The organism is Devosia sp. A449 (assembly GCF_054489375.1).
Window position 1 is genome coordinate 56,796 of record NZ_JBTMWU010000008.1, and the last position, 57,671, is coordinate 114,466.

A 57,671-nucleotide genomic window follows, 5' to 3' on the forward strand; every position below is an offset into this window, starting at 1 on the left:
CGGTGCGCGACTACGGCATGCGCAACAAAGCTTAGCCGGCTCGTAACACCAAATCGACATCAAACCTCCTAGATTCACAGCCCGCTTCGAGCCCTTTTGTTTGCCCAGCATCAACAGGAGGGGGTGGGGCCGGCGGAGTTCAGACGCTCAACGCTCGGCCCCCTGTAGCGCACGCCGTTTGCGGACAGATGTGCTGCTACCCGTCTGAGATGGGGGCCGCACAGGTTAATTGGCAAGAGGCCGTTGGTCACGCTTTGGGGAGTGACCCGACCACACTCTGCCAAATTCACTCCCTGCGCAGCAGGAACCGTTCTGCACCTTCTGAAAACGGTTCGTTCCTTCAACATAACAGGAGGCCATCATGGCCAACACGGTCTACAAGACTTGGAGGGTCCCGCCCGGCGAGTGGCGCTCCGATCAGGTTGACTGTCACACTTCGATCAGTGTCGCTTGGTCAAATTGCAGGGTGAACTCTTCCACAGGAGCAGTCGCCTCAGTTCGCAGCATGATTTGCAAGCAGTCGCCTCGCAGCTCAGCGTCCTCCCAATGAACCTTCTTTCCGCCTAGCCAGGCGCTCCCAGAAATCTCTTGGTAGTTTTGTTGCAGTTCAAAGCGAAACAGCCTGCCGCATGGTGAAAGCCAATCCCAAACGCCGGCAATTTGAGCCGGAACGATCCATTTGAAAATGCTTCCGTTGGGCAAGCGCACCCATTCATCGGGTTTCCAGTCCCCCATATCAAAGGCATGCGAAATAATGCGGGTGCCAGGTCGCAGCTGGCTCAGCAGGCGCGGCCGCAACTGCACGTTTACTGATTGAAGCAGGTAAAGCGTAACGACAGTCGCTTCGCTGAAGTCGACGGTGAAAATGTCGTCTTCGATGAAATCGACAAGGTGTTCAACGCATGACGCTTCAGCAAACTCGACTGCTTCGGCGATGCGCTCCGGATCGAGGTCAATGCCGACGCCTCGCGTGTTCCTGTCCCTGGCTGCAGTGACCAAGATACGACCATCGCCTGACCCGAGATCGTACAGAACATCCTCGGGGCCAACGTCTGCCAAATTTAGCATGGCTTCAACGACGTCATCTTCGGTCGGCACAAAGGGGACGTGCAGGGCGAGGTCCGGATCGCTGGAATAATTGGCAATTTGGTCGAAGACGTTTCTGTACACGCTCAGAATCCCAACGAAAATTACCCCCCCAATACGGCTGTAGCCGCACACGCTCACCACATCAACATCAGGAGGCCATCATGGCCAAACTCAACGCGGAGCAAGTGTTCCGCGCGAAAGCGCCTGCCATCATGGCGCAGCTCATCAGGGACTTCCCCATCACGCCGGTGGATGCGGCTGCGATCCTCGGCGACCTGGGGCACGAGAGTGCCGGCCTCACTATCCTGCAGGAGATCAAGGGCAGCTGGCGGCTGCTGCTTGGGGTTGCCGGGCTAGCCGCCACGCTGTCAGGGCTGGTGGTTTCCGCTTCCCAGTGGTGGCCATGGCGGGGGTGATGGGGGCATGGGATTGGGTCGCCAGAGTTGTGTTCCGGCAATGACGCAAGCGGACAGCGACTGGTGTAGCCACAACTAGCTAGGGCCGAGGTCTTCTGGGGGAGCTATCGTTGTGGCCTGCAGGTTGTGCGGAGGTACAATGAAAATTCTCTTGGTAGCTGCTCTGGTCGCGATTCCCTTAGGCGTCATGCCTGTCAGTGCCCCGCAGAACAACTGGGGGCAAGAAGTGAAATCCTGCAATGAAAGTGACTGCTACCCCAACGGAAGCTCACGAGGAGAGTACGTGCTGGAACAAGCTCGTGATGCCGAAGGACCGGGCTATGCGAAGGAGATTCACACTTTTGCAAATCCTGGCAAAGCTGAGCCAAAGGGGAAAAAGTTTTAGGAGCCATCTGGCAGAATCGGCTGGCGGGTGATTTCCGCGCTGTCGGAGGGTGCCGGATATCGATAAGCCCCGCCGAGCCGGAGCCAAGGAGCTCTGGATGGGTCAAGCGGGAGGGCGCAGCCTGGGGGCGGTAAGCCCTCCCTGAGCCCAAGGGCCTACCGTGATCCAGGCCTTGGGATTGTGGCAACATAAAGCCGCAGTGCTCAGCCCAAGTGGTCCTGTGCTACCAGCTTCCGCTCATCATGAACCGCACGGAACACTGTTCGTGTTCCATCAGGCTGTGTTTTCCATCCTTGCTCGAGAATGCCGGCACGCTGCGCCGCGTCAATCAACGCCAGCCGAGCAGGCTCTGCATCTATTGCTCCGTCGACAGCGCCCCGACAGAGTTGCTGGGCGTGTCGGAAATGGGCGCTTGGCGCCGCTGGCCAATGCAGATCCAGATATTCCAGCGCTTCCCAAGCGCTGCGGGCTTGGTAGTTCCCAGTGCTGTTTAGCCGCAGAAATACCGGCTTCTTGAAGGGTCTCTGCCCCATCACTTCCTCCTCAATATGAAACAAGCGATGCGGTTGTCTAGCAGGCCGGAGATGGTGTGCGTGCGACGAACGATCATCAAGAGGCCTATTCGCTAAACTTGGTGTCATGACGCCAGAGTGGGCAAAGAAAAACCCCGCTCGATGGCGAGGCTAGTGCAGGGGGACTGATATCAAGGAGCTGCGAGGCGTTCAGAGGAGCGCATCGAGGCGTTAACAGGCTTGAACCCCTCGCAGCAGCTTTACTGTCGGACGATCCAGCTTGGGTTGCAAGAGCGATGATCCGGTGATCCTGGGCAAGCACGGCGATGTGCCAAAGCATCTCGGGTCGGCTCAAAAGAAAGCCCCGGTATGAACCGGGGCTGAGGTTAGGAGGTCAGGGCGGGAGGGCAGGTTGCATTTGGGGGCACGTCGCCCTCCCTGAGCCTTGGTGTGCCAAAGCCTGCGTCACATTAGGCCGTTCAGGCAGTGCGACGAACACCCCGGCAAAAGGCTGAAATTTTAGACCATCCGAGCTAGCCACGTTTGGGCAACAAAAGGCCCGCCGGCGGCCGGTCAGGCGATGACGGTCACGGCATCAGCCCCATAAAGCGCTGGCCCTTGAGGTTGCGGCCTAGTGCAACGTGCCGACGGGCATGTCGTCATCGTCATAAAACTGCTCCAGCCCTGATTGGGAAATCGCACTCTGGAACTCCATCCAGGCAGCGTCATCAGTATCGAACGGCTCATCCCAAACGGTCGAAGACCCATCCGTCCCTTCGACCTCCAAAATCCATGGGTTCGTCGTGCCGGCTAAGCGGTATATTTTTACCCAGACCAGCAATTCACCCTCCCAGTGTTCGCCTCCGTGGATGGAATACTCAATCTCTGGGTTATCCGGGTTGGGCGGATCGCTAAGCGTCTTGGTCATCTATTTGCTCTTTTTTGAACCCTATTGCCCCGATCGCGGCATCATGCCCGTTATGCCGCCTGCGCTTGGTTCTCACTGGCTTCTGGCTTTCTTCTGCCTTGAGTGCAGCTTCAACCTCATCCAGAAATCTGGTCCACATAGGCCTGCCCTCGTGCAGGGCGTCGGGCGGTATCTTGTAGGCCTTACGGCGTGCGCGGCAGGCCTTCTCTCTCGGATCTACGGGATTGCGCGGGCGGGATGCTGGCTTTGGTTTTCGGGGCTTCACAGGAACGCAGCCCCTTTCGGCGCCGACATTGACCTATGAGCTTCAGCTAGGCCCTCGAGCCAGTGGGCAACGCGTTCAGGAATCTCAACGCGGCCGTGATACCACGCCAGCGTCACCGCTATTTCCACACCCAGCGCCTCGGCCAGTGTAAGCGTCGACCAGCGGATTACATGCAGGCATTCTCTTAAGCGGGCTGGGGTCATTGCTCTTCTTTATCCTCCCCCGCATCCAGCTCGGTGACTTGCCGGTCAAAGCTCTCAAGGAATGCCATCTGCTCGGCAATGACGGCCTCCCGCTGCAGCCGGACAGCGCGGCGCTCGGCCGTTTTCACATTCGGAACGCGGGCAGGACGAGTGTTCATTCTACGAGCTTAGCGCGGCCGGCGGGGGGAAGGGAATAGGCCGGACCATCGATCAAAAAAATCGTGCTCGAGTGGAACGTTTCGCCTCTATCTGCGATCAGCGCCCGTCATGGAGGTTGACGCAACTATGACGGCCCCAGCGGAAACGCTGGGGCCTCTCTGCCGTTTGCCGACGGCACCAAGGGCTCCAAAGCCCAAAGCTCTGTTTATAGCTAGAGCACTCCCTCTCGACAAAACTGCAGGCTAGTTTTTCCCACAAGCCCGCGGCCCACAAGCCGAGCAAATCCCACGAAGTACCAGTGAGTACCAGCAGCCCCAGTGAGTACCAGTAAAAAGACCAGTGAAGTACCAGCAAACTAGGGCCACCACACCTCACGCACTGAGAGTGATTTTGCTCACCAATAGAGCCGAAACGGCAGCGCGTGACCGCAAAACGATGCCGCAAAGGCGAATCAGCTGGGGTTTGCAAGGACAGCCTATGCCGCCTGCGCGAAAGCTAAAACCGTATCGACCGGCCGCGGTTGGTCGCCGAAGCCGCTCGCTCGGAGTGTCTTACTAGAGCGTCACCCCGCGTCCGACGTCGCCATTTTTACCCTGCTTCAGTCGTTTCAATTTGCTGCATATTGCTCTGATTTGCTGCATTTTGTTTCGTACACACCTGTGCATCTGTGGATGCCACCCACCTTTGGCACGGATTTGACTAAACATTACAGCATCTGGTCGTTGCGGTCATCTGTCCGGCCTTTGTGTTGCAGCAGTCGATTTCTGCATGGCCTTGATGGTAGTCCGCTGATCTGGTCTCAATCATCGCCGGGCCATCAGGGCAAGGGGCCACTTCCCCAGCGATGATGCCGCCACGTGAGTGGTCCATGGCCAAGGCTCAGTTCGTCGTCATCTTCGGCGAGCGCTTCATCCGAGCCATGGCGGCGTAATGTGAAATCGCCCGCCACACACGAAATTACTGACAGTCCCTGCCGGTCAGCAACGACACGCTGCTCAGGGTGGTGCGGCGCCGGGCCCGCCAGCCAACTGAGGTTCTGAAGGTTGTCGGCATTGATGACTGGGCCTGGCGCAGGAACCATCGGTACGGTCCGTCGTCTGCGACCTGGAGCGGCGGCGGATCGTAGCACTGTTGCCTGATCGGGAAATCGCCACTGTGGCGGCCTGGCTCGCCAATCATCCGGAAATCAACATCGCCTCCCGTGATCGCGGTGGAGCGACACGATGTTCCTCGACTTCCCAGCCGGAGCCCCGGGCGCGGCTCACAAACCATGCCGTTCTCGCCAGCAAGCTCGAACGCTATTTTAGCCTCCGCTATGGCGAAACGTGCCCCCAGGCCAATGGACACAAGTGTGCATTAAAGGCCGTCGACTGAGCCCCTTCCGGCGCTGTCACCTAGATCGGACCGGCATTTCCTTCTGCGTGGCGAGGCGATAGCTTGCCACGCGGCTGAAAGGCGCGTTGTGCCGCGGCGACCGACCATGAAGGCTAACATGGAGACACAGCCGGGCGAGAGGCGAATGGCGCTCAGCAGAAAACCCATAGCGCGGCGGCGCTTGCCGAACTTGTACAAATAATGGGCCAAGTCGAGACGTAGCAGCGAGTGCTGGTAGGGACAAAGGGCGAGCACGTCCTTGTTTTTCTTGAGGATGCGCAGGAGGCCCGTGCACTCCCTGCGCTTGTTGCGCGAAATGCTGTCGGCTGACATGAAGCCAAGGACGACGGGCTCTGTATCCTCAAAAATGTCCACGTTCCTCGCGACCCGGACAGCAAACTCCCAGTCTTCATTTGCCTGGACGAGCGGGTCGAACCAGACTATCCCGGGATAGCAGTTCCGCCGAAAAAGTGTGTTCTGGAGACTGATCCGGTTGTCCATGAGCAGATGCTGGAGCGTGTTACCGCCGGGCACCAGTTTGGTGGCGGGATCGGGCGCGACGGCGACCTTGCCCTTGCCGAACGAGAATTTTTTGTCGCGGCCGTAGAGGATTTTCGGACCGGTTACAATGCCATAGGCAGGACCGAGCGTGGCGAGGAGCTGCATCTGCCGGTCGAGCTTGCCCGGAAGCCAGAGATCGTCGCTGTCCTGGAAGGCAATAAACTCGCCTTTCGCCAACGCGATGCCGGAATTTCTGGCCGCGCCGGCGCCACCATTCTTGACTCGTCTCGTGAACACCACCCTTGGATCATTGAAGCCGCGAACGATGGGTTCGACATTTTCTGAGGACGCGTCATCGACGACAATCAGCTCCAGATCTGACCAAGACTGGGAGAGAACGCTGGCCATCGCGTCGCCTAGGGAATGCAACCGATTGAAGGTGGGCAGGATCACCGAAACCATTGGTGGACGGGTAAAAGCAGCGTCGTGTTCCATATCACTCATTCCGTTGCCGTGTGGAAATCTGACGGGGGCCACTTGCCGCTTGCTGCCGTTCGCAGCTTGAGGCTTTCGAGGCTTTTCCTGTCGCGTTTGCGCTTGGGCTCGTGGTTGTGGAGCTCTCGCTGGAAGGCTTTTCCGAGAACGCTGGCGACCTCGCCGAGTTTGAAAGAAGCCCTTTGGCTGGATACGGTTTCGTAGATGTCGAGGAGTCGTTTGCTCATGCCTTCGAGGCTGAAATTAGCCTCGACGGTTGCGCGACCAATTTGGCCCAATGCCTCCCGCAGGACCCTGTCGGCCAACAGGCTTTCGATCTGCGCCGCCAGCGGGTCCGGTCCCTCCTTGCCATTGCCGTGCCCATAAAAACCCTGTTGCATGAAGAGGTGAATGGTGTCCGGCGCGAAGATGCGAGAGAATCCTTCCTCACCCTGGACGATCAGCGGGCGCCCGATGGAGAGAGCGCGGAGGGCGGAGCTGCCCATGCCGAGTACGACGTCGGCGGCTGCATAGGCGGATCTGGGGTCGCCCGCTTCGCCGACAAGGCTCACCACTTCCCGGCCATGTCGCGCGTTTACAGCGTTTCCACGGCTGAGCAGGGCATCGCCTGCGGGCCCGCCACCGACGATGGCGAGGCGAACGGGGAAACGAGACGCCAAAAGATCAATTGAATCAATGGCGCGGACCAGGGCGTCGAGCTTGAGATCGACGGCGAGGCGCGACACGGTCACGAACAGAAGGTCGCTGTCCGAAAGCGAAAGCCGCTGTCGGAATGCGCTGCCGTCGAGGCCTGGATGGTCGCGTTGGGTGTCGATTGGTGGCTCTATGGACCAGACCGGGCCCGGGCGAATTTCCCTTGCCTTTTCAGTGAGTTCCGCTGTGCCCATGATCAGGGGCAGCGAGGGAGGAATGAATGGAGAGAGGGTCATGTCGAGGATGGTGGCAAGCACTGGGACGCGGCCGAAAAGGCCGGCGCCGAGATAGGCGTCAAGGCAGGGTGGCCATTCGTAAGTGTGGATGAGATCAGTTTTTTCGCACCTCGCCAGGGCGTAGAGCTGGGCCATTTTTGCGGGTGCCGGACGATACTTGAAGGGTATGGCCTTGACGAATTTCAGACCGAGTTCGCGGATGTAGGGAACCAGGGGGCCGTCTGTGCCGTAGATGATGACGTTGTGGCCTTTTGCGGCGACGGAGGCGGCGAGGTCGATGGCGTTGATCTGGCTGCCGCCGATGGTTAGCTCATGCGGATAAACGATTATTTTCATCTGGCGCCGGGACCCCTGCAGCTTGTTCGCGCAAATTTAGCGGTGCGGACCAGCGGTCGAAATCAGCACAACGGGCTAGGTCCGAAGTTGCGCAGGATGAATGGTGGATGAACGAGGACTGAATGAATCGGCCATCCACCGGCCGCTGCCGAGGAGCAGGATAAAAAGCACGTAGGTTGCGCCCCAGAAGTGGACCATCCACCCGGCGAAGAAGAAGCCGCTCATGGTGATGAGGTAGGCGAGCCGGCACTGTTCCTCGCGCCCATCGAGACCTGTGGCAAAAGTGACGGAGAGCGTGGTTGCGAAAAAGGCCAGCGCCATGAAGAATGCAGCCGGGATGCCGCCGACAATGGCGTTCACCAGCCAGAACATGTCGACGCTGAAGGGCATCCACGAGGGGCGGTCCCATTCGCCCATGCCAACGCCGAAGATGGGATGGTTGAGAACGGACTGCGATCCGAATTCCCAAATCAGCAAGCGGAAATAGGCTGAGGCTTCGTCGAGCGCGAAATAGGAAAAGAGGATTGCCGGCAGCGAGCGATTGGAGAACAGATCGACGACCAGTGCCGAGGATGCAACGATCCCGATCAGCAGCCACCAGCGGCTTGCCAGCTTCCGGAAGACCTTGTCCCAGATTAGTAGCATGATCTGGGCTATGACGGTCGACATCGGACCCGAGGACATGGAGAGAAAGGCCGTGATGGCCACGACGCCCGTGCTCGCCACGCGCTGCGTCATGGTTTTGGCGTAACCGCGGACGATATAGGTCATGGCGAGAGCGCCGGAGCAGAAGACGCCGAAGAGGATGGGGTGCTCGAAGACCGATTGGACACGCCTGATTCCGAGCCGTGGCGGCTGATAATTGATGATGTGCGTGGGTAGGACGCGCGAGGCGAGTTCGAGGACGATATTCCGCCCCGTTGCCACCTCAAGCAGCGCCAGCGGAAACAGCACAAGGCCAACGATAATGAAGAGCAGGCGGGCAAGGGCTTCATAGTCGCGGGCCGAACGAATGTATGCGCGCGCCACCATGTATGCGCCCATCGTTTCAAGCACCTCGCTGCCGGCCTGCTCGACAGCGCCGGAAAAGCCGTGCGCGACAAAAAGGGCGACAGAAATCCAGCAGGAGAACCCAAGCGTGGCGATATCGGCGATGCCGATGCGCCCGGCCTTGCCGCTGAGCAGCCGAAACAAGGCTGGAAAGAACACCACAATCAGAACCATCCGATAGGGCTGCATGGCGAGTGACCCCAGCGGAATGATCCAGGGAATGATCAGGGACCAGCAGAGAGCGATAACGGGCCAGGCAAGCCGGGTGGTTTGGACATCCGGCGCCGCGATGTCGTCCCGGCGACGCTCGATACGCGGCGCGCGAACAGGGCGGTCGGTGGCGCGGGGCGGTCGAGCGGCGGATCGCGCGAATTGCGAGCGTGGAGGTGCCAGACGGGGCGCATTAATTCTGGACAAGGAACAGGCGCTCCGTCTGCGGGTTGGCCCGATCCCTGAGCAGTCCCTTGAGCATCTGGGCGCGGGCCACGCTCACGCGGTCATAGGCAAAGTGCCCTGCATCGACCGCGATCTGGTGACCGAAGCGCCGTCTCAGGGTGGAATCGGCAGCAAGTCGCACTAGCGCGGCGGTGAGAGTATCGACGTCGCCCGGCCGGACGATGATGCCGTTGCGGTCATGTTCCACCAGACGTGATGCGCCCATCGGCGTTGTGATCACCGGCAGGCCACAGCCGGCCGCCTCAAGGGTCACCTGCGGCCCGCCCTCTTCGAGGGTGGGGAAGACGAATACGTCACAGGATCGGTAGAGGTCGCCAAGTCGGGTGGTGAACGGGACGAGCCTGATCCGGTGCTCCGACACTGCATAAGCCAGCCTTTCGGCAAGGCAGGGTTCAATATCACCGACGATCAGAAGCTCACCCTGAACGCGGCTTTTGTCCCAGGCCTTGATCAGCTCGAGGATGCCCTTGCGGACACAGGCTGTGCCGACAAAGAGCGCTCGAAACGCGTTGTCGCGACGGGGAGCGGCCTCGCCGGCAAAACGGGCTGGCTCCCAACCAAAGCTGGTTGGCAGTATCTGCTTGCGGTCCATCCCAGCCTCGGTGAGGGAGGTCTCGGCACAGGGATTTGAGGCGAAGGCGTAGTCAAAGCGCGCCAGCTCCGCCAGTTCGGCCTTCACGGCTGCCTCGGTAATGGAGTGTCCGGGCGGAAGCCCTGCCCTTGCATATGCCTGGTCGAGAATTGGCTTGGCTGTTGCCATGCAGCAATTGATCATTTCCCGGACGGTGACGATCCCCCGACGCCGGGCATGCTCAACAATCTCGGGAGGCGTGCCCGGCCAGAGATAGGCAATGGTGGTTCGGGGGTCGGCCCTGTCCAGCTGGTCCTTGAAATTTTTGACGAGCCGACGCTCTGCCGCGGGTTTGACCTGCGTCCATGGCAAGCGGGACAATGGGAAGCGGAGGGCGGAATCGAATTCGATGTTCGCGGGCCCCTCGGTGCGGAGCCGGGGCAGGAACAGGATGGGCCGGATCGACTGGGCGTTGAACTGGGACAGAATATTGACGCAGCTTTGTGGCCAGCCATTGCCCGCATAGGGCAAGCTGCAATAGGTTAGGCAGGTCAGTTCAGGTCCGTTGTCATGCCTCGTCATGGGGCGACCTCAGCGTCCACCACCACGACACTGCCGCGCTTGCGCCACATGGTCTTGAGATGCCCCAGCCATCCGATCGACGCGGCGAAGCGGCGCGCGATCTCATTGGCCAGTGTGAACAAGGAATGCATCCACAGGACCAGCAGCGGCCATAGTCTTGGCGCGGCGATCATGACATCGCATTCGTTGCGCAACAACTGACCGAAGCGGGATTTGTACTCCGCCTCACCCTGACCGAAATCCATCAGCACCACTGCCGGATCGCGACACAGATCCTCGATCATTCTGAGCATGGCCAGACGGCCGACGGCATATCTTGCGAAGGCCGGATCATAGCCCGGCGTGCCCAGCGCGCAGGTTCCGGCATAGATGGTGCCGGACCAGAAGGCGACGGGACGGCCTGCGCAATAGAGCATCCAGATACGGGCCCACCCCTTTGCAAAACCGATCCGCAAAAGCGCCCGGTCGAGCACCGAGGCGGAAAAGGCGGCGCCCAGATTGTGTTGGTAGGTCAGCTCCGCCACTGCCGCCATATGCGTACATGCTTCCTCAAGCTCATCCGGACGCTCGAAGCGGCGCAGCCTCACATCGCCGTTGAAATGTTTCATCAGGTTGCGCTCTTCACGCCGCAGCATCTTGCGCGTCGATGCCGAGTGCTTAGCGAGAAACGCGCTAAAACTATCCGAAACGTCGATACCCCTGCGGTGCGTCGGGATCTTGCCGTGGTTGCGAAACAACCAGTGACTGACGGCTTTGGCGGCCGCGAGGCGCTGGCCAGCAATATCCAGATTGCGCATGACCACAAGATCGGCGTCTCCCCTGGCCAGGGCGGCACGGATGGCAAAAAGGGCATGCTCCTCGTCGGCGCGGCCGCGCGAGCCTAGAATGCCGTCAAAAGCGACGATCAGAGCGCGCTGCCTGATGTGCCCCACTGTCAAATAGCCGAACTTGAACGGCAGATGCAGATCCTCGGTCCGGGCAACGACCAGCATGTCGTGCCCGTCAGCCTGAATGTGGATGACATAGGGCGCGACGGGCGCCGGGAACGCCTGCACCACAGTCAAAAAATAATCGATATCAGCGTCGATGTTTGGAACGGACAGGGAGGCCCAGAGCGGACGAAGGCTTTCTACCGCTGTCACGGTCCGCGCCACGACGATATCCACCGTCTGCATCGAAAGTGCCCCCCGGCAAGAGACGTCTGCCTACGTAAGCTTGCAAATCTTGCATGATGTTTTGGGCACGAAAATCGACCGAACGGGCTAGATGCGGCCGCAATGGGCGATTGCCGATGCAGAACGAGACGCTGCGTCACCGCGCCGCATTCGGCATCGAGTCGTCACGAGCGTCTGGCAGTATAAAGCACTGTCATCTCAGAAATTTCTTGGCCTGTTCAATATCCGACCTAAGCATTTTTGCTTAGATTTGGACGATCAGAATGCCCTTTTGTCACTCGGACGAGCTAATCATAGCCACAAAATCGCCCATATAATCGACCAACTAGACAGCTTCTTTAATAGGATAGGTAATTAACCATGGGATATTGGCCCGATGGAACTAATTCTGGAATACCCGACGGGGTTACACTGAATGCACGTACCGGCGACATCGTTGTCACGAAGGCAGGTACCGTATTGTCCGGCCTCGATATTCGCGGGACCGTCTATATCCAAGCCGACAATGTGACGATCGAGAACAGCAAGGTCTCCAGCTCTGGTTTTTCGGTGATCAACGTCAAACAGGGGGTAACCGGCACTGTCATTATGGACAGTGAGATCGACGGCCTGGGCAAGTCCGGCAAGGGCATCATTGGTCATGGCACGTTTCTGCGAAACGACATTCACGGTGTCGTCGACGGTATCGATGTGAACGGCAACAATACCCACATCGAAGGCAACTATATCCACGACCTCTATGGCACAGATGATCCGCACTATGACGGCATTAACATCGACGCCAGCAATGTAACGGTGAAACGAAACACTGTGATCGTCGACCATTCGCAGACATCCGCGCTGATGGTGTCGAGCGACTGGGGCACTGTCCGCAACGTTCTCGTTGAAGACAACCTGCTGGTTGGCGCCGGCTATACCGTTTATGCGGTAACGGGCAAGGCTGGCCCTGGCACGCTTGTCGACGTCAAATTCATCGACAACCACTTTGGCAAGGGCCATTGGGGCACGTTCAATACCAACACCAGCGTCCACCAGTCCGGCAACCTCAACGATGGTGACGAGTTGGCTGCAGGTCTGTCCGAGAACGGTGCCTATGTTCCCTCGAAGCCGGGCGAACCCCAGCCTGGCAACCCGGACCCCAATCCCACGCCGTCCCCCGAGAAGGGCGCGACCGAGGGTGACGACGTCCTGACCGGTAACGCCGATGCCAACACCATCAATGGCTTGGGCGGTAACGACCGCATCGATGGCGGTTCTGGCAACGACACGATCATCGGCGGCCTGGGACGAGATACCCTCACTGGCGGCGCTGGAAATGACGTGTTCGTCTTCCGCTCCACCAGCGAATCCGGGACCAACAACTCCACGCGCGATGTGATCACCGATTTCGTCTCGGGCCAGGACAAGATCGACCTCAGTGGTATCGACGCCGACAGCCGTACCTCGGCCAATGACGATTTTACCTTCCTAGCAGCAGACAACGCCGTCTTTACCAAGAAGGCCGGCGAATTGGCATGGCACACTGACGCCGCCAACAACCGGACGATCGTCCAGATCGACGTCAACGGCGACGGCGTCAGCGATCTCGATATCGCCATGGCCGGGATCAAGCAGCTTACGGCCAAGGATTTTATCGGCGTTGCTGGTACGGTCACGAGTCCAACTCCGACGCCGCCCACCACTCCGACGCCAACCCCGCCCAACACGATTAACGGCACAAAGAACGCCGATCGTCTGACCGGCACCAACGGCAATGACACTATTGACGGCCGCGGCGGCAACGACACGCTGTCCGGCGGTAACGGCGATGACATCGTGATCGGTGGTACCGGCCGGGATACGCTCACCGGCGGCGCTGGAAACGACGTGTTCCAGTTCAAGGCCGTCAACGAGATGGGTACCAGGGCCGGCTATCGTGACGTGATCACGGACTTCAAGCAAGGCGCAGACAAGATCGACCTCAGTGCTATCGACGCCAACAGCCGTGTCGCAGGCAACCAGGCGTTTTCCTTCGTCGCCGGAGATGACACCATCTTCAACAAGAAGCCCGGCGAAATCGCATGGCACACCGAAAAGGGTATCACCGTCATCCAGGGTGATATCAACGGTGATGGCCGTCACGATTTCGAGATCCAGCTGACTGGCCACATTCAGCTGACCGAGGGTGATTTCATCCTCTAGTCCGCAACATTGCGACCTGAGTGACGGCTCCCGCCCGCAAGGCGGGAGCCGTCATTTTGCGCCCCGGCCCGGAAGAAATCTGCAGTCGCCGGCCGCCCCAGGTAGGAATCGGCCAGCCACATAGCGAGCGTCATGACAGTAAAGCTAGGGTTGGCGCTGCCCGCGGTGGGAAAGACCGAGGCGCTGGCCACGGCGAGATTGGGGATGGCGTGACAGCGCAGGTCTGACCCGACCACCGAGGTCGCGGGATTGTTGCCGCTTCGCGTTGAGCCCGAGGGATGGGCGCAGGCCTCGGCGCGGTCGCAGATGCGGTTGGCGGGGTCGAGTATCGAATTGTCCCAGTCGAGCGGGCAGAGTGTGTCGAAGCCGGAACGCTTCCAATAGAGGGCGAGGCGACGGACGATGGACCGGAAGGTACGCTCGTCGGCATCACGCGGCTTCCAGTCGAGCTGTGCCATGCCCATTCCGAGACGATCCTTCTTGTGGGAGAGGCGGATGCGGTTTTGCGGATCGGGAAGCTGCTCGACGCCGGCGATTATGCGGAACGGCACATCGCGCGGGACATAAAGCTGGCGGTAACGGAGCCGCCAATAGCTGGCGATGGAGGCGCGCCCGATCTGGCCCAGCGCCCGACGCACTTGCCTCGCTTCCATCCGGCCGTGCTGGAGCCCATGGGCGAGGGCCTTGACGACCGCTAGGCCGCTATCGGGTTTGTCCACTGACACATGGACAAATCCGCTCGAAACATTGTCCGCGACCTGGGCGCTTCGGGATAATTCGAGGTGGAGGTCGCGGCGCGTGCCCTTGATGAAGCGGCCGCCCAGCATGTGGTTGGTGAGCTCTGCGCGCTGGCGATCAACGACGGCGATCTCGGCCTTCAGATGATCCTGAAAATAGCGGCCCAGCGCGTCGGTGCGGGCAAAGGCGCGATCGTCGCTCGAAGCGTCAAGTGCGAGCAACAGGCGGGTGGATTCAATTGTGCCGGCGGCGATGGTGAACTCGTCGGCGCGCACGGTCAGGGTGGCGCCCGAAAGGCTGCGCGCAGAGACCGCCTGCAGACGTCCCTGATCTCGGTCTAGGGCGAAGTCGACGACGCTGGCATGAAGCACCACGGTGAGATTGAGGCTGGAGCGAATCTCCCTGCCAAGCGTGGCCATGATATTTCCGTGCGCGATGGAGGGGCGCTTGGCCCAGCGGGCCTGAAAGTTCTCGATGTCGGCCAGCAGGAGGCCCGAAGCGCCAGGAGCGGCGGCGTCGATGTCTTCAAAAGAATCGTGACCGATCTTGAACAGGTCCTCTAGTTCTCGCTGATAGTGTTCCAGCGCGCCCATGGCTAAGGGCCATTCATCCAGCGCGAGATGCTCGCGGCGTTGTTGATCGTGAGCGCTGATCGGGATCATGCGGCCATGGGTTTCGTCATCGAGTTCAAGGCCACCGCTTTCGAGGAGCACGACCTGCCGATGGTGCTGGGCCAGGCGGCTGGCCAATAGCAATCCGGCAACGCCGCCGCCCACAATGCAATGTGTCGCGCTGGTGGGTAGATTGGCGCTGCCGACTCGAAGGTCTCGAATTGTCATCGGGACACACTCCCAAGGGTTCGAGCGACAGTAGCGCTCGCCGTGAGGTAAGAGGCTGAGTAGTACGGCTGGCGATGTAGCCATTCAGGCTAAGCTTGGCGTTGCGTTCGGGTTATTGTCGGGCACGGCCCGTACCAGCACCCTGTTGCGAAATCGGGAGTGCCGGAATGGTCCAAACGCCGCGCGCCAGCGTCATTCTTCCGCATTTGAACGAGCCGGATCTACTGGCTTGCCTGCAATCGCTCGACCAGCAAAAAATGGATGGGATCCCCTTCGAGATCATCGTTGTGGACAATGGTTCAACGGTGCCGCCCGAGGGCACTGTTTCATTGGTGTCAGGCGCGCGGCTGCTCTACCAATCCATTCCCGGGCCTGGGCCGGCGCGCAATCTGGGCGCTGCGGAGGCAAAGGCGCCGCTACTGCTGTTCATCGATGCCGATTGTATCGCCATGCCGCACTGGCTGTCGCGGATCGTCAGTTATTTCGATGAACACAAGTCGGTCGACATCGTCGGTGGCAATATTCGCATCCAGCCCACCCGTTCAGGGCGGCTGACCGCCGTCGAGGCCTATGAGAGCATCTACAGCTATAGGACCCGCTTTTACGTGGAGCATCATGGCTTTGCGGCGACAGGGAACATGGCGGTCCGGGCCGAGGTGTTCCAAAAAATAGGACCCTTTGGTGGCATCGGCACGATGGAGGACACGGCGTGGGGCCAGCGCGCGACCGGCATGGGATATCGCATCGCCTATCTTGATGGCGCCTGCGTGACGACGCCATCATGCAAGTCTATTGCGGAACTGACGCGGCGTTGGGACCGGCACGTGGCGCATGAATTTGGCGAACTTGACCGGACCCTCGCCAGCGTCGCCCGCTGGTTGGCCAAGACCGCCATCATGGCGTTGTCCCCGTTGGGCGAGATCGTGCCCATCTTGCGCAGCGATCGGGTTGAGGGCGTGCGCGAGAAAATGCTTGCCTTCGCCTGCCTTACCAGGGTTCGGCTCTACCGCGCAGCCCGCATGATCGACCTCCTCTGGCACGACAATGCCGCGAGCATGGTTGACTTGTGGAACCGCGAAAAGCGCTAGGTCAGGTCATTCGATCGGACTAGCGCGTGCCGAATCTACTTCCCAGCGTAGGCCAAACTGCATCGCATGAGCGATGTCTCCGCCCTGCCGCAGCATGGCAATTTTACCGCTGATCCAGACGTGGGAGACGGGCGATGCTGAACGGCGTCAACGGACTTGAAGATCCTGAGGTGACTCCAGACGCTGGAACGGACCGGATCACCGCCATGGCGACCGGCTTCGGCGTCAGCGCGCAGCGTTTGATAGATTTGTGTGACCTGGCAGCGAGTGGCCTCCCGCAGATGGCCCTGCCGGAATTGAGCTTCGTTCACACGATGCGCAGCAAAGCCAACCGCAATGGCTCGGGCAGCAATGCCGAGGGTGATAATCTGCGATATGCGGTCAATGTCGCGCAGGGTCTGGGCTGGGTGCCGCAAGCGGTGCAACATCAGGTTCTGGGCGGCAAGACGGCGATTGACCTGGCTCTTCGCTGTGTCGCCCGTGCGCAGGCAGCCGGCGAACCGGGCGCCGTGGCATTGGCGGCCTGGGCCGCTGCGGAAACCGCTGGGGTCCATACGCCGGCACTCTTTGACATTCTTGCGCGGGCGCTGTCGGCTGAACCGGCAATCCACACCGTGCCCTGCGCCTGGGCGCTGACGGCGGCGGTAGCCGCCCGCCATCTTGGCGATACCAGCGAAGTGGAGCGGCGGGCTGCGGCCAAACTCGCCGGGGCGCAGTCGGATCATGGGCTGTTCCCGCATGTCCTGCCGTCTCGGGCCGCAAGCTGGATCCGCCGCCATGTCGGCAGCTTTGCGGACCAAGTCTATCCGATACAGGCCCTCGCGCGGTTGAGCGCTGCGACCGGTAATGCCGGTGCTCTCAAGGCGGCCAATGCCTGCGCGGCGCGGATTGTGAACCTGCAGGGACCAGCCGGGCAATGGTGGTGGCACTACGATACGCGCGACGGGCAAGTGGTGGAGGGCTATCCGGTCTATAGCGTGCACCAGCATGCCATGGCGCCTATGGCGCTGCTCGACCTCCATGATGCGGGCGGTGTGGATCATCGCCAGGCCCTGGCAAGGGGACTGGAGTGGATCGATGCGCGCCCCGAAACCACAAGCCCGATGGTGTCGGAGGGCGATGGCGTTATCTGGCGCAAGGTCGGGCGCAACGAGCCCAGCAAGCTGTCGCGCAAGCTCGGCGCCGCGACGACGGCAGTGGCTCCTGGCCTGCATCTGCCCTTTATCGACCTGATCTTGCCGACCGGCAAGATCGACCGGGAGTGCCGGCCCTATGAATTTGGCTGGATGCTCTATGCCTGGCGCTCGCGTGGTGTCGTTGCCGAACTGCGCCGGACCTAAGGTTCGCGTAGCGCCTCGTCCAGTCCGCGAATCAGCGGATGAAGGAAATAGGAGATGATCGTCCGCTCGCCGGCATGGATCTCCGCTGAGACGGTCATGCCCGGCAGCAGCACGAAATCCTTCGGCAGGTTGTTCAGTCGGCCCTCGCCCAATTTGACACCCACCTTGTAAAAGGTTGGCCCATTGTCCTGGCCAGCAGGGCTTGGCTGGGTGAAGGAATTACCGCTGATTGACGTTACCGTCCCGTCCATGGTTCCATGGACCTGAAATGGGAAGGCGTCGAACTTGATGCGGGCCAGATCTCCCAGCGCCAGATGGCCGATATCATTGCTTGCGACAATGACCTCGACATCTAGGGGCACATTGATGGGGACGAGCGTGATCAGCGGCTCGGCCGGCTGAATCACCGATGCGACCGAGCGCTGGGCGACCTCCAGGACTGCAGCATCGGCGGGGGCATGGAGCTTGGACATGGTGGCGCGGAGGTCGACCTTGCGCAGTTCTTCCCTGGCGCTGGCATAAGTGTCCTCCAGCTCCACCAATTGCTCAAGCGTCATGCGGCGGTAGTCTTCGATGAAATTCTGGCGCTCGGCCGCGGTCTTGTTGAGCTGTTCGCTCGCTTGCACCTGCTGGCCGGCGATCTGGCTCACGGTTACCTGCAGGTCGAGGCCGAGGTCGCGGCTTTCGAGGAGCGCCAGGCGCGAGCCGTTGCCGGTCTCGGCCAGATCAAAGCGCATGCTCTCGATTTCCCGCAGCCCTTCGAGCCGCTGGTCCAGCGCGGTCTTTTGGGTCAGTGAGGCGTCGATGACGGCCTGGCTTTGCGCAATCTGGGCGTCGAAATCGGTGAGCCGCGCCGCATAGGCCAACCGGCGTTGCCGGAAAAGCTGTTCCTGCATCGCGGCCTCGGACGAGGCTCCCGCTCCAGGGGCGTATGGACGTCCATCCACCTCAGCACGGAGGCGCGCAATCTGGGCGGTGAGATTGGCAATATGCGACTTGAGCTGCCCGGCATCAGACGAGCTGAAGGTGGGATCAAGCGTCGCCAGCAACTGGCCTTTCCGGACTATGTCGCCGGGTTTGACCGTGATGGCGCGAATGATCGAAGTCTCGAATGGCTGCATGACCAATGTCGGCTGACTGGTCGAGAGCTTGCCGGGGGCCACGACGACCTCGTCGATGTTCGAGACGCTGGCCCAGGCGATGCCGGAGCATATGGCGGACGCCACGATATAGAGCGTGAGGCGAGCGACGACAGGCGGCCGACGCTCTTCCAGCGCGATGGCGTCGGTCTGAAAATCCATGACCGTACTGTGCCCAACGGGCTTAGTCACAGCAGCAGGCGGCGCCTTTTTAGGTTTTACGAGCCGTGGTTTTTTGCTGAAGTTCTTCATCCGACGAGCTTTATTTGCTGGTTCCAGAGCTGGCGGTAGGTGGTGCAGCGGGTCACCAGCTGGCTGTGCGGACCCGAATCCACCAATTGCCCGCGATCGAACACGAGGATGGCGTCGGCATCGGTGAGCATGGAGAGGCGGTGGGAGACGATGATGACCGTGCGGCCCGCTGCGATGCCTTTGATGGAGCGTTTGACGATAGCTTCGCTCTCGGGGTCCAGGGCGCTGGTCGCTTCATCGAGAATGAGGATTTTTGGATTGGTGACGAGCGCCCGCGCAATGGAGAGCCGCTGGCACTGACCGCCCGAAAGGTTCTCGGCGCCTTCCTCGATCCGCGTATCATAGCCACGGGGCAATTGCTCGATGAACTCGACGGCGCCGGCGAGTTCGGCAGCCTCCACGATTTGCTCGAAGGTGGCATCTGGCTTGGCGGCGGCGATGTTGTCGCGGACGGTGCCACAGAAGAGGAAACTGTCCTGTAGCACGACACCGATGCTGCGGCGCAGGTGATTGAGATCCAGTTCGCGCACGTCGTGGCCGGAGATGCGGATAAGGCCCTGCTGGATGGGATAGAGGCCCTGAATCAGGCGCGTCATGGTGCTCTTGCCGGAACCGCTGCGGCCCACCACGCCCATGACGCTGCCTCCGGGAACGACGAAGCTGATATCTTTGAGCGCTAATGCCCCATCCTGACGATAGCGGAAGGCCACGTTTTCGAACTCGACGCCGCCGGTGAGCTCTGGGCGCAGACCCTCGCTGCGGCCGGCATTTTCGACCTTCTCGTTCATCACTTGCCCGAGCATGCGCACCGAAAGGGCCACCTCCTGATATTCGTGGACCATCGTAACGATCTGCACCAGGGGGCCAGAGACACGGCCGGCCAGCATGTTGAAGGCGATGAGCGCACCCACGGTCAGTACGCCGTCAAAGACTTGTAGGGCACCAAAGACGATGATGGCGACCGACATCAGCTTTTCGACAAGGCCAGTGACGGCCTGGGCGGTGACGGAGATGACCTCGACCTTGAAGCGGCTGTTGATAGTCTGGGCCGAGCGATCGTCCCAATTGCGCCGCTGCAAAGGTTCCATGGCGAGCGATTTGAGCGTGCGCACACCATGCATGGTTTCGACCAGCAGCCCCTGCCGCTCGCCTTCGGCGGCATAGAGATCGGCCAGCCGCTTGCGGAAGGGCACGACAAGCAAGGCCACGACAAGGCCAATAAGCGCACTGGCGCCAAGGACGATCAACGCCAGAAAGGTACTGTAGAGAAAGAGCACTGGAATGAAGACAATGAGCGAGAGCGCATCGAGCAGGGTGAGAAACAGGCGGCCGGTGAGGAATTCACGGATGCGGCCCGCCTGTTGCATATGCTTGACCAGCACGCCGGCAGAAGCCTGCTCGAAGTAGGTAATCGGCAGATCGAGCAGATGCCGGAAGGTGCGGGTTGCCACACGGATATCGATGCGATTGGTGGCGTAGACCAGCAGATAGCGGCGCAGGAAAACGAAGACAGCTTCAAAGATCAGGGCGATGCCGATGCCCACCGCGAGGACACTGAGCGTCGAATAGCTTTCATGCACCAGCACCTTGTCGATGACGAGCTGGAAAAAGATCGGCGTGGCGAGGCCCAGCGCGTAGAGAAAGAGCGCGGCAATGGCGACGTCGGTGAAGAGGCGCGACTGCTGCAGAATTTCGGGGATGAACCAGCGAAAGCCGAAGGGTTGTTCGGGGTCAGCCATACCATAGCTACGTTTGGCCAGGAGCACTTCGCCGGACCAGTGTTTGGCGAACTGATCGAGTTTAACGACAATCATGCCGCCGACCGTCTCGGCCAAAGGATCATAAAGCCTGAGGATACCGGCACCGGCTTCGTCTTTGTCGGCGCCGATGATGGCCACCCAATTGCCGTTTTGAAGCCGAACCAGCGCCGGGTAGGCTTGGCCAAGGCGCAGCAGGGCGGGGGCGCGCAGACGCGTGCGGCGGGCCTTGAGGCCGGCATTTTGCGCCATGCGCAACATTAGGTCTGGGCCAATGCCCTCCTCGCCAAGGGCGTATTCGGCAATCAGCCGTTCCGCGCTCACGTCGACATTGTGATGCCGAAGCACGGCGGACAGGCAGGAGGGGCCGGTCTGGATCGACATTTGGCGACGGCGTCAGACGAAGTTCGGCGAAACGCCGTCGCTCGACCTGGCGGGCCTGGCGGTGGCCGCCAGGTTGGGCTCGTTGCGGCGGATAGCGCCGGCTTCGATCAGTCCGTTCATGGCGTTTTGCAGCACTTCGAAGCTGTTGGCAAAACCTTCAAGCGACATGACGATGCGCATACGATGCTCGGGCACTGGCTGGCCCATATCGTCGCGCATGGTGTGGGAGAGGCTCACCAGGTCGAGCCGCATAATCGTGCCGGTAACGGTGATTTCGCCAATGGCATCGGCGTAGATTTCGGCTTGCATGGTGTTGGTCTCCGGTTGGTGTTCAGGTCGCGAGCTGTGCGTTGAAGACGACGTCGACATAGTAGTTGGAGGCATTGTAGCTGCTGGTGGGGAAGGCGCTGGAGCTGCCATAGGCGTAGAGGCCGTTACCGCCGCTTGTGGCGCTGGAAGGCGCGGTCAGTGGCCCCGAGGTGATCGCCTGGTTAAGGCCTGCACCGGTGACCGAGTAATTGCCATTGGTGTGATAGGAGATGACATAGGTCGCGCCTGCGGTGATGGCGATTGGCGTGGCAAAGTTTGCTGTCTGCCACCCGCTGGCAGTTTCGTTCTGGAAGCTGACACGGCCTAGATTGGTACCGGTCGAACTCCACAGCGTCGCCACATGCGGGCCGGTATTGTTGGGGCCTTTGTAGAATTTTGCCGCAGTGATGGTACCATTCTGGGATGAGGTGAACTTCATGCCCAGCTCGACCCCATTGGGGTCGTTGACCGAGATTGTTGCCGGTGTGGCGCTGGCGGCAAACAGGGAGACGCCGGTGGCTGCCGCCGCAACATTGAGGCCAACATTGGCGGAGGCAACGCCGCCACGGCCATCGGCGATGGCATAGTTTAAGGTGGCTGGGCCGGTATAGTTTGTGTTGGGCGTGAAGGTGATGATGTTGGTCGTGGCGTTGAAGACGGCGGTACCGTTCGTCGCGCCACTCGTGCCCGTAATGGTCAAGAGATCACCGTTGGCATCACTATCATTGGCCAGCAGTGTTGCCGCCTGGATTTGGAGGGGCGTATTGCGCTGGACCGTGATGCCGCTGTCATTGCCGGCGACCGGGGCGGTGTTGGCGCCGGGCGCGTAATAGACATCCACCCAGTAATTGGTGGCGTTGTAGCTATTGGTCGGGAAGAGGGGACCAGGGCCATAGGCGAAGAGGCCGTTGCCATTGCTGGCGCCGCTACCATTTTGCGGGGCGGTGATCCCGTTGTTGCTGATCGCGGTGTTGAAGGCCGCTGCAGTGGCGGAATAGTAGCCGGAATTGGTGTGATAAGAGACGACATAGCTCGTGCCCGCCGTCACTGCGATTGGGCTGGAGAAGCTGGCCGATTGCCAGCCACTGCTGGATTCATTGGTGAAGGCGACGGTGCCGAGCTGGATGCCGGTGCTGCTCCAAAGCGTGCCGGTATGAGGACCGGTGTTTTGTGGGCCCTTGTAGAAGCGGATACCATTGATCGATCCGGCAAGGGCTACGGTGAAGCGCATGCCCAGCTCGACCGAAGCCGGATCATTGGCTGTAACAGTGGCGGGCGTGGCATTGCTCGCAAACAGCGAGTTACCGCTGATGGCCTGGGTGACCGTCAGGGCGACGGAGGCCGAGGCGGTGCCGCCGCGTCCATCGCTGATTGAATAGACGAAGGACGCCGCGCCCGAATAGCCAGCGGTAGGGGTAAAGAGCACAGCATTGGTCTGGGCGTTGTACACCGCCGTGCCGTTGACACCGCCGGAGGCGCCGGTGATCGACAGCGGATCGCGGTCGGGATCATTGTCATTGGCCAGAAGTGCGGCGGCGCTCAGCGTCAGCGCCGTATTTTTCTGTGTTGTGTAGCCGCTGTCATTGGTCGCGATGGGGGCGCGATTGGTCGCTGCTGTCGCATTCATGATGACGTCGACCCAGTAATTCGTGGAGTTGAAAGAACTGGTCGGCATGAGGTTCGCTGTGCCGTAGGAGAAGACCCCATTGGCTCCGGCAGGCGCCGTGAGCAGGCCAGAGGCATGGCTCGTCGCGAAGTAATTGCTGGTTGTCGCATAGTGGCCATTGCTGTGGTAGCTGGCCACATAGGTGGTGCCCGCCGTGATCGGCACGGCATTGCTGAACATGACGGTCTGCCAGCCGCTTGCAGTCTCGTTGACGAAGGTGGCGGTGGCTAGCAGCGCGCCGGTGCTGGTCCAGAGCGAACCACTATGGGCTCCGGTGTCGAGTGCGCTCTTGTAGTAGCTGACGCCCGTGATGACGCCAGAGGCAGAAGCGACGAATTTGACACCCAGATTAACCTGGGCGGCGTCGGAATTGCTGAGCGTGGTCGGTGTGTCCGAGGGCCGGAACAGGGTGCTGGTGGTGACCGAGGGGGAAACATTCATGTTGACCACGGCCGAGCCGACGCCGCCGCGACCATCCGAAATCGAATAACCAAAGGACGCCGGGCCGGTATATCCGGTGGTCGGGATGAAGGTGAGGGTTTGCGCCTGGGCGTTTAAGGTGACGGTGCCGTGGGATGCAGATCCAGCGCCAATAACGGTCAGCACATCGTTATTGGGGTCGGTGTCATTGCCGAGCAGGGTCGCCATGGCGAAAGTGATCGGCGTATTAAGCTGCACCAGATAACCATCGTCATTGTGGCCGATAGGGGCCGCATTGGGCGTGGGAACGCCACTGAACACCACATCAACCCAATAGTTGGCGCTCGAACTGGTTCCCGGAAAGGCGCTGGCGCTGTCATAGGAATAGAGGCTACCCGTCGAGGTAAGAGGGCCTTGCAGATGCGGCGTAGCGTAGTAACTGGGCGAGGCGGCATATCCAATACCGTAATTGGATGCGACATAGCTGGTGCCAGCGGTGATCGAGACCGGGTTGTCGAAGATCACTGCTTGCCAGCCGCTGGGTGTCTCGTTGCGGAAGGTGGCGCGGGCCAGCAGCGTACCGGTGGAGGTCCAGAGAGAACCGATATGTTCGCCGCTGTTGCCGGTGCCCTTGAAATAGCGCAGACCGACAATGCTGCCCGACTGGTTGGAGCTGAAGGTGACGCCGAGATTGACCGGCCGGTCATCGAGGCTGAAGGGCGCGGTGGGGGTTTCGCCCGGGCCAAAGAGATTGCCCGAGCCGCCCTGATCGACGCTGACCGCTCTGCCGGCGGTCGGCGTTTCGAGATTGATGCTGTCGTCGACGGCGCGCGACAGGATCGTATAGGTGCCGCCCACAAGGGGGGTCCAGCTATAGCTCCAATTGGAGGCGCCGGTGGCGCGATGCCATGAGGCGCCACCATCGGTCGAGACCTCGACCACCGAAACCAGACCGCCGCCATGATCGGTGGCAGTCCCGGTGACGGTGGCGGTCTTGGCTGCTTCGAGCGGCTCGGTCAGCGGGTTGATAACGGTGGTCGGCGCCAGACTGTCCATACTCTGGCTGGCCGTAACGAGGCTCTGCATCAGCGTTGTCGGCTGTACGCCCATATCGGCGAACAGATTGATCATCGCCTGCTGGACGTTGCGGTCGATCGGGGTTGCCTCATTGTCGTGGTGGCTGTCGAGGCCCCAGGACCAGTAGACGGTGCCGGCGCCGAAAACGAGTGCGCCGCTGGGAGCACGATAAAGCGTCAGGCTGTGCTGCGCCGTACCCGGACCGGTGGAGGCGCCATAGTCGAGCAGCAGGGTGTTGACGTCCACACTGGTGGAGGACAATGGCACCAAGCCCGCCGGGCGGAAGCCATTGTCGACGTCGGAATCCCACTCATAGCCAAGCAGGTTCTTGGTGAGCGTATAGACTTCGCCCGGATTGATGTCGGCGACGGCGGTATTGGTCCAGAAGCGCAGGTTGGATATGTCATAGGGCACGTTGATGGCGTCGAGCCGATAGGAATCGACAGTGAACATGGTGCCGGTCAGGTTGTTTTCCGGCCGCCCGGAGCCGAGCACCGGATCGCGCCAGGTGGAGGTGGTGCCTTCGGGGTCGCTGTCCGCATTGTCCCAGCGCTCCTTGTAGGAGACGAGCGTTTTGTAAGGCGTGCCGCTGCCGTCAATGCTGGTTTCCCAACGGGTTTCCCAATAGACCTCGTTGCCGCTCCAGAACGACAGATTGACCCCCGCATCGCGGGCAGCTTCGACATTGGCGCGCTGTTCGCCAGACCAGTATTCGTCATGGCCGACACTGAGAAAAATCTTGCTGTTGAGCAATTGGGCGGCGTTGGACGCTGCGTCGATGCCGGAGATGTAGTTGATGTCGTAGCCATTCTGCTCAAGGAAGCGGATGGCTGGATATTCGGCCCCGAAGATGTAGTCCTGCGGTCCAGCGGCGAAACCGCCATCGCGGGTGATTATGGGACGGTTGTAGCTGACCTTGCTGGCGCGGCCGGTGCGCAAGCCGCCGCCAATGCCACCGTAGAAATTGTAACCGCCCCACCAATTATAGGCCTGCCAGGTGGTGTCCGCGGTCTGGAAGGTGATGTCGCTTGGTGCTTCGTCATTGCGCACGATAAAGGGGATCATGTTCTCGCCCAGCGAGCCATCGAGGCGCGTCAGCTTGGCGAAATAGACCCCAGAAACGGCATCGGCCGGAACGGCCCAAGAGGCCGAGACGGACCAGTTGCCGGCATCGACAAGTTTGGTGGTTGGGTCGAAAAGCGGCAGCGGCTGGGATTGGGCACTGGCCAGATTGCGCTCGATGGTGTGGACCAGCCGGGCGCCATCGCCGCCATAGTAGCCGAGGCGGTAGATCTCGATCCGGTAATTTTTTGAGTCGGTGCTGATTTTGAAGTCGACAGTTTCGCCATGGTTCAGCGTAAATTGGGCGGCATAGCCTTCTATCGATGGATCGGCGAGGCCAATCAACCACTCGCTTTCTGGCGTGCCCTGCTTGCTGTTTTCCAGCACAATTGCATTTGGCGTGGCCGATAAATTATTGAGAGTCGACATGGTGTCACGCGCAAGACTAGTGCTCGCGCTGGTCGGCGCATCGACCGGTTCGTAAAAATCGAGAACGCGCTGGGCATAGCCAGTCGGCTTGCCATTGGTGGCGGCCGGACCACCTGTGCGCACGGAACACATGGTGCAGGCGCGGCCGGTACAGGTGCCGCAGGGCGTCGTGGCGGAGGCGGCGACCCAGCTGGCGCGCCAGTCAAGCAGATCCGGCGCTGCGGTTTTGTCGGTCTCCGAAGCGGCAGCGGGGGATGGGGCTTGCGGCGACGGCTCTGGCGGCGTCTTCAAGGCTTGCCCGGTCGCGGAGGCGTCGGCCAAGCGAGGTGTGCTCCCAGAGCGGGAAGGGCCGCTGGCCTCAACAGGACTCGCCGGCAGTAGATGTGGCGAGAGCGTCGGTTGGAACTGGGTCGGGGCAAATGTACTGCCGGCGACGGTAGCGTCCGGACCATAGGCTATCGCGGGCGTCAACGCGTTGGGCAGGTGTTGCGAGCGAGCCAGGGGGATCTTGTCCGCAAACAACCCAGACGTGGCCAAAGCAAGATTCTCGTTCAGGGGCACAAGGGCACTGGAGGCGCCTTTCGGGGCGGTCCAACGACTGTGACCAGTGCCGCGCCGCAACCAGAGGGGCTCGACGGCATGACGCGTCTCCTGGGACGGCGATGGCAGCACCGCAAAGGTCAATGCTAGCCCTTTCGTGCTCTGCCGGTTGGCAATTGCGAAATGTTTCACGCGACTTCCCCCGGTGAGATACGAAACGCGGATACCCCCACGTCGGGCGGGGCTATCCTCCCAGCCCTGCCCGACGTTTCGTGTCCGAAGGACACCTTGCCTGCAGTGCCACGAACACCGCATCTAAGGTATCTTACGGCCCTGCTACGGGGCTCAGCCGGCCTTGCAACGCGGCTGTGGATCGACCAGAACAGAGTTCCAGCGACGCGCCTATCGCCCGTGGGGATTAGCTCTGGCGCCGTTGTGATCTAGTACGACGCTCATGCCTCGCTGCCGGACGGCTGGTGATGCGGTGGGCGCTGTTGGGAAAAACTCCGCCATGTCGCCAGGGCGCCCGCACGGTGCACGGCAGAACCACCGAGGCTGCGCAGGAGTTCGCCGGTGAGCAGGGCCAGTCGAAAGACAGCATTGGCTGTCGGGCCATGATGGCGGGCATAATCGCGAATACGGTTGGTAGTGAGAAGCGCATAGAGGTTGGCGTTGCGGCTATAGTCACCACCAATGTGGATGAAGACCGCTTCAGGAACGAAGGCGACGTGAAGGCCGGCGTCGCGGACCCGGCGCTGATAGTCGACCTCTTCGCTATAGAGAAAGAAGGACTCGTCCCACAGGCCGGTGCGGGCCCGGGCACTGGCGGAAATGAGCAGGGCTGAGCCGCTCGCCCAATCGACTGTGCTGGTGCGTTCGTAGCGATGATCACTGCAGATGCATTCGCCGCGGTCCAGACCATAACCGAGCCGCGTACCGAGGAGGGCATCGGCCCAGGCGGTCTGCAGCGATGGTTCGCGGCGCAGCGAATGAAAGAGCATGCCATCTTCGTGCTGGATGCGGGGGGCCGCGATGCCGATATTGGCAGACAGGCGGCGGATCAGATGGGCCACCGAACCAGGGGCGACACGAATATCGGGGTTGAGGATCAGCAGATCGGCCTCGGCCGAGATGGTGGCCGCACCGGCATTGATGCCGGCGGCATAGCCTCCATTGCGTCCGGTTTGCACCACGCGCGCACCAATGGGATGCGCACGCGCAATGGCGACGGACTTGTCGGAAGAGGCGTTGTCGACGACGACGATTTCGGTGCGCGGGAGGCCGGCGAGGCCCTCGCCCAGCGTGTCGAGAAGGCCGCCCAGTGTGTCGGCGCTATTGTAGGTGACAACGATCACCGCCAGCGATCGATCGTTCGAATTGTCAGCACGGGGCTGGCCTGAAACTCCCAAAGCCATCATCGCCTCCCAAGAATGCGACCCATGTCAGCGTTCACAGGGGGGCTGGGCACTAGTGATTTGCAGCTAGCGGAGCGTCGTTGTGCTTATGCCACTAGTCAATTTCGCGCGCGTATCGCTCCCGGCGGACGGCAAATGCGCTCCTATTATGCGCTGATCGCCCCTATTAGGATGATTGTTGGGCCTTTGCACCGCCGCATAGCGTCATCCCCTGCCAATGGGGAGGTCCTAATGACATGGAGCGCGGGTGAAGCCCAGGCCGGCGGGCCGTTTGCGCAGAATCCCGACTTACTGTTCGGGCTGCACGTTGATGCCATCGGCATGACCGAGGCAATCGAGCGGTGTCGGCTGGCGCTGGAGACGCGGCGCACGCTGTTGGTGGGTGTGCTCAACGCGGCAAAAATTGTCAGCATCCGGCACAATGCGGAGCTGCGGAACGCCATACTCGACTGCAATATGCTGCTGGCCGATGGCCAATCGGTGGTCTGGGCCAGTCGGCTGCTTGGGCATAGATTGCCGGAGCGCGTGGCCGGCATCGACCTGTTTCAGGAATTGCTGTCGCTGGCGCATCAGCAACGGCGGCGCATCTATCTGCTGGGCGCGACGCCCGAGGTTCTAGCGGCGCTGGTCGCTAAAATCGGCCAATGCTGGCCGGGGGCGGAAATCGTCGGCAGCCGAGATGGCTATTATGCCGAGGACGAAGCCGCCGACGTCGCAGAAGGAATTCGGGACGCCCGGCCCGACATGTTGTTTCTGGGCATGCCGTCGCCGAAGAAGGAAATCTTCCTTCGACGCTTTCAGGACCACCTGGGGGTGCCAGTTTTACACGGCGTTGGCGGCTCGTTCGATGTTCTGGCCGGGTTGACCAAACGCGCACCGCGCGCCTGGCAGCGCATGGGGCTCGAATGGGCTTACCGGCTGGCGCAGGAGCCACGGCGGTTGTGGCGGCGCTATCTCACCACCAACACCGCTTTTGTTACCCTGACCCTCCGCGAAATCTTCCACCCCAGCGCCGAAATGCAGCGCCTTCCTGCCGAGCCTGGCACGACGCCCAGCTCTCACATCTCATCATAGGATTGGCCATGTTGAACGAAGTTTTTAGTGGCAACCTCGTGGTTGTCGGAATGGGCTATATCGGCCTGCCTACGGCCACCGTCCTGGCGACGCGCGGGGTGCAGGTGACGGGCGTCGATGTCAATCCGCGCATCGTCGAGACGATCTCGCGCGGCGAGGCTCCCTTTATCGAGCCTGACCTGGCCGTCGCCGTCAGCGGCGCCGTGGCCATGGGGCGGCTCTCGATGGCGCGCGACATCCCTGAGGCCGATGCTTTCATCATCGCGGTGCCAACTCCGTTCAACGAAGACCACACGGCAGACCTCTCCTGCGTCAAAGCAGCGGCCGAGCAAGTGGCGCCGAAATTGCGAAAGGGCAACATCGTGGTGCTGGAATCCACCAGCCCACCAGGCACGACCGAACTGGTCAGCCAGTGGATCGGCGCCGTTCGACCTGACCTCATCATGCCCCATGTCGTGGGTGGCAACGCTGACATCTATGTCGCGCACTGCCCCGAGCGGGTGCTGCCGGGCAAAATCATGATCGAGATGATCACCAACAATCGGGTGGTGGGCGGCCTGACGACGAGCTGCGCAATCAAGGCGGCCAGCATCTATCGGGTGTTCTCACAAGGCGAGATTCTTCTCACCGATGCCGCCAGCGCCGAAATGGCCAAGCTGGTGGAAAACTCCTATCGCGACGTCAATATTGCCTTTGCCAATGAGCTGTCGCTGATCACCGAGTCGCTAAGGCTCGACGTTTGGGAAGTAATCAAGCTCGCCAACCAGCATCCACGTGTCAATGTCTTGTCACCAGGCCCGGGCGTTGGCGGACATTGCATCCCGGTCGATCCGTGGTTCATTGTCGCCGCGGCGCCGGATCTGGCCAGGCTCATTCGTACGGCGCGCGAGGTCAATGACCACAAGCCGCATCACGTGGCCAATCAGGTCATCGCCAAAGCCAGACGTTTTGTCTCGCCATCGGTGGCCTGCCTGGGCCTGACCTTCAAGGCCAATGTCGACGATGTGCGGGAGAGCCCGGCGATCGAGGTAGTTGGCCTGATTGCCAGCGCCCTGCCGGACGTCGAAATCATGGTCGCCGACCCCTATGTCGAGACGCTGCCGAAAGAACTCGTGGGCAACGCCAATCTCCGGCTGACCAACGCCGGCGAGGCTGTGGACCGGGCCGACATCATCGTGCTTCTGGTCGAGCATGATGCCTTCAAGGCACTGCGCCATAATCGCCACAATGGCAAGGTGGTCTATGACACCCGCGGGGCGTGGGCGTGAACCTGTCTTACGCTCGGAACGAAGTCGATTGGGCGCTCACCATGACCAAAGAAATGCTCGATTGACTTCACACTGCGATCCGAAGCAAGGCCGTCGCCATAGGGATTGACGGCCTTGGCCATCGCATCATAGGCAACCTCGTTGGTCAGAAGCCGGCTCACCTGTTCAAAGATCAAGTTCTCATCGGTTCCCACCAGCGACGCCGTGCCGGCGAGCACGGCCTCTGGGCGTTCGGTCGTTTCCCGCATGACCAGCACCGGCTTGCCTAGGCTCGGCGCCTCTTCCTGCACGCCACCGCTGTCAGTCAACACGATGTCCGACTTTTTCATCGCGTAGATAAAATCGCTATAGTTGAGCGGATCGGTGATGATGATGTTTTCGATGTCGTCAAGCTCGGGCAGCAGGATTTCGCGCACCGCCGGGTTGAGGTGGGCCGGCAGCAGCAACTGGACGTCCGGGAATGCTCGGGCGAGCCGAGCCATGGCCCGAGCGGCCCGTGCCATGGGCTCCCCCCAGGATTCGCGACGATGGGCAGTGACCAGGATGATCCGGCGGCCGTTGAGCCGCAATAGGTCCTGATTGGTGGGCAGCAATTGTCGGGAGGCGACATCAAGTAGGGCGTCGATCACTGTGTTGCCGGTTACGGCGACACGGTGGGGGGCGATGCCCTCGGACAGGAGGTTCTGTCGCGCCGTTTCCGTCGGCGCCAGATGTAGGGCAGCCAGGCGCGAGACCATTGTGCGGAACATTTCCTCGGGAAAAGGGTCGTAGGCATCGTAGGTCCGCAGACCCGCTTCGAGATGAATGACCGGCGTCTTCGCATAGAAGGAAGACAGCGCCCCAGCAAAGCAGGTGGTGGTGTCGCCCTGTACGAGGACAGCGTCGGGACGTTCTCGCTCAATGATTTCAGAAACACCCTCCAGCGCTCTGGCTGTGATGCCGTCCAGGCGCTGCCGGTCGGCGATGATGTTGAGATCATAACGCGGCTCGATGCCGAAAATGGCGTTGACCTGATCGAGCATCTGCCGGTGCTGGCCGGTAACCACCACAACCGGTTCAAGATGTTCGGATGCATCCATCGCGGCAATGAGGGGCGCCATCTTGATGGCTTCGGGCCGCGTTCCATAGACAACCAGAATCCTGCGCATCAACCGGTCTCCCGCCTTCGGCACAGGTGACGCTAGGCGTGGAGTGCTCTGCAGCAAATACCTCGTTCTGCTAAGCCGTGACTGAGGTCCATGGCCGCCGTGTGCAGGCCCTAGCCAAAGACGGTTAGTGGCCGGCCCAAAGGAGTAGCGAGGAGGCGAGGACCTGCACCGGCCCCTCCATTCATACTTCGTTAAGCTTATTACGCGGGAAAAGCGGGCGTAATCTAGCTCGCACGGGGGAGTTTTGGCTTGGGCGATAGCGCCTATCGTGCCCACGACAAAGCAAATTGTGGGGCGACGATGCTCGACCATTTCATAGAAGACCACGCCCTTCTCAAGGCAAGCCCGTTCACCTTGCGGGTGCCGGGGGAGGCACGAGGGCGGGCATATGTTTTTGGCAAACGCCTTATCGACATCGTTCTCGTCCTAGTCGGTGGTGCTATGATCCTGCCGCTCGTACTCATCCTTGCTCTGCTGGTGAGGCTGGATGGTGGGCCGGCTTTTTATCGCCAGCCTCGGATCGGGCGTCATGGACGGGTATTTATCCTCTGGAAGCTGCGCTCCATGGTGCAAGATGCCGACCAGGCGCTTCGGGCCTATCTCGACAAGAACCCCGCCGAAAAAGCGGAATGGGACAAGCATCAGAAATTGCGGCGCGACCCCAGACTGACGCGGTTCGGACCTATTTTGCGCCGCTACTCTCTCGATGAGCTGCCGCAATTGTGGAATGTGCTGATCGGTGACATGAGCCTTGTCGGGCCGCGTCCTATGCTACCGCAACAGCGCCTGCTCTATGACGGCATGGCTTACTACGACCTGCGGCCGGGCTTGACCGGATTGTGGCAGGTCAGCGAGCGCAACAGTTGCAGTTTTGCCGAGCGAGCCCGTTATGATGAGCTTTATGGTTGCAGCATCTCAGCTGCCACCGACTTCCGCACCATCGTCAAGACCTTCGGCGTAGTGCTAGGCGGCACCGGCTACTGAGGCGTGACCGTCGCCGTATCCGCCGGCGTCTTTGGTGGTTCCATCGTCACCTTCACCAGATCGGCGGGCTGCAGGAGGCTTGTCTCCGTGGCGTCCAGAGCGACGGTCTCGCCGTCCTGCTGGCGCAGAATTGTGTATTCCACCTGAGTTTGCAGCATTTCGTTGAGGACGGGGGCGTTGTCGGCCTCGATCGATTCTAGCAGCATCCGGCGCGCCGCCGATTGCTGCTGCAGGATTTTTTCCAGACTGGCCTGGTCCTGCTGCAACAGGCGTGCTGTTTCCGATTGCTGCTCGTCCTCGAGCTTTGCGAGTTCGCGCTGGGAATGGTTGAGGTTTTCGCGTGCGGTCATAGTGGCGATGACGATGTCGAGGCGTTGGGAGCGCAGATTGGAAAGCTCTCGCTCAGCATCGTTGAGCCGGGAGACTGTTGCGGAGCCTGCGGCTACCAGATCCCGGATCGAGGCGACCTGCTGTTCGGCCTTTGTGGTCAGATCGTCAACGGCATCCAGTTTTTGTCCGAGCGCATCGATTTCGGCATTGTAGAGCGCGGCGAGGTCGACGAGGCCGGTTTTCTGGCGGGCGGTCTCGTTGACATGTGCATCAAAGATCCGTCGCTCCTGCTCGAGAATTTCGGCAGTGACGGGATCGGCGGTCGTGAGAGCCTCCGGAAAGTTGATGGTACTATCGCGGGCGAACTCGGCTTTCAGCCGCGCGAGTTGCGCCTTGAGGCGCAGGATGTCACTGCCGAAGCCGGCGAAGTCGGCTTCGAGGCGGATCGCATCGCTGGCACCGGTGCTGCTCTCGAAGCGGCGTTCGCCTCCGGCTAATGCCAGGGCCTGGATCACGCTTATGCCGGGACGATAGTCGAATTGGCCGGGCGCCGCGACGCTGCCCACCACATAGATGGGGGGATATTGCACCACCTGCACCGAAGCCTCAGGCTTTTCAATGAGGCCCAGCTTTTGCTGCAGGCGCTGGGCGATCTCGGCAGCTAGCTCATCGGGGGTCAGCGCCTCGGTCGAGATGGCGCCGAGCGAGGGAATGGTGATGGTGCCATCGGCGGCAATGTCGAACTCACCGCCAAGCGCGTCCCAGCGCTTATAATCACCCGAGGCGGCCACGAATTGCACGACGGTGAGCTTCAGCCGGGTCATTGGCACCAGCACGGCAGCACTGGCCGCCAGAGGCAGGGCGGCCATGGAGGCCATCAGAACACCCCAGAACAGGGCGCGTCGGCGCGGACTGGGTCGCTGCAATATGGGCATCTTCAATCCGCCTTTCATGGCTTTATCGCGCATCCTATCCCGCTTCGGGGTCTGCCTGAACCGACTAGTGCGGCTTAGCCCATGCGGCGTAGGCGGGGCGAACCCCTACCCGTGTTGGCGATAGTGCAGCCCCGTCAGAGCCTTATCCTCGTCGCCAAGCGTCGCATTGTCCGCGGCTGCCGACAGCAGGTGACGGCATTGCTCGATCTTGATTTCAGATTCTATTTTGCCCTGTTCCGCCGGAAATTGCCGGTGTTTCTCACGGTTTTGGCGCTGGTCAGCACGGCCTTTGTCGCCGCGATTGTCTTCTGGCCGGTGTCGTATCAGGCGACGGCGCGAATTCTCGTGGAATCGCCGCAGATACCGACAGATCTGGCCAAATCCACCGTGCCCACCGGTGCCGCGGAGCAATTTCAGATCATCCAGGAGGACGTGCTGTCGCGGCAGAGTCTTTTGGACCTGGCCGAGCGCTTCGGGCTTGACGCCGGCACACCGCAGCGGACCGATACGGAGATCGTCGCCGACATGCTGGCGCGCCTGGGGATCACCCCGATGCCGATTGGCACGGGCAACGGCGCAACCGCGACCGTCTTTGAAATTTCCTTCAAGGCAGATCATCCGAGCACGGCAGCTGAGGTCGTCAATGACCTCGTCGCCATGATCCTGAAAAAGGACGTCGCCTTGCGCACAAGACGAGCGCAGGAAACGGTGACCTTCTTCAACAAGGAGACTGCAAGGCTCAATGCTGCGCTCCGGATCGTTGAGGGAAATATCCTCAGGTTCAAGAACGCCAATATCAATGCGCTGCCCGACAGCATCGAATTCCGCCGGACGCAGCAGACCAATCAGCAAAGCCGCTTGCTGGTGCTGGCGCAGGAGAAGGCGGGACTCAACCGGCAGCAGCTGGAGCTGCAGTCACGACCTCTTGGTGTGATCGTCAATCCGGCGACGCCGGACGAGCAGACGCTGACGTCGCTGCGGCAATTGCTGGCGCAGCAGCGGGCGACCTTCACCGAGACGAGCCCCACAATCGTGGCGCTGCGCAGCCGCATCGAGACGCTGGAAAAGAGCCTGATGGCGACCAACCAGGGCGCAGGAATCGACACTGCCGGTGACGGCGCCAGGCAAAGCCCGGCGATGTTCGACATCCGCGTGCGGCTTGAGGAGATTGAAGACGAGCGCGTGCAGCTCAACCAATCGCTGGCGGCGCTGACGGCCTCCATCAAGGCGACACCCGGCATCGAAACGGCACTCAATTCGCTGCAGCGGGACCACCAAAACCTGCAGGCTCAATATGACATGACGGTCTCCCGGCTGGCCGAGGCCTCAACGGGGCAACAGATCGAACTGCTGCTCAAGGGCGAGCGCCTGTCTTTGATCGAAAGTGCGGTGCCGCCGCAGAAGGCGCAGGGTCCAGGCCAGCGTGTCTTGCTGCTGGGTAGTGCGCTGGGTGCATTCGTACTGGCGCTGGCAGTGGTCGTGGTGCCGGAATTGCTGAGCAAGCATATCCGCCGACCGGCCGAGCTGGTCTCGCGGCTGCAGATCGTGCCTTTTGTCACCGTGCCCTATATCGATCGGCCGGCACGGGGCCATGGGGGGCTGCGGCGTCTGTCCAAAGCTGTGCGTAGCAGACTGGGTTTCGGGGGAAGCCGAAACGCTTTCCCGGTCCCCGCGCTTGCCGCTTTTACCAAGACCAGAACGGGCCAGTAGAAAAATGGACACCCCGCTGCAGACGAATTCCAATACGGCAGTGTCATGGCAAGAAATCGCGGCGCTCGACATCGATCCATGGCGGCTTGAGCGGCAGCGGATTATTTCCTTGACGCGGCGGCATTCGGGTGCCGCCATCTTCGACATCATGCGCACCAAGGTTTTGCAGGATGCGCGCACCAAGGGCTGGAGGACGCTGGGCATTTCGGCGCCGACGGAAAAATGTGGCAAGACAACGGTGGCGGCCAATCTCGCCATCAGCCTTGCCAGACACGAAAAGCTCAAGATTGCGCTGATAGACCTCGAGTTGCGGCGGCCAAACCTGGCGCGCATCTTCGGACATTCGGGGCGCTATGCGACCGAAGATTTTCTGCGTGGTCGGTGCCAGGCGGAGGACTATCTCGTCCGGCTGGGCGACAATCTCGCAATCGGGACAAGTCCGCCTAGTGCGAGCCATGTTTCCGAACTGCTGCACAGCGCCGACACGGCGGCGGTTCTGGGCACGTTACGAGCGGAGCTGGGTGCCGACCTCGTCCTCTACAATCTCCCTGCGCTGCTGGAAGGAGACGACTGCCTCGGGCTCTTGCCGTTGGTGGAGGCCTCGCTTCTGGTGGTGGGAGCTGAGCAGAGCACGATCGACGATATCGATGTGTGCGAACGGCAGATGAGGGACCGCACGCACCTGCTCGGCGTGGTGCTCAACAAGTGCCGTTACCCTACTGGCAAGAACAGCAATTTCCAGGCTTGATCAGCCTTCGCGGAAGGTCCGCACGAACCGCTCTTCGATTGGCGCCATAAGATAGGACCAGACGGACCGTTCGCCGGTCTGGAAGAAGCCTTCGGCGGGCATGCCCGGAACCAGCTGGGCCTCCGCCGGAAGCTTCGCCAGTTCTTCGTCGGCCACACCAACCCGCACTGAGAAATATTCCATGCCGGTGACCTGGTCCCGCAATAGGTCCGGGGCGATGGCGTCGACGGTGCCGTCCAGCAGCGGTGTGCTGCGGGTGTCGAAGCTCAAGAGACGGATATCGGCGAGCTGGCCAACATGGAGGCGGCTGACGTCGGTGGGCCGCACGCGCAGGTCAACCACCAGATGGACGGCCCGCGGAACGATCAGCATCAGCTCTTCGCCCGGAGAGACAACGCCACCCACAGTGTGCACGATGGATTCATGCACCGTGCCGTCGATCGGCGCGCGGATTTCGAGGCGCATCAGCCTGGCCTGGGCGGCGATGATTTTTTCGATCACCTCGGCGATGGTCTGGGACACCGCCTGGAGTTCGGTCAGCGCCTGGGAGCGAAAATCGCTCACCGTTTGTTCGGACTGCAGGCGCAGCTCGGCGATCGAACTTTGCGTTGAGGCAATGGCCGATTGAACGCCAGCCAATTGTCCTTCGATCTCGGCCTTGCTGCGCCGCATCTCGTTGACGCGCTGGTTGGAGATAAGTTCCTGCCCCGCAAGGGTTTCGAGCTGTTGCAACTCGTTTGTGACGATCTCAAGCTGGCTCGAATAAGCGGTGATCTGGGCCTGCTGCCCGGCGATGAGCGCCTCCTTTTCGGTGATCAGCTCGGCAATCCGGGACACTGAGCTGTCAAGCGATTGCTTTCGCGTCAGAAGCAAGCGGAGCTGGTCGCGCACGACCTGTTCGAGCAGCGGATCAGCGTCGAGAACACTAGGGACTTGGGGCAGTTCCATGGAGGTGCTGCCAATGCTCTCGGCAGAGAGGCGAGCGCTGGCCCCCAATGCCTCGCGGAGCTGGGTTTTCATCACGCCGAGTTCAGCCTGCGCGAAGACATCGTCAAGCCGCACCAGGAGTTGGCCCGCGGTGACACTGTCATTGTCCTGCACCAGGATTTCGCGGACGATACCGCCTTCGGAATGCTGCACCTTGCGCGCCCCTCCCTCAACCACGACGATGCCCGAAGCAATGACGGCGCTTTGCACCTGTGCCAGCGCCACCCAGCCGCCGAGACCGACAAACAGCGCTGCCAGTACGATGCCGCCTATCACCGCATGGCGCTGGAGGCTGCCGAGATAGTGATCGTTGGGCCCAAGCCGGTTTATGCCGGGCCGGTCGAGTTGGAGGGGACTACGCATCGCGGGCCTGCGAGGCTGGCAGCGCGACCCGGTCGAGCACTTCGCCCTTGCCGCCGAACGCCACCTGGCGTCCGTCACGCATGAACAGTAATTTGTCGACCGCAGAGATAGCGCTCGGACGATGCGCGACGACTATGACAATCGAACCGCGCCTGCGGGCCTCCTCTATGGCGAGGGTGAGCGCCTCGTCGCCCTCCATGTCGAGATTGGAATTGGGTTCATCGAGCACCACGAGAAACGGATTGCCATAAAGCGCGCGGGCAAGACCGATGCGCTGGCGCTGCCCTGCGGAGAGATTGGACCCGTGGGCGCTGAGATTGGTCTCGTAGCCATTGGGCAGGGACGCAATGAGATCATGCACGCCGGTAGCCTGCGCAGCGGCGAGGATAGCCTCGGTGTCATGGCTGGCGTCGAAGCGGCAGATATTTTCAGCGATGGTGCCGTTGAGCAACTCCACCGATTGCGGCAGGTAACCGATTGCCGCGCCGAGTTCGCCCGGGTCAAAATGGGCCAGTTCGGAGCCGTCGAGGCGGATCGCCCCGGACAGGACGGGCCAGACGCCGACCAGCGCCCGCGCTATCGAAGACTTGCCTGCGCCGGACGGGCCGATAATGCCCAGTCCGTCACCCGCATTGAGCGTGAAGGTGACGCCACGCGCCACAATGCTTTCGGCGTTGATGCCGGTCGAAAGATTTTCGACGCTGAGGGTCTGGCGCTGGATGGGGAGGCGCGTTGGTCGTTCCCGCTGCCCGGAAGCCTTGAGCATGCGGTTGATGCGCACCCCGGCCTGGCGGGCGCTGACGAAACTGCGCCAGTGGGCGACAACCTGTTCCATGGGCGCAAGGGCGCGAGAGGTGAGGATCGACGCGGCGATCATGATGCCGCCTGTCGCCTGGTTTTGAATGACGAGATAGGCACCCAGCGCGAGGACGGCCGATTGGAGGAGGAAGCGAAAGCCCTTGGTGATCGAACTGTAAAAGGCCACGCGGTCGGACGAGCGCATCTGGGTACGCACCAGTTGTCCGGAGGCCCGCGCCCAGCGCCGCGTCACGGCGTCCTGCATGCCCATGGCAAAGATGGACTCGGCATTGTTGTCGGCGTCTCGGCCGAGCGCGGCGCGTTCGCCAGACGCCGCCGTTGTGGCCATAGCGGGCCGGTGGGAGTTGAGTTCGTTGAGCACCAGCAGCAGGGTCATCACCAGACCGCCGGCCAGCGCCATCGTGCCGAGCCAGGGGTGTAGATAAAAGGCCAGCGCCAGGTAGATCGGCACCCATGGGATATCCAGCAGCGAGATCGCGCCTGGTCCTGAAATGAAGAGGCGAACCTGATCGAGATCCTGCACCGGATTGCTTAGATGGAGGTGGCTCTGATTGATCCTCATACGCATGGTGAGTGGGAAGAGACGCTGCGCCAGTCGGTCATGGAGCAGGCCACCGATGCGACCGGCCATGCGCGCCCTAATCCATTCGATGACCGCATAGAAGCCGAACAGCACGACCACCAGTGCGGTCAGTGCGGCCAGCGTTTCTGCCGAACGGCTCGGAATGACCAGGTCATAAACCTGCAGCATGAAGATCGAGCCCGTCAACATCAGGATGTTGGAGGTGACGCTGAGCGCGAAGAGCACGACAACGTGGCCACGCGCCAGGCGAAGCACATCTCCGAGCGAGTTGGGTTCGGCGCTGGCAACCATCATCGACAAGGCGGCCTCCTCGCTAGCGGCCTCGCCATGGCGTCAGGGGTCGCTGTCCGGGGCCTATCGATAGCAGGGCGGCGCGTACGGCCTCGCTAGCTCAATTGGCCTATGCCGAGCTGCGCCTCTAACCTGAAAGCCGCGCATTTCCCGCGACGCCTGCTGGTCGAGCTATCCCCGTAGCTACATTGAGAAATTGCTGGCTACCCGCGCACTGCTACATTTTTGCACCGGATCGGCGAGACAATTTGCCGGCATGGGGGGCAAGCAATGATGCAGCAGGTGACGTTGGGCAAGGGCGTGGTGATCCACCACGCTGACCTGGTCAATCTTTATGGCTGCTCGATCGGTGACAACAGCCGCGTTGGCAGTTTTGTGGAAATCCAGAAGAACGCGACGATCGGACGAAACTGCAAGATTTCGAGTCACAGCTTCATCTGCGAAGGGGTCGCCATTGAGGATGGCGTCTTCATCGGCCATGGCGTGATGTTCACCAACGACCTTTACCCGCGCGCCACGACCGAAACTGGCGCGCTCCAGGGCAGCGGCGACTGGGCAGTGCTGCCGACCCGGGTGTGCCGCAATGCGTCCATCGGCAGCAATGCCACCATTCTGCCCGGTCTGACCATTGGAGCAGGCGCCCTTGTCGGCGCCGGCTCTGTGGTCACCCGCGACGTGGCGCCGGGCGAAACTGTCGTCGGTGTCCCGGCCAGGCCCTTGAGCCAACGGCAACAGGTCCATCCTTCCATTCATCAACATGGGTTGCAATCATGATTGGCATCGGCGTTATCGGCTATGGCTATTGGGGCCCCAATCTGGTCCGAAATTTCTCCGACATTGCAAATGTCGATCTGCGCTGGGTCTGCGACCTGCAAACCGAGAGGCTGGCACGGTTGCGTTCGCGCTATCCGGCAGTGCAGATCACAGAGGACATGGCCAATGTGCTCAACGATCCCAAGGTGGATGCGGTGGCGATTGCGACGCCGGTTTCCAGCCATTTCGATCTCGCCATGAAATGCCTCAAGGCCGGCAAAAGCGTCTTCGTTGAGAAGCCGATTACGGCAACCTCGGAACAGGCGCGGCGGTTGATCGACCAAGCGGACCGGCGGGGTCTTGTGGTCGCTGTTGACCACACCTTCATCCATACCGGTGCGGTGAAGAAACTGCGCGAGGTGATCCGCAACGATCTGGGCGAGCTCTACTACTACGACTCCGTGCGGGTGAATCTCGGTATCTTCCAGCATGATGTGAGCGTCATGTGGGACTTGGCGGTGCATGACCTCTCGATCATGGACTACGTGGTCGAGGCCCAACCCGTCGCCGTCTCGGCACTCGGCATGTCGCACGTGGAAGGGACGCCCGAAAATATCGCGTATCTGAACCTGCACTTCGACTGTAAGCTGATGGCCCATGTCCATGTCAACTGGCTGGCGCCGCTTAAGGTGCGGCGCACGTTGGTAGGAGGCAGCCAGAAAATGGTGGTCTATGACGATCTCGAACCCAGCGAGAAAATCAAAATCTATGACCGCGGCATAACCTTTGACCCGATGGCGCCAAAGGCGGGCGAGCGGCGCAACCAGATGCGCATCGGCTACCGGGCCGGCGACATGTCGGCGCCCCAGCTCGACATCACCGAAGCGCTCGGCTCCGAGCTTAATGAGTTCGTCACCTGCGTCGAGCGTGGCACCAGACCGATAGCCGACGGGGCCGCAGGCCTGCGGGTTGTCAAAATTCTGGAGGCCGCCACGCAGTCCATGGCCCGAGGCGGCGCTGTCGTGAAACTGGCGCGCGAAAGGGAACTCGCATGATCCCCTTTCTCGACCTCAAGGCGCAATATGCCAGCATCCAGCCGCAGATCGAGAGCGCCGTGACCAAGGTTCTGCGCTCGGGGCACTATGTGCTGGGCGACGACGTGGCGGCGCTCGAAGAAGAATTCGCCGCCTATTGCGGCACGACCCATGCCGTTGCGGTCAATACCGGCACAAGCGCACTGCATCTGGCACTCCTGGCGGCGGGGGTGAAGCGCGGCGATGAGGTGATCACCACCCCGTTCACCTTCATCGCCTCGGCGGCGGCCATTCGCTATATTGGTGCGCGGCCGGTCTTTGTCGATATCGATCCAAAGACCTTCACCATTGATCCCGACAAGATCGAAAGCGCCATCACGCCGCGCACGAAGGCCATCCTACCGGTGCATCTTTACGGGCAGATGGCGGCTATGAGTGACATCCTCGACCTTGCAACTCGGCATGGGCTAACGGTAGTCGAAGATGCCTGCCAGGCGCATGGCGCGCGCTATAAGGGCCAGCGCGCCGGCAGCATGGGCGTCTCGGGCTGTTTTAGCTTCTATCCCGGCAAGAACCTTGGCGCCTGTGGCGAAGGTGGGATGGTCGTCACCAGCAATGACGAGCATGCGCGCCAGATCCGCATGTTGCGCGATTGGGGCCAGGAGAAGCGCTACCACCATGTGGTGGAGGGTTATAATTACCGGATGGACGCCATTCAGGGCGCGATTCTGCGGGTAAAACTGCGGCAGCTTGAGAGCTGGACTGAAACACGTCGTGCCCGCGCTCAGCTTTATACAAAATTGCTGGAGGGCTCCTGCATTGCGGCGCCAATCGAGGCCGAGGGCAATCGACATGTCTGGCACATTTTTGCGGTGCGTATGCGGGATCGCGATAACCTTCGAGCGCAGCTGTTGAAGGAAGGCATAGAAACGGGCCTGCACTATCCGGTGCCGGTGCATCTGCAACCGGCCTATGCCGACCTTGGCCACAAGCGTGGGGACTTCGTGCAGGCCGAAGCGGCAGCCGACACGGTCTTGTCGCTGCCAATCTATCCAGAGCTGTCGGAACGCGACGTGGAATTCATTGCCGACGCGGTGAGCCAAGATGTCTACGCTGCTTGAAGAGCCCTCGCATGCTCGCGTCGTCCCGGCCATCCACGGCCGGAACAATATGGAGAATGATCCTGCCTTTGAGCGCGGCTTTGCCGATTGGCTCGCGCAGCATTATGGCGGCGAGCGACTGCCTGATGCTTATTCCCGCTTTGCGGTCGGCGACGGAAAGCTCGATGCACTCATGCGCAAGCTAGTCTTCCAGGTCGGTGCGAGGTCATGCGGCGCCGGACTGCAGGTCGGGAGTCAGGTGGGCTTCAAGCATATCGAGACCTTCGAGATCGGCAACAATGTCTTTATCGGGGCCGGGGCATATATCCAGGGCCGCTTCGATGGCCATTGCACCATCGGCAACCATGTGTGGATCGGCCCGCAAGCCTATTTCGACGCGCGCAACCTGGTGTTGGGCGACCATGTTGGCTGGGGCCCGGGCGCCCGGGTATTGGGCTCGCAACATACGGGCCTACCCACCAGCGTGCCAGTCATCGCCACCGATCTTGAAATCAAGCCGGTTCTTATAGGGACGGGCGCAGATATCGGCACCAATGCGACCATCCTGCCCGGCGTCACCATCGGGGAAGGCGCCATTATCGGTGCGGGTGCCGTCGTGACCACCGATATTCCGGCTTTCACTATAGCCGCCGGCGTTCCCGCCCGCGTGTTGCGTCAGCGCTGAACCAGAAGGATCTGACACGATGAGAGGCAAGCGCATTTTGATCACTGGTGGGGCCGGGCTTATCGGCTCCCATATTGCGGACCTTGTGGCGCGCCAGGAGCCGGCCGAGATCGTCATCGTTGACAATTTCGTGCGCGGCAGAATGACAAACCTGCATGAAGCACAAAGGCTCGCGGCGGTCACCATCGTTGAGGGAGACGTCCGCGACGCCGCCCTGGTGGCCCAGGCCATGGCGGGGATCGACATCCTCTTCCATCAGGCGGCGATCCGCATCACCCAATGCGCCGAGGAGCCAAGGCTCGCGCACGATGTGTTGGCCACCGGCACATTCAATGTGCTGGACGCTGCGGTGAACGCGGGCGTCGGGAAGGTGGTGGCCGCATCGTCCGCGTCGGTGCTGGGTGCGGCGGATGTATTCCCGACCACGGAACAGCATCACAGCTATAACAATCGCACCATCTATGGCGCGGCCAAGGTCTACAACGAGGCGCTGCTGCGCAGTTTCAACGAAATGACGGGGCTCGATTATGTGGCTCTGCGCTACTTCAACGTCTATGGCCCGCGCATGGATGTGCATGGTGCCTATACCGAGGTGTTGATCCGCTGGATGGAGCGCATCGCCAGCGGCCTGCCCCCGATCATCATGGGCGATGGCAGCCAGACCATGGATTTCATTCATGTGCGCGACATCGCCCGCGCCAACGTGCTGGCGGCACAATCTGGGGCCAGCGACGCGGTGTTCAATGTCGCCAGCGGCACCGAAATCAGCCTCAGCGACCTAGCGCGCGTGTTGCTCGCTGTTATGGGCTCGTCCCTGAGCCCGGTGCACGAACCGGCCCGCAAGGTGAACCCGGTGCCGCGCCGCCTAGCCTCGACCGAGAAGGCGGCGCGCGAGCTTGGCTTCACCAGCCAAATCGGCCTTGAGGAGGGGATGGCCGACCTCGTCGCCTGGTGGCGGCAAAGCCGGGATTCCGAGCGGAGTGCCGTCGCATGAACATGGCCATTCGCAAACTTCCCGTGGCACGGCCGGTTCTCGGTGAGGAAGAGGCCGAGGCAACCCGCCGGGTCATCCTTTCCGGTTGGGTGACGCAGGGGCAGGAAGTCGCCCGCTTCGAAGAGGAATTCGCGCGCTATGTCGACGCGCCGCACGCCTGTGCGGTATCCAACTGCACGACTGCCCTCCATATGGCGCTGATTGCCGTCGGTGTCGAAGCCGGCGACGAGGTAATTACCGTCAGCCATTCCTTCATCGCCACCGCCAATGCCATCCGCTATTGCGGCGCGCTGCCCGTCTTTATTGATATCAGCGAGGGCGGGTTCAACATCGACCCCGATCAGATCACGGCTGCCATCACGCCTCGCACCCGGGCCATCATCTGTGTCCACCAACTCGGTATGCCCTGCGACCTGGCGCCGATTGTGGCCATCGCCCAGGCCCATGATATCAAGGTCATTGAGGATGCAGCCTGTGCATCGGGCAGCGAGATTGCGGTAGATGGAGACTGGCAGCGCATTGGTCGCTGCCTTGGCGATATTGCGTGCTTTTCCTTCCACCCGCGCAAGGTGATCACCACCGGCGATGGCGGCATGCTGACCACGCGCCACGCCGACTATGACCAGAAGTTCCGCCTGCTGCGCCAGCATGCCATGAGCGTGCCCGACACTGTGCGTCATGGGGCGGCCGAGGTGATCTTCGAAAGCTATGAAACGCTCGGCTACAATTACCGCATGACCGACGTGCAGGCGGCCATTGGCCGCGTGCAATTGACCCGCCTGCCCGAGATCATTTCGCAAAGGCGGGCGCTGGCGGGGCTTTACACGACAAGGCTGGCGGCCCTCGAGGTCTTGCCCCCCATGGAGCCGGACTGGGCGCGCAGCAATTGGCAGAGCTATTGCGTGACGCTGCCGGTGTGTTGCGATCAGGTGGCGATCATGCAGACCCTCCTCGATCGGGGAATTTCTACCCGACGTGGCGTCATGAATGCCCATCTCGAACCGGCCTATTCCAACGCTGCGGCCTTCCGCAGCGTTGGCGACCTCGCCCGGTCCGTACAGGCGCAGGCCCGCGCGATCATCCTGCCGCTCTTCGTGCAGATGTGCGACGATGATGTAAATTATGTCGTCGATGAACTCGCATCGGCCCTTTCTGTCTAAGCCGCCTCCGGTCGATGCCGTAGCAGCCGGTAGACAAAGGGGCGGAGCACCAACGGTATCCATTTTTGAGGAACAATGCGGATCAGATGGGTGAGGGAAAGCCAACTGGCCGCCACCGTCATGGCCAGCCCCACCGCCAGTGCCGGCACGGGAGGCAGAAACTCGGCAGCTAATAGCGCAAGACTGGTCAGCCCGAAGAACAACGCGGCGAGCCATAGATTTTCGCGAAACCAGACAAAGCCGGTCAGCGACCGGACGAGGATGTTGATGATCGCGCCATGCCAGACATAGAGCCCGACAAAGGCAATGCCTGCGCCGACAATGCCCAGTGTATTGAACAGCAGATAGGCCAGCCCGACATGCACCGCTGTCGCGGCCACTTCCGTCCAAAAGAACATCCGCTGCCTGCCCTTGGCGAGGATGAGATAGCCCATGGGCCAGGCCATGACCCGCAGGAGCATGCCGAGGCACAGCCAGCGCAAAACCGGAACGGCGTCCCCGAATTGGCTGGAATAGAACGCTGTGATCACCAGTGGGGAAAGCGCCACGGTCGCGAGCAGGCCCGGCCCCGCCAGTAGCAGGCTTACCCGGGCCTGCTCATTAACGAGCCGGTTGGCGGCAGCGTGATCGTCGGCAAGACCCGCGAGGCGTGGGTAAAAATCCGTACCCATGGCCTGAAGGATGAAGCCGACATAGATGCCGCCAAGGGCCCAGGCCGCCTGATAATTGCCAGCGGCTTCGACGCCATCATGCTGGACGATCAGCACGCGAATGGCCAGTGCGGCACCGGCGGTGAGAATGCCGCTGGCCATGAAGGCAAAGCCCAGCCCTAATAGCAGGCGCGTTTCGGCGCTGAACGAAGACAAGGTCAGCGCTACACGCGGCAAGCTCAGTCGGCGGCCATACCAGAGGGCCGTGAGCCAGGAGGTAAAGGCCATGGCAACTAGGGAAGGGACGACCCCTGCCTCACCCCACCAATAGACCAGCACAATTGCGACCACCGTATTGACGACAGCGCCGAGCACCGTCGTGCGTGCCAGATCGCCCATGCGCCGGCTGCCTTGAAGAATGGCAAGGGGGGCGCCGGCGACGATGCGCAGGAACAGCGCCGCGCCCAGAAGGCCAACCGCCGGTGCGTTCGCCTCGGTTCCGAAGGTCAGAAGCGAGATCGGGCCGGCGACGAGGACGAGGAGGATGGCCCCCGCAGCACCCAACATGACCGACAGCAGCGTGATCGTTCGCGCGACTGTGGCTATGCGCGCAGCTTCTCCCGCAGCGACGGCTACCGCCACCTGCCGAACCCCGCTCGACTGCACTCCCAGCCCGGCAACGCCTGCGCCAAGGTCAAGGATCACATTATAGAGACCGAAGAGCCCAATCCCGCTTGGCCCGAGCAACACGGCCAGTATTTTGACCCGGAATATGGAGAGGGCAATGCTGATCAGTTGCGACAGGGCGATGACTGACATGGACTTCACGATGTCGCCATATCGCCGGCCCTGCTCTCCCTTATCTTCCTCCATAGCGCGCACCTGATCTCCCGGATTGGTCGATCACACTCTTGCTGCCTCCGGGAAGCTCATCAATTGGCCGTGACCTGATCTTTTGGCGCGCCACTACATCGTCCTGGCTACGGGAAGCGCAATTCTGCAGGCCGGTCCAGGGGAGAAGGCCCGCGACATCAGGATAGCCGCCATTTCACCGCGGGTTGAGGCGCTCAAGTATTCATAACCCTAACTGTTTGGGAGGCGGTCCCCCGCTGGTGAGGACTAAATCGAAGCCGGAAAAGACTTTGACCCGTTTGATAGAGCGCCGCTCCGAGTCACGGCTGAGTCACGCCTTGTGTGATTAGTTTGAATTCTAAGTAAATACAGGACAAAAATGGGGGTAAAAATGGTTGAGACGTCTGTTATTTCAGGGGCTGGTTTGTATGCGTTTTGGCAAAACACAACAATTCAAAATAGTTGCAGAATAGGGATACTTATTCTTGCTGACACCGGAGTGGCATTTCAGAGCTTGCTCAATTCGACGCAGAAGTGTTTTCCAGAAGTAGATATTGTCCTGTCGAATAAAATCCCAGATGATAATGAGGCAACATTTGAGCCGCGGCTAATTCTTATCGATGCGTTTGCCTTCCGCAGCGTATCAACATTGATGGGAGAGTGCCGCGAACGCTTTCCAGACGCCCAGATCGCTCTCATGGTGGAAGGGGGATGGAATGAAGATCCGGCACTCAGAGCGATCGTGGCCGAACGCGCCATACAGGGGCTTGTGCCGTTCAACCTACCCATCAATGTGTGGCTGGCGACCATCTGGCTCCTGCTGAATGGTGGTGAATATTTCCCGCAAGTTGTTTCTCCAAAATCTGCTGCACGAGGTTTCTTGTCTCGCCGTGGGCCGAGCAATTCCTCTGACCCGCATGCAGATTCGGCAGGTGTTCTCTCCTCGCGAGAGGCAGAAGTTCTCGAGCTGATGTCGGATGGACTGCAAAACAAGATCATTGCGTCCAAAATGGCGCTATCCGAGCACACGGTTAAAGTACACGTTCACAATATTATTCGAAAACTCAAGGTACATAACCGGACGCAAGCAGCGGCGGTCTTCCGATCCCTAGATCGCCGCCCGTTGTATGATTCCCCGTCTATTCGCACCGCCGCCCAGATGTGATATACTCCGCTTTGGAGTGAATGATCGAGCGTCAGGAGGGCACGTTAAATGGTGCTTTTACTTGAATGACTGAACGCATCGAAATCTTTGGCAGCGAATTCGACGTGGCCATAGGGCTACTCGGCGACTCCCATGTATTCGCCTCCGGGGTCGTGGTTTATCCCACATGTCATTTTCAACGAATACTTTCCTACCTGATCATCGAGGGTCGCGGTCAGCCGATTTCCCGGCGACGCATCGCCAACCTGATCTGGTCCGACACTGCCTCCGAGCAGGCGAACGCGGATGTGCGCCAGACGGTGGCTCGCATAAGACGATTCCAGCAGCAGCACCATTTTGAAGTGCTGATGAGCGACCCCAACATGTTCTGGCTTGGCCAGGGGAACGGCGTATATATCGATCTGGTCGAGTTTCGGGAGCTCATTGCCAATCCCGGTCCCAAGGCGTGGGTGCGACTATGTGAGATCTATGGCGGTGACCTGCTGGGCGCGCACCGGCCCGCCGGGCAGGGTTTTGAAGAATGGCTGGATCACCGCCGGACGGCGCTGCGATTTGACTTTATAAATGCCATCTCGCAGGCCGTGCTACCGACCAGCCTGCTGACTCACCGGGAACGCCATTTTTGTGCATCGCGCCTACTTGATGAAGATCCCTACCATGAGGGCGCCCACAGGGCTCTCATGTATGAGGCGGCGCTGAACGGCGACTTTACCCTGCTGCGACATGTCTACGAAGAGTGCAGCAATGTGTTGCGGCGCGAATTGGGGGTAAACCCGACCGCCGAAACCGTCGACTTCTACCGCAACCTGATGAACCGGGCGCCGGCCGCTTGATTAGGCCTTGAGCCGCGCCAGCAAGCGATCGGCGATATAGTCCGCGATAGGCAACGACGAGGTGGCCGCTGGCGAGGGCGCGTTGCAGACGTGAAGCATGCGCGCCGTTTCCAGCATCAGGAAATCCTGAACCATGGAGCCGTCGCGCTTCACCGCCTGAGCGCGGATTCCAGCAGGCATGGGCGTGAGGTCGGATAGCTCCAGCTCTGGGCAGTATTTGCGGCAGGCAGCGAGGTAACGGCCGGTAAAGACGCTGTTGCTCAGTTCGTCCAGCGCCGATTTCAGGTTCTTTCCGAGCAGGTGCCATAGGCCGGGAAAGCGTGCTGCATCGGCCAAATCCTCAAGCGAGAGCGCTCGCTTGCCATACCCCTCCCGCGCCAGTCCGAGGACGGCATTGGGTCCAAGACTGATGCTGCCGTCGATCATCGGCGTCAGGTGGATGCCGAGAAACGGCAATGCCGGGTCGGGCACCGGATAGATCATGGCATTTACCAGCCCGGCACGGCGGGGCGCGAGGCGGAAATACTCGCCGCGGAAGGGCACGATGGCAAAATCGACATCGAGCCCGGCCATGCGGGCGACGCGATCTGATTGCAGGCCGGCGCAGGCGACGAGCGCTGCTGCGATGATGGTCCGCTCGCCCAGGTCCAGTTCAACGTCAGCGCCGCACTCCCTGATAGCCAAGGGCGCAGTCCTCATGGCAATTTCGCCACCATCGCGCCTGACATCCGCAGCCAGGACAGCCAGAATGTCCCGATAGTTCACGATCGCCGATGACGGTACGTGAAGCGCCTTGATGCCAGTTATCGCAGGCTCGATTGCGGTTATCTCATTGCGAGACAGGGACTGAGCGGGAATGCCGTGGGTGGCTGCCCGCTGCTCCAGCGCGTCAAGCCGCTCTACTTCCAGTGGTGAGGTCGCGACGATAAGCTTGCCGCGCTCTTCAAAGGCAATGGCATGGGCGCGACAATAGTCCTTGGTCATGCGCATGCCGGCACTACACAGCCTGGCTTTCAGGCTGCCCGGGGCATAATAGATGCCGGAATGGACAACGCCGGAATTGCGTCCCGTCTGATGGATACCGAGTTGGTCTTCTTTCTCCAACACAATGAGACTGGCGCCGGGCCGGGCAGCAAGCAGCGCCCGCGCAGTGGCCAAGCCCACTATACCCCCGCCGATGACGCAGAAATCGTAGCGCATATCTGACGCCCCTGAATCTCGTGAATCTCGTAGCAGCTATCGACGTTTCATCTCAATGGGCATTTGACGCCGCAATTTCGCGGGCAATACGCTGCGCCACTACGGTCGCGCTTTCCTGCCAGGACGGCATGGCCCAACTGAACCGGCGCTCAAAAAGCACGGCCAGCAGCGGCGAGGCGAGCGGGCGCTGCGCGGCCGTCTTGTAGTCGTCACCGGAAATGTCCTCAACTTCCGCCCAGGGCCCACCCACGGCACGGCTGGCAGCAAAAACATGGCGCGCCAGACCCGCCCAACTGGTGCTGCCGCGGCAAGTCAGGTGATAGAGCCCATAATGGTTTGCATCCAGCCTGCTAACCAGATGGAGAATCGCATCAGCGACATCGAGCATGGATGTGGGCGATCCATAGCGGTCCGCCACGACATTGACCATGCTCCTGTTTGTGGCGAGGTTCAGCATGGCGCGAATGAAATTGTTACCATAGGGGCTGTGGGCCCAGGCGGTGCGCAGGATGACGCTCTTTGCATTCGCCGCGCTCACTTCCAGCTCGCCGGCATATTTGGAGAGCCCATAGGCGCTGAGCGGCGAGGCCGCGTCGCTCTCCTCATAAGGCGCGCCCTTGTCGCCCGAGAACACATAATCGGTGGAAATATGAATGATGCTTGCGCCAACCTGCTCTGCCGCCGCCGCCAACGCACCCGCCCCGTCGCAATTGACGGCAAAGGCCAGATTGGGCTGGCTCTCGGCAAGGTCTACGGCAGTGTAGGCGGCAGCCGATACAACCATGTCGGGCCTTACATGCTCAAGCACGGGCAGAAGCGTCTCTGGCCGCAAGAGGTCGAGTTCCGGCCGGCCAAGCGCGACGAGTTCGATATCGCCGTATCTGGCCGCCCGCTCCATCAGACACTGGGCGAGCTGCCCGCTCCTGCCGCTGACCAGCACTTTCATGGGGAAAGCGCCACACCGCGGCGCGCCGTGGCCTCACCAGAGCCCTGCAGCGGCCGCCACCAATTGGCATTGTCGAGATACCAGTCGACGGTCTTGCCCAGGCCGGACTGAAGGGTCTCCTGCGGCGTCCAGCCCAGATCGCGTTCAATCTTGCTGATGTCCATGGCATAGCGCCGGTCGTGTCCGGGGCGATCGGTTACAAAGTTAACAAGTTCTGCATAGGCTGAACCATCTTCTCGTGGCGATCGCTTATCGAGGAGGGCGCAGATCTGCTCGACTATGTCGAGATTGGAGCATTCTGCCTTGCCCCCGATATTGTAGCTTTCGCCGATTGTGCCGCGCGCGCTGACCAGCGCCAAGGCACGAGCGTGGTCGTACACATAGAGCCAGTCGCGCACATTACTGCCAGTGCCATAGACCGGCAACGGCTGCTCGGCGAGGGCGTTTAGGATCATCAGAGGGATGAGCTTTTCAGGGAAGTGATAGGGACCGTAATTGTTGGAACAGTTGGACAGCACCACGGGAAGCCCATAGGTGTGGTGCCAGGCTCGGACCAGGTGGTCAGAAGCAGCCTTTGATGCCGAATACGGCGACGAAGGCGCGTAGGGCGTGGTTTCGGAAAAGAGGCTCCCGTCGAATGGCAGGTCGCCGAAGACCTCGTCGGTCGAGACGTGGTGAAAGCGAAACTGTGTCCGTTCGCGCGGCGGAAGCTTCTGCCAATGTTTCAATGCCGCATGCAGCAATGCGTATGTGCCCACGACATTGGTCTCGATGAACGCCCCCGGTGCGTCTATCGAGCGGTCGACATGGGTTTCGGCCGCGAGATGGATGATGTGATCGATGCGGTGATGCGCCAGCAAGTGGCTTACCAGTGGCCCATCGCCAATGTCCCCGCGCACAAAGGTGAAATTTGGCAGTTCGCGCAGCGCCGCGATCAACTGCAGATTACCGGCATAGGTGAGCTTGTCGAGCACCACGACGACATTGTTTGGATCCTGCATTAGATGGCGACAAAGCGCCGAGCCGATAAAACCGGCACCGCCGGTGACCAGGGCCCTCATACTGAAACCTCCATGAGCTCGGTGAGATCAGCGGCGTCGAGCGTCGGCGCCAGGCTGTCCTTATCCGAAAACAACATATCGGCAGCGAGGACAGGCCAGGCGATGGCCAGGCAGGGGTCATCAAAGCGGATGGCCCGCTCGTGCTCGCGGCTATAGGGCTGCGATACCTTGTAGATGACTTCGGTGTCCGACTCGATCGTGACAAAGCCATGCGCATAGCCCGCCGGTACAAGCAACTGGTTCCAGCACGCGGCCGAGAGTTCGACACCCACCCATTGCCCAAAGGTGGACGAGCTTGGGCGAATGTCCGCAGCAACGTCAAAGATCGCTCCTCGCGCCACGCGCACCAATTTGGCCTGCGCAAAGGGGGGCAATTGATAATGCAGCCCACGCATCACGCCACGCTGGCGCGAGACGGAATGGTTGTCCTGGACGAATGCGATGCTGATCCCGTGGCGGGCAAAATCCTCGGCGCTCCAGACCTCGCAAAAACTGCCCCGTTCATCGCCGTGCTGTTGTGCCTGGATTTCCAGCACACCGGCCAAGCTCGTCTCTCGAACCAATATGCTCACAGCACCAGTTCCCCGATACGCCGCTTGAGATAGGTGGCGTAGCGCGACCCGCCCAACCGCCCTGCCCGCGCCATTGCCCGCTCGGGATCGAGCCAGCCCATTTCGAGCCCGATCTCCTCGAGGCAGGCGATCTGCACGCCCTGCCGCTGTTCGATGGTGCGTACGAACGAGGCCGCATCGTGGAGGCTCTCATGCGTACCCGTATCGAGCCAGGCATAGCCTCGCCCTAGCCGCGCCACGTTAAGGAGGCCGCGTCGCAGATAGTCGTTGTTGACCGAGGTGATTTCGAGTTCGCCACGCGCCGAGGGTCTGGTCGCTGCGGCAATATCGACGACATCGTTGGGGTAGAAATAGAGCCCCGTTACCGCCCAGTCGGAGTCTGGGAATTCGGGTTTTTCCACGATATTGACGGCCTTGCCAGTACATGGATCGAAGGTGACGACACCGTAGCGCTGTGGATCATCCACCTGATAGGCAAAGATGGTGGCGCCCGCAGCGCGGGTGGCCGCCGCCTTGGTCAGATCCGCTAAACCATCGCCGAAATAGAGATTGTCGCCGAGGATCATCGCCACATTGTCGTCGCCAATGAAATTGCGGCCGATGATGAAAGCCTCGGCCAGCCCATTGGGCTGGCACTGCTCGGCATAGGATAGCTCGAGCCCGAACTCGCCGCCATCGCCCAGCAGCATCTCGAAAGCCGGCAGGTCGCGGGGCGTCGAAATTATCATGATGTCGCGGATGCCGGCGCGCATGAGAACACTCAGCGGATAATAAAGCATCGGCTTGTCATAGATTGGCAGGATTTGCTTGGAGATCGCCAGCGTCAAAGGGTAGAGCCTCGTCCCACTGCCACCCGCCAGAATAATGCCCTTCACCCTTCACTCTCCCGCTCCCAACGACCCAGTTGGCCGGATCCTCGTCGACGCCGCGGCAAAGACCCCGTCTGCAGGCCTTTACGGCAACGCGTCCCGACGCACGCTCGCACTCTGCTCATTGCAGGGCCGCTCAAATCTGGAAGTTTTTACGCGTCCTGCCTTTAGGCAGTTTGAGCTAGGTCCTGTCCCCCGCCAGCACCAAAGCACGCTCGCGGGTGGCGCCGCGCCAGAATGAAGTATCTCGCGTCCGAAACTTATCGAGCCGTTGCTCCTACCGACAACGCACGCTGGCCCGCAGTCTCGGCGGAAGGACCTGAGGCAGCGTCAAGCCACCTCAGATCGGTTTGAGCTGGCCGGCACGGCAGCGCTGAGCAGAGTTGCGGCCCGTCGTGGCCCCCTATTGCTCGTGGAATGCGCGCGACATGCTGTCGGTGACGGGCTTGATCAGATATTCGAAGAAAGTCCGCTCGCGGGTTTGCACGAAGACTTCGGCGGGCATGCCGGGCGTGGGCGTGAAGCCATCGACGCGGGCGAGCTGATCGGGGGCGATGCTCACGCGGGCAACATAGACCTCCTGGTTCATGTCGGCGGCGTCGACAATGGTGTCGGCTGAGACATAGATCACCTCGCCATCAAGAATGGGCGTGGTGCGCTGGTTGAGCGCGGTGAGGCGGACCGTGGCGGGCTGGCCCTGGCTGACCTCATCGATCTGCATGCGAGGTATTTTGACCTCGACGATCAGTGGCACATTGGCCGGCAGAATCTCGAAGATGGGTTTGCCGCTTTCGATGACGCCGCCTGTGGTGTGATAATACATGCGCACGATGGTGCCGGCGACCGGTGCGGCGATGGTGGTGCGCGCCAGAACATTGTTGGCCTGCTGGCTCTGCTCGCGCAGGGCATCGAGTTCGGCCTCTACCGACTGCATTTCATCGAGCGCGGCCTGCTGAACCGCGTCGGTGGCCTGGATGATTTCGCGACGATATTTCTCGATCTGCGCTTCGGCCTCGCGCACCTCGGATTCCAGCCTCTCTACGTCGCCTTCAGCATCGGCGATGGAGCGCTCGATGGTGCGGACCGACGATTGCGGGGCAACGCCCTTAGTCTGCAGTTCGACCATGACCCGGTAGTCTTCGCGCAATAGCGCGAGCTGGCGGTTCATGGCCTCGATCTGGGCCTGCCGTCCCTCGATGCGGAAATCGAGCGCTGCCACATTCTGCTGCATCAGCGCGGTTTCGTTGACCAGCTTGTCGCGCGCCGCGTTGAAATTGGTGCGCTGGCTCTCGTTGATCGAGGCAACTTCGGCATTGTCGAGCCGGGTCAGCACGCTGGGCGGCGGCTGATACTCTTCGAGCCCATTGGCCTCGGCGCTAAGGCGGGCCCAGATAGTTTCGAGCCGCACCAGCCGCAATTGCAGCTGCTGGGCATTGGCATGGGCGGCGGTCTCATCGAGCAGCAGCATGCTCTGGCCGGCGGCGACCTGATCGCCCTCGCGCACCATCAAATCCTTGATGATGCCGCCCTCGAAATGCTGGACGATCTTGTTTTCGCCGGTCGCGACGAAGCTGCCGGGCGCGATGACGGCGGCCGAGAGGGGCGCGAGGGCCGCCCAAGCGCCGAAGCCTCCGAATGCCGCCGTGACCAGCACGAAGCCGAACAGGGTCTGCTTGCGGATGGAGCGGGGCACGCCCGAATACCATTCCAGGTTTTGCAGTTCGGCGGCTGCGGTCATGATTCCATCTCCCGGGCAGGCGAGTCGATGCCGGTCTGGCCGGCACTGGCTGCCTTGTTCTGCGTCAGCGCGGCCATGACCTCGGCGCGCGAACCGAACATCGACACCGAGCCATTGTTGAGCACGAGGATCTTGTCTACCACGTTGAGCAAAGCGGGGCGCTGGGTGATGGTGACGACAGAGATCTTCTGCTTGCGAGCATGCAGCAGCGCCTTGGCCAAAGCCGCTTCGCCGAGGGCATCGAGGTTCGAATTGGGTTCATCGAGCACCACCAGTTTGGGATCGCCGAAAAAGGCGCGGGCGAGGGCAATGCGCTGCTTCTGGCCGCCCGAAAGGGGCGCGCCATCGGCAGCCACGTAGGTCTCGTAGCCCTGCGGGAAGGCGGCGATCAGTTCATGCACATCGGCCAGCACGGCGGCGTCATAAATGGCCTGATCACTGACGTCCTCGCGCATGCGGGCAATGTTGGCCTTGATGGTGCCGGGGAACAGCTGCACGTCCTGCGGCAGATAGCCGATATTTTCGCCAAACTGGCGCTGGTCCCAATTGCGCAAATCCATCAGGTCGAGCCGCACCGATCCGGAGGTGGGCAGGATGGAGCCCACTAGCATCTTGCCCAGAGTGGTCTTGCCGGCGCCCGAATTACCGATCACCGCTAGGGACTCCCCCGGCAGCAGCGAGAAGGAAATGCCGTTGAGCAGCACCTTCTTGTTGGGCGGTGGCACGAAGAGAATGCGCTCCACATCGAGCCGCCCCTTGGGGTCGGGCAGCATGAGGCGCTCGAAGTTGAACGGCGACGATTGCAGCAGGCCCTTGATGCGGTTGAAAGAGGCGCGGAACTGGGTGAAGCCGCTCCAGCCCTCGATGGCGCCTTCGATGGGGGTCAGCGCGCGGGCGGCAATGATCGAAGCGGCGATGACCATGCCGCCGGTGATCTCGCCTTCAATGGCGAGGAACGCGCCCCAGCCCAGCATGGCGACCTGGGTCAGCAAGCGCACCGCCTTGGAGACGCTCGACATCAGGATATTGCGGTCCTGCGCGCGCACCTGGGCTTTGAGCGATCCAGCGGTGTCGCGGCCCCAGATGCGGACGGCCTCGGGGATCATCGCCAATGCGTTGATGATCTGGGAGTTGCGCGACATGGAATCGAGGTGAAGCGTGGCGCGGCTCAGCAGATTGTTGGCCTCCGCGAACGGCTTGGCGGTTAGGCGCTGGTTGATCGTGGCAACCACGAACAGAACCAGCGCCGCCCCGATGACGATGAGCCCAAGATCGGGGTGGACGAGGTAGACCGCCAGCACAAAGAGCGGCGCCATGGGCGCATCGAGGAAGGCCAACAGCGTGCCCGAGACGATGAAGGTCCGTAGTTGCTGGAGATCGCCCAGCACCTGATAATCCCGGCCATTGCTGTGCAGCGAGGCGCGCGCGGCGGCGCTGAGAATGGGGGAGCCCAGTTGTACCGCCACCTCGACCGCCGTTCGCATCAGGATGAAGCGGCGCACCGCATCGAGCACGGCCTGAAGGATCACCGCGCCGACCACGGCGGCGGTGAGCATGACCAGCGTATCGAGCGAACGGCTGGTGAGCACTCGGTCGGAAATCTGGAACAGGTAGATCGGCAGCGCCAGCACCAGGATGTTGATGAAAACAGTGAAGCCCATCACAATCATCAGATTGGTCCGAACGACATCGAGCCCATTCTGAAGGCTCTGGGCGAAATTGGGCGTGGCGGTGCGCTTGTGGAAGCCATCGCGACTGCCGCCCCCGCCGCCGTTCTTGGGCTTGTCGCCGCCATCGCGAGCGGGCGGATTGACGGTTTTGAGGGGGCCCAGATCGGCATCGACAATGGGCGGGATTTTGGTTCTGGGGGCCGGCTCCGGCGTGCGGAATTCGGTCTCGCGGGCTTCCACAGGGGGAGGCGGTGGGGCGGCTTGTGGCTTGGGCTCTGGTTCTAATTCGGGTTCGGGTTCGGGTTCGGCTAACGCGGCCTCTTCCGTTTCTTCGCTTTCTGCTGGGAGGACTTCCTCTTCGGCTTCGCCCTCTTCCGCCAGGGCTTCCAGTTCGGCGGCGGCGGTGCTGATGTCGAACATCAGGCGGTCCACGCGGGCGGCTCGCGCCATCTCGCTTTGGCGCAGGTGGCGGGCCACGATGTTTTCAGCGGCTCGGGGAAGACTTTCGATGGTCATGTTCTGATCCCTGCTGGCATTGGACTAGGCGAGCACGGATTGGATGATGTCGGCCGGCGGGCCATCGGCGGAGGGCGGCGTGGGGCCCAGCCCGCCATCGAGCGGCATGTCGAGCGTCACATCGACATCGAGAAAGGCGATGACCTCGGTGACCAGCGCGTCGCCCCCGGCGGGAGCGCTGTCGGCAGCGATGATATCGGCCTGGATCAGGATGGCGTCGGAGTAGACCTGGCCATCGACATAGGCCGTGTCGCCCAGCCCGTCATAATCGGTAATGCCAGCGATGTTGACGAGGGCATTGGCGCCGGTGCTGATGTCCCACTGGCCCTCGGGTTGTCCCTCGATCACGGCGGCCTTTTGCAACGCCACCATATCGGCATCGCCCAGAATATTGGTCTGCTCGACATAGCGTAGGTCGTAGATGCCCCCTGCGACATAGAGCACACGGAGCATCTCGAAGCCCTGGAACTGCATGTCGCCAGCAAAGCTCGCCGGCATGCCGAGATTGCCACTGTCGATGTTGTCCATCGTCTGCTGGTAGTGCTCGGGCAACTCGTCGACGACACTGGTG

46 protein-coding genes and 2 pseudogenes (1 of these 48 only partly in view) are annotated in these 57,671 nt (G+C 61.2%); 20 read left to right on the forward strand and 28 right to left on the reverse strand.

All coding sequences use genetic code 11. The features are described 5' to 3' along the window. Positions 1-429: 429 nt before the first annotated feature. A complete protein-coding gene (locus tag ACX3OW_RS18435) occupies positions 430-1,170 on the reverse strand; it encodes an SAM-dependent methyltransferase (protein WP_459097264.1) in 741 nt (246 codons plus the stop codon). Between the two features lie 80 nt (positions 1,171-1,250). On the opposite strand from ACX3OW_RS18435, the gene ACX3OW_RS18440 reads away from it, so the two are divergent. Next, positions 1,251-1,505, forward strand: coding sequence for a hypothetical protein (locus tag ACX3OW_RS18440; RefSeq protein WP_459097265.1), 255 nt, complete (start codon positions 1,251-1,253; stop codon positions 1,503-1,505). 139 nt (positions 1,506-1,644) lie between these two features. After that, positions 1,645-1,890 carry a hypothetical protein gene (locus ACX3OW_RS18445; protein WP_459097266.1) on the forward strand — a complete coding sequence of 82 codons (246 nt, stop codon included), beginning with the start codon at positions 1,645-1,647 and terminating at the stop codon, positions 1,888-1,890. A 203-nt stretch (positions 1,891-2,093) separates the two neighbouring features. Here ACX3OW_RS18445 and ACX3OW_RS18450 read toward each other — a convergent pair whose 3' ends face one another. From ACX3OW_RS18450 to ACX3OW_RS18460, 3 genes are all read right to left on the reverse strand, one after another. Beyond that, positions 2,094-2,531 carry a DUF982 domain-containing protein gene (locus ACX3OW_RS18450; protein WP_459097267.1) on the reverse strand — a complete coding sequence of 146 codons (438 nt, stop codon included), beginning with the start codon at positions 2,529-2,531 and terminating at the stop codon, positions 2,094-2,096. Between the two features lie 502 nt (positions 2,532-3,033). Beyond that, positions 3,034-3,330 carry a hypothetical protein gene (locus tag ACX3OW_RS18455; protein WP_459097268.1) on the reverse strand — a complete coding sequence of 99 codons (297 nt, stop codon included), beginning with the start codon at positions 3,328-3,330 and terminating at the stop codon, positions 3,034-3,036. Positions 3,331-3,794: 464 nt separating this feature from the next. Next, entirely contained in the window at positions 3,795-3,956 is a 162-nt protein-coding gene (locus ACX3OW_RS18460) for a hypothetical protein (protein WP_459097269.1), read from the reverse strand. A gap of 808 nt (positions 3,957-4,764) precedes the next feature. Here ACX3OW_RS18460 and ACX3OW_RS18465 point away from each other — a divergent pair. After that, positions 4,765-4,888 (forward strand): annotated as a pseudogene (locus tag ACX3OW_RS18465) (IS256 family transposase); the annotation flags it as partial. 39 nt (positions 4,889-4,927) lie between these two features. Next, positions 4,928-5,172 (forward strand): annotated as a pseudogene (locus ACX3OW_RS18470) (transposase); the annotation flags it as partial. 141 nt (positions 5,173-5,313) lie between these two features. On the opposite strand, the gene ACX3OW_RS18475 reads toward ACX3OW_RS18470, so the two are convergent. The 5 genes from ACX3OW_RS18475 to ACX3OW_RS18495 all read right to left on the reverse strand — a co-directional run bounded on the left by ACX3OW_RS18475 (position 5,314) and on the right by ACX3OW_RS18495 (position 11,417). Further along, positions 5,314-6,327, reverse strand: coding sequence for a glycosyltransferase family 2 protein (locus tag ACX3OW_RS18475; RefSeq protein ID WP_459097270.1), 1,014 nt, complete (start codon positions 6,325-6,327; stop codon positions 5,314-5,316). Between the two features lie 5 nt (positions 6,328-6,332). Then, positions 6,333-7,592 carry a glycosyltransferase family 4 protein gene (locus ACX3OW_RS18480; protein ID WP_459097271.1) on the reverse strand — a complete coding sequence of 420 codons (1,260 nt, stop codon included), beginning with the start codon at positions 7,590-7,592 and terminating at the stop codon, positions 6,333-6,335. A gap of 75 nt (positions 7,593-7,667) precedes the next feature. Then, positions 7,668-9,059, reverse strand: a complete 1,392-nt coding sequence (locus ACX3OW_RS18485) for an O-antigen ligase family protein (protein ID WP_459097272.1) — start codon at positions 9,057-9,059, stop codon at positions 7,668-7,670. After that, the gene (locus ACX3OW_RS18490; RefSeq protein ID WP_459097273.1) at positions 9,046-10,251 is read right to left on the reverse strand and encodes a glycosyltransferase; all 1,206 of its coding nucleotides are present in this window, start codon (positions 10,249-10,251) and stop codon (positions 9,046-9,048) included. Before ACX3OW_RS18490 ends, ACX3OW_RS18485 begins: the two co-directional genes overlap by 14 nt. Further along, complete coding sequence (locus tag ACX3OW_RS18495) at positions 10,248-11,417, reverse strand: GNAT family N-acetyltransferase (RefSeq protein ID WP_459097274.1); 1,170 nt, start codon at positions 11,415-11,417, stop codon at positions 10,248-10,250. The genes ACX3OW_RS18490 and ACX3OW_RS18495 overlap by 4 nt, the downstream gene beginning before the upstream one ends. Positions 11,418-11,885: 468 nt before the next feature. Here ACX3OW_RS18495 and ACX3OW_RS18500 point away from each other — a divergent pair, with 468 nt between their 5' ends. Continuing rightward, a complete protein-coding gene (locus ACX3OW_RS18500; RefSeq protein ID WP_459097275.1) occupies positions 11,886-13,607 on the forward strand; it encodes a M10 family metallopeptidase C-terminal domain-containing protein in 1,722 nt (573 codons plus the stop codon). Here the strand turns inward: ACX3OW_RS18500 and ACX3OW_RS18505 are convergent. Further along, positions 13,604-15,268: a GMC oxidoreductase gene (locus tag ACX3OW_RS18505; RefSeq protein ID WP_459097276.1), complete on the reverse strand. Its 1,665-nt coding sequence runs from the start codon at positions 15,266-15,268 to the stop codon at positions 13,604-13,606. The genes ACX3OW_RS18500 and ACX3OW_RS18505 overlap by 4 nt on opposite strands. An 83-nt stretch (positions 15,269-15,351) precedes the next feature. Here ACX3OW_RS18505 and ACX3OW_RS18510 point away from each other — a divergent pair, with 83 nt between their 5' ends. Beyond that, positions 15,352-16,272, forward strand: a complete 921-nt coding sequence (locus ACX3OW_RS18510) for a glycosyltransferase family 2 protein (RefSeq protein WP_459097277.1) — start codon at positions 15,352-15,354, stop codon at positions 16,270-16,272. Positions 16,273-16,406: 134 nt separating this feature from the next. After that, positions 16,407-17,612 carry a hypothetical protein gene (locus tag ACX3OW_RS18515; RefSeq protein ID WP_459097278.1) on the forward strand — a complete coding sequence of 402 codons (1,206 nt, stop codon included), beginning with the start codon at positions 16,407-16,409 and terminating at the stop codon, positions 17,610-17,612. Here ACX3OW_RS18515 and ACX3OW_RS18520 read toward each other — a convergent pair. The 5 genes from ACX3OW_RS18520 to ACX3OW_RS18540 all read right to left on the reverse strand — a co-directional run bounded on the left by ACX3OW_RS18520 (position 17,609) and on the right by ACX3OW_RS18540 (position 28,062). Then, positions 17,609-18,913: an HlyD family type I secretion periplasmic adaptor subunit gene (locus ACX3OW_RS18520; RefSeq protein ID WP_459097279.1), complete on the reverse strand. Its 1,305-nt coding sequence runs from the start codon at positions 18,911-18,913 to the stop codon at positions 17,609-17,611. The genes ACX3OW_RS18515 and ACX3OW_RS18520 overlap by 4 nt on opposite strands. Positions 18,914-18,999: 86 nt before the next feature. Beyond that, positions 19,000-21,144, reverse strand: coding sequence for a peptidase domain-containing ABC transporter (locus ACX3OW_RS18525; protein WP_459097280.1), 2,145 nt, complete (start codon positions 21,142-21,144; stop codon positions 19,000-19,002). 12 nt (positions 21,145-21,156) lie between these two features. After that, positions 21,157-21,453, reverse strand: a complete 297-nt coding sequence (locus ACX3OW_RS18530) for a hypothetical protein (RefSeq protein WP_459097281.1) — start codon at positions 21,451-21,453, stop codon at positions 21,157-21,159. Between the two features lie 22 nt (positions 21,454-21,475). Beyond that, positions 21,476-26,428: a DUF4082 domain-containing protein gene (locus ACX3OW_RS18535; protein ID WP_459097282.1), complete on the reverse strand. Its 4,953-nt coding sequence runs from the start codon at positions 26,426-26,428 to the stop codon at positions 21,476-21,478. 671 nt (positions 26,429-27,099) lie between these two features. After that, positions 27,100-28,062 (reverse strand): glycosyltransferase family 2 protein, encoded by a 963-nt coding sequence (locus tag ACX3OW_RS18540; protein WP_459097283.1) that lies wholly within the window; start codon positions 28,060-28,062, stop codon positions 27,100-27,102. Between the two features lie 231 nt (positions 28,063-28,293). Between ACX3OW_RS18540 and ACX3OW_RS18545 the strand changes: the two genes are divergently transcribed. Continuing rightward, positions 28,294-29,136, forward strand: a complete 843-nt coding sequence (locus ACX3OW_RS18545; protein ID WP_459097284.1) for a WecB/TagA/CpsF family glycosyltransferase — start codon at positions 28,294-28,296, stop codon at positions 29,134-29,136. 8 nt (positions 29,137-29,144) lie between these two features. Next, entirely contained in the window at positions 29,145-30,404 is a 1,260-nt protein-coding gene (wecC, locus tag ACX3OW_RS18550; protein ID WP_459097285.1) for a UDP-N-acetyl-D-mannosamine dehydrogenase, read from the forward strand. Here wecC and wecB read toward each other — a convergent pair. Continuing rightward, positions 30,377-31,552 carry a non-hydrolyzing UDP-N-acetylglucosamine 2-epimerase gene (wecB, locus tag ACX3OW_RS18555; protein ID WP_459097286.1) on the reverse strand — a complete coding sequence of 392 codons (1,176 nt, stop codon included), beginning with the start codon at positions 31,550-31,552 and terminating at the stop codon, positions 30,377-30,379. The genes wecC and wecB overlap by 28 nt on opposite strands. Positions 31,553-31,801: 249 nt before the next feature. Between wecB and ACX3OW_RS18560 the strand changes: the two genes are divergently transcribed. After that, positions 31,802-32,536, forward strand: coding sequence for a sugar transferase (locus ACX3OW_RS18560; protein WP_459097287.1), 735 nt, complete (start codon positions 31,802-31,804; stop codon positions 32,534-32,536). Here ACX3OW_RS18560 and ACX3OW_RS18565 read toward each other — a convergent pair. After that, a complete protein-coding gene (locus ACX3OW_RS18565; protein WP_459097288.1) occupies positions 32,530-33,834 on the reverse strand; it encodes a polysaccharide biosynthesis/export family protein in 1,305 nt (434 codons plus the stop codon). The two genes, ACX3OW_RS18560 and ACX3OW_RS18565, sit on opposite strands and share 7 nt — an antisense overlap. 165 nt (positions 33,835-33,999) lie before the next feature. On the opposite strand from ACX3OW_RS18565, the gene ACX3OW_RS18570 reads away from it, so the two are divergent. Together ACX3OW_RS18570 and ACX3OW_RS18575 are read left to right on the forward strand one after the other, a co-directional pair. After that, a complete protein-coding gene (locus ACX3OW_RS18570) occupies positions 34,000-35,511 on the forward strand; it encodes a GumC family protein (RefSeq protein ID WP_459097289.1) in 1,512 nt (503 codons plus the stop codon). A gap of 4 nt (positions 35,512-35,515) precedes the next feature. Next, entirely contained in the window at positions 35,516-36,259 is a 744-nt protein-coding gene (locus tag ACX3OW_RS18575; protein ID WP_459097290.1) for a CpsD/CapB family tyrosine-protein kinase, read from the forward strand. On the opposite strand, the gene ACX3OW_RS18580 is transcribed toward ACX3OW_RS18575, so the two are convergent. Beyond that, entirely contained in the window at positions 36,260-37,609 is a 1,350-nt protein-coding gene (locus ACX3OW_RS18580) for an HlyD family type I secretion periplasmic adaptor subunit (protein WP_459097291.1), read from the reverse strand. It lies immediately after the preceding gene. Further along, the gene (locus ACX3OW_RS18585) at positions 37,602-39,305 is read right to left on the reverse strand and encodes a type I secretion system permease/ATPase (protein ID WP_459097377.1); all 1,704 of its coding nucleotides are present in this window, start codon (positions 39,303-39,305) and stop codon (positions 37,602-37,604) included. The genes ACX3OW_RS18580 and ACX3OW_RS18585 overlap by 8 nt, the downstream gene beginning before the upstream one ends. Positions 39,306-39,572: 267 nt before the next feature. Between ACX3OW_RS18585 and ACX3OW_RS18590 the strand changes: the two genes are divergently transcribed. Genes ACX3OW_RS18590 through ACX3OW_RS18615 form a run of 6 tightly spaced genes read left to right on the forward strand, consistent with a single transcriptional unit; the run spans position 39,573 to position 45,028 of the window. Then, positions 39,573-40,076, forward strand: a complete 504-nt coding sequence (locus tag ACX3OW_RS18590; RefSeq protein ID WP_459097292.1) for an acyltransferase — start codon at positions 39,573-39,575, stop codon at positions 40,074-40,076. After that, on the forward strand, positions 40,073-41,110 hold the full coding sequence (locus ACX3OW_RS18595; RefSeq protein WP_459097293.1) for a Gfo/Idh/MocA family protein: 1,038 nt from the start codon (positions 40,073-40,075) through the stop codon (positions 41,108-41,110). Before ACX3OW_RS18590 ends, ACX3OW_RS18595 begins: the two co-directional genes overlap by 4 nt. Then, a complete protein-coding gene (locus ACX3OW_RS18600) occupies positions 41,107-42,210 on the forward strand; it encodes a DegT/DnrJ/EryC1/StrS family aminotransferase (protein ID WP_459097294.1) in 1,104 nt (367 codons plus the stop codon). Before ACX3OW_RS18595 ends, ACX3OW_RS18600 begins: the two co-directional genes overlap by 4 nt. After that, positions 42,194-42,874, forward strand: coding sequence for an acyltransferase (locus ACX3OW_RS18605; protein ID WP_459097295.1), 681 nt, complete (start codon positions 42,194-42,196; stop codon positions 42,872-42,874). The genes ACX3OW_RS18600 and ACX3OW_RS18605 overlap by 17 nt, the downstream gene beginning before the upstream one ends. 19 nt (positions 42,875-42,893) lie before the next feature. Continuing rightward, positions 42,894-43,868 (forward strand): NAD-dependent epimerase/dehydratase family protein, encoded by a 975-nt coding sequence (locus tag ACX3OW_RS18610; RefSeq protein ID WP_459097296.1) that lies wholly within the window; start codon positions 42,894-42,896, stop codon positions 43,866-43,868. Beyond that, complete coding sequence (locus ACX3OW_RS18615) at positions 43,865-45,028, forward strand: DegT/DnrJ/EryC1/StrS family aminotransferase (protein WP_459097297.1); 1,164 nt, start codon at positions 43,865-43,867, stop codon at positions 45,026-45,028. Before ACX3OW_RS18610 ends, ACX3OW_RS18615 begins: the two co-directional genes overlap by 4 nt. On the opposite strand, the gene ACX3OW_RS18620 is transcribed toward ACX3OW_RS18615, so the two are convergent. Further along, positions 45,025-46,551: an O-antigen translocase gene (locus ACX3OW_RS18620; RefSeq protein ID WP_459097298.1), complete on the reverse strand. Its 1,527-nt coding sequence runs from the start codon at positions 46,549-46,551 to the stop codon at positions 45,025-45,027. The genes ACX3OW_RS18615 and ACX3OW_RS18620 overlap by 4 nt on opposite strands. Positions 46,552-46,921: 370 nt before the next feature. Here ACX3OW_RS18620 and ACX3OW_RS18625 point away from each other — a divergent pair, with 370 nt between their 5' ends. Further along, positions 46,922-47,695 carry a response regulator transcription factor gene (locus ACX3OW_RS18625; RefSeq protein ID WP_459097299.1) on the forward strand — a complete coding sequence of 258 codons (774 nt, stop codon included), beginning with the start codon at positions 46,922-46,924 and terminating at the stop codon, positions 47,693-47,695. Positions 47,696-47,760: 65 nt separating this feature from the next. After that, the gene (locus tag ACX3OW_RS18630) at positions 47,761-48,528 is read left to right on the forward strand and encodes an AfsR/SARP family transcriptional regulator (RefSeq protein ID WP_459097300.1); all 768 of its coding nucleotides are present in this window, start codon (positions 47,761-47,763) and stop codon (positions 48,526-48,528) included. Here the strand turns inward: ACX3OW_RS18630 and lhgO are convergent, their stop codons facing one another. From lhgO to ACX3OW_RS18670, 8 genes are all read right to left on the reverse strand, one after another. Next, on the reverse strand, positions 48,529-49,728 hold the full coding sequence (gene lhgO, locus ACX3OW_RS18635; protein ID WP_459097301.1) for an L-2-hydroxyglutarate oxidase: 1,200 nt from the start codon (positions 49,726-49,728) through the stop codon (positions 48,529-48,531). Between the two features lie 52 nt (positions 49,729-49,780). Beyond that, positions 49,781-50,674: a dTDP-4-dehydrorhamnose reductase gene (gene rfbD, locus ACX3OW_RS18640; protein ID WP_459097302.1), complete on the reverse strand. Its 894-nt coding sequence runs from the start codon at positions 50,672-50,674 to the stop codon at positions 49,781-49,783. Beyond that, positions 50,671-51,735: a dTDP-glucose 4,6-dehydratase gene (gene rfbB / locus ACX3OW_RS18645; RefSeq protein ID WP_459097303.1), complete on the reverse strand. Its 1,065-nt coding sequence runs from the start codon at positions 51,733-51,735 to the stop codon at positions 50,671-50,673. Before rfbB ends, rfbD begins: the two co-directional genes overlap by 4 nt. Further along, positions 51,732-52,280, reverse strand: a complete 549-nt coding sequence (rfbC, locus tag ACX3OW_RS18650) for a dTDP-4-dehydrorhamnose 3,5-epimerase (protein WP_459097304.1) — start codon at positions 52,278-52,280, stop codon at positions 51,732-51,734. Before rfbC ends, rfbB begins: the two co-directional genes overlap by 4 nt. A gap of 23 nt (positions 52,281-52,303) precedes the next feature. Beyond that, on the reverse strand, positions 52,304-53,182 hold the full coding sequence (rfbA, locus tag ACX3OW_RS18655; protein WP_459097305.1) for a glucose-1-phosphate thymidylyltransferase RfbA: 879 nt from the start codon (positions 53,180-53,182) through the stop codon (positions 52,304-52,306). A 397-nt stretch (positions 53,183-53,579) separates the two neighbouring features. Continuing rightward, positions 53,580-54,914: an HlyD family type I secretion periplasmic adaptor subunit gene (locus ACX3OW_RS18660; RefSeq protein WP_459097306.1), complete on the reverse strand. Its 1,335-nt coding sequence runs from the start codon at positions 54,912-54,914 to the stop codon at positions 53,580-53,582. Further along, complete coding sequence (locus ACX3OW_RS18665; RefSeq protein ID WP_459097307.1) at positions 54,911-57,100, reverse strand: type I secretion system permease/ATPase; 2,190 nt, start codon at positions 57,098-57,100, stop codon at positions 54,911-54,913. The genes ACX3OW_RS18660 and ACX3OW_RS18665 overlap by 4 nt, the downstream gene beginning before the upstream one ends. A 24-nt stretch (positions 57,101-57,124) precedes the next feature. Continuing rightward, positions 57,125-57,671 carry the 3' portion of a hypothetical protein gene (locus tag ACX3OW_RS18670; protein ID WP_459097308.1) on the reverse strand. It continues 1,460 nt past the right edge of the window, so only the last 547 of its 2,007 coding nucleotides appear in the window; its start codon lies off the right edge, out of view; its stop codon occupies positions 57,125-57,127.

Excerpts from the sequence above, each read along its gene's own strand:
- ACX3OW_RS18520 (WP_459097279.1), bottom strand. The coding sequence starts at position 18,913 with ATGGATTTTCAGACCGACGCCATCGCGCTGGAAGAGCGTCGGCCGCCT.
- ACX3OW_RS18595 (WP_459097293.1), top strand. The coding sequence starts at position 40,073 with ATGATTGGCATCGGCGTTATCGGCTATGGCTATTGGGGCCCCAATCTG.
- ACX3OW_RS18580 (WP_459097291.1), bottom strand. The coding sequence starts at position 37,609 with ATGCGTAGTCCCCTCCAACTCGACCGGCCCGGCATAAACCGGCTTGGG.
- ACX3OW_RS18565 (WP_459097288.1), bottom strand. The coding sequence starts at position 33,834 with ATGCGCGATAAAGCCATGAAAGGCGGATTGAAGATGCCCATATTGCAG.
- ACX3OW_RS18665 (WP_459097307.1), bottom strand. The coding sequence starts at position 57,100 with ATGACCATCGAAAGTCTTCCCCGAGCCGCTGAAAACATCGTGGCCCGC.
- ACX3OW_RS18475 (WP_459097270.1), bottom strand. The coding sequence starts at position 6,327 with ATGGAACACGACGCTGCTTTTACCCGTCCACCAATGGTTTCGGTGATC.
- ACX3OW_RS18585 (WP_459097377.1), bottom strand. The coding sequence starts at position 39,305 with ATGATGGTTGCCAGCGCCGAACCCAACTCGCTCGGAGATGTGCTTCGC.
- wecC (WP_459097285.1), top strand. The coding sequence starts at position 29,145 with ATGTTGAACGAAGTTTTTAGTGGCAACCTCGTGGTTGTCGGAATGGGC.
- ACX3OW_RS18540 (WP_459097283.1), bottom strand. The coding sequence starts at position 28,062 with ATGGCTTTGGGAGTTTCAGGCCAGCCCCGTGCTGACAATTCGAACGAT.
- ACX3OW_RS18575 (WP_459097290.1), top strand. The coding sequence starts at position 35,516 with ATGGACACCCCGCTGCAGACGAATTCCAATACGGCAGTGTCATGGCAA.
- ACX3OW_RS18590 (WP_459097292.1), top strand. The coding sequence starts at position 39,573 with ATGATGCAGCAGGTGACGTTGGGCAAGGGCGTGGTGATCCACCACGCT.
- ACX3OW_RS18515 (WP_459097278.1), top strand. The coding sequence starts at position 16,407 with ATGCTGAACGGCGTCAACGGACTTGAAGATCCTGAGGTGACTCCAGAC.
- ACX3OW_RS18460 (WP_459097269.1), bottom strand. The coding sequence starts at position 3,956 with ATGAACACTCGTCCTGCCCGCGTTCCGAATGTGAAAACGGCCGAGCGC.
- ACX3OW_RS18480 (WP_459097271.1), bottom strand. The coding sequence starts at position 7,592 with ATGAAAATAATCGTTTATCCGCATGAGCTAACCATCGGCGGCAGCCAG.
- ACX3OW_RS18450 (WP_459097267.1), bottom strand. The coding sequence starts at position 2,531 with ATGACACCAAGTTTAGCGAATAGGCCTCTTGATGATCGTTCGTCGCAC.
- ACX3OW_RS18510 (WP_459097277.1), top strand. The coding sequence starts at position 15,352 with ATGGTCCAAACGCCGCGCGCCAGCGTCATTCTTCCGCATTTGAACGAG.
- rfbB (WP_459097303.1), bottom strand. The coding sequence starts at position 51,735 with ATGAGGGCCCTGGTCACCGGCGGTGCCGGTTTTATCGGCTCGGCGCTT.
- ACX3OW_RS18445 (WP_459097266.1), top strand. The coding sequence starts at position 1,645 with ATGAAAATTCTCTTGGTAGCTGCTCTGGTCGCGATTCCCTTAGGCGTC.
- ACX3OW_RS18530 (WP_459097281.1), bottom strand. The coding sequence starts at position 21,453 with ATGCAAGCCGAAATCTACGCCGATGCCATTGGCGAAATCACCGTTACC.
- ACX3OW_RS18630 (WP_459097300.1), top strand. The coding sequence starts at position 47,761 with ATGACTGAACGCATCGAAATCTTTGGCAGCGAATTCGACGTGGCCATA.
- ACX3OW_RS18455 (WP_459097268.1), bottom strand. The coding sequence starts at position 3,330 with ATGACCAAGACGCTTAGCGATCCGCCCAACCCGGATAACCCAGAGATT.
- ACX3OW_RS18545 (WP_459097284.1), top strand. The coding sequence starts at position 28,294 with ATGACATGGAGCGCGGGTGAAGCCCAGGCCGGCGGGCCGTTTGCGCAG.
- ACX3OW_RS18525 (WP_459097280.1), bottom strand. The coding sequence starts at position 21,144 with ATGTCGATCCAGACCGGCCCCTCCTGCCTGTCCGCCGTGCTTCGGCAT.
- rfbD (WP_459097302.1), bottom strand. The coding sequence starts at position 50,674 with ATGAAAGTGCTGGTCAGCGGCAGGAGCGGGCAGCTCGCCCAGTGTCTG.
- wecB (WP_459097286.1), bottom strand. The coding sequence starts at position 31,552 with ATGCGCAGGATTCTGGTTGTCTATGGAACGCGGCCCGAAGCCATCAAG.
- ACX3OW_RS18660 (WP_459097306.1), bottom strand. The coding sequence starts at position 54,914 with ATGACCGCAGCCGCCGAACTGCAAAACCTGGAATGGTATTCGGGCGTG.
- ACX3OW_RS18600 (WP_459097294.1), top strand. The coding sequence starts at position 41,107 with ATGATCCCCTTTCTCGACCTCAAGGCGCAATATGCCAGCATCCAGCCG.
- ACX3OW_RS18605 (WP_459097295.1), top strand. The coding sequence starts at position 42,194 with ATGTCTACGCTGCTTGAAGAGCCCTCGCATGCTCGCGTCGTCCCGGCC.
- ACX3OW_RS18490 (WP_459097273.1), bottom strand. The coding sequence starts at position 10,251 with ATGACGAGGCATGACAACGGACCTGAACTGACCTGCCTAACCTATTGC.
- ACX3OW_RS18620 (WP_459097298.1), bottom strand. The coding sequence starts at position 46,551 with ATGGAGGAAGATAAGGGAGAGCAGGGCCGGCGATATGGCGACATCGTG.
- lhgO (WP_459097301.1), bottom strand. The coding sequence starts at position 49,728 with ATGCGCTACGATTTCTGCGTCATCGGCGGGGGTATAGTGGGCTTGGCC.
- ACX3OW_RS18625 (WP_459097299.1), top strand. The coding sequence starts at position 46,922 with ATGGTTGAGACGTCTGTTATTTCAGGGGCTGGTTTGTATGCGTTTTGG.
- ACX3OW_RS18505 (WP_459097276.1), bottom strand. The coding sequence starts at position 15,268 with ATGGCTACATCGCCAGCCGTACTACTCAGCCTCTTACCTCACGGCGAG.
- ACX3OW_RS18615 (WP_459097297.1), top strand. The coding sequence starts at position 43,865 with ATGAACATGGCCATTCGCAAACTTCCCGTGGCACGGCCGGTTCTCGGT.
- ACX3OW_RS18440 (WP_459097265.1), top strand. The coding sequence starts at position 1,251 with ATGGCCAAACTCAACGCGGAGCAAGTGTTCCGCGCGAAAGCGCCTGCC.
- ACX3OW_RS18610 (WP_459097296.1), top strand. The coding sequence starts at position 42,894 with ATGAGAGGCAAGCGCATTTTGATCACTGGTGGGGCCGGGCTTATCGGC.